This window comes from Bacillus sp. EA-CB0995, assembly GCF_055814245.1.
The window spans coordinates 1,229,233-1,286,903 of record NZ_CP169269.1; the positions used below are offsets into that span (position 1 = coordinate 1,229,233).

Annotated in this window: 44 protein-coding genes, 10 pseudogenes and 3 other annotated features (2 of these 57 only partly in view); of the genes and pseudogenes, 48 read left to right on the forward strand and 6 right to left on the reverse strand. The window is 38.4% G+C overall.

The genetic code is table 11. The features are described from left to right. A pseudogene (locus ACEWFJ_RS06420) lies at positions 1 to 832 on the reverse strand (RNA-guided endonuclease InsQ/TnpB family protein); it reaches 607 nt to the left of the window's first position. A 237-nt stretch (positions 833 to 1,069) separates the two neighbouring features. Beyond that, positions 1,070 to 1,301 (forward strand) — a binding site (T-box leader). A 38-nt stretch (positions 1,302 to 1,339) separates the two neighbouring features. Between ACEWFJ_RS06420 and ACEWFJ_RS06425 the strand changes: the two are divergent. The 24 genes and pseudogenes from ACEWFJ_RS06425 to pheA all read left to right on the forward strand — a co-directional run bounded on the left by ACEWFJ_RS06425 (position 1,340) and on the right by pheA (position 26,322). Continuing rightward, complete coding sequence (locus ACEWFJ_RS06425) at positions 1,340 to 3,985, forward strand: valine--tRNA ligase (RefSeq protein ID WP_473691131.1); 2,646 nt, start codon at positions 1,340 to 1,342, stop codon at positions 3,983 to 3,985. A 117-nt stretch (positions 3,986 to 4,102) separates the two neighbouring features. Further along, a complete protein-coding gene (locus tag ACEWFJ_RS06430) occupies positions 4,103 to 5,413 on the forward strand; it encodes a bifunctional folylpolyglutamate synthase/dihydrofolate synthase (RefSeq protein WP_473691133.1) in 1,311 nt (436 codons plus the stop codon). 156 nt (positions 5,414 to 5,569) lie between these two features. Further along, positions 5,570 to 6,537 (forward strand): annotated as a pseudogene (locus tag ACEWFJ_RS06435) (stage II sporulation protein B). Between the two features lie 452 nt (positions 6,538 to 6,989). Next, positions 6,990 to 7,550 carry a Maf family protein gene (locus tag ACEWFJ_RS06440; RefSeq protein ID WP_098305085.1) on the forward strand — a complete coding sequence of 187 codons (561 nt, stop codon included), beginning with the start codon at positions 6,990 to 6,992 and terminating at the stop codon, positions 7,548 to 7,550. A 13-nt stretch (positions 7,551 to 7,563) separates the two neighbouring features. Continuing rightward, entirely contained in the window at positions 7,564 to 8,241 is a 678-nt protein-coding gene (radC, locus tag ACEWFJ_RS06445) for a RadC family protein (protein WP_098305083.1), read from the forward strand. Positions 8,242 to 8,412: 171 nt separating this feature from the next. After that, on the forward strand, positions 8,413 to 9,429 hold the full coding sequence (locus ACEWFJ_RS06450) for a rod shape-determining protein (RefSeq protein ID WP_098305081.1): 1,017 nt from the start codon (positions 8,413 to 8,415) through the stop codon (positions 9,427 to 9,429). Positions 9,430 to 9,477: 48 nt separating this feature from the next. Further along, positions 9,478 to 10,331: pseudogene (gene mreC, locus ACEWFJ_RS06455) on the forward strand (rod shape-determining protein MreC). A gap of 74 nt (positions 10,332 to 10,405) precedes the next feature. After that, positions 10,406 to 10,884: pseudogene (gene mreD / locus ACEWFJ_RS06460) on the forward strand (rod shape-determining protein MreD). A 35-nt stretch (positions 10,885 to 10,919) separates the two neighbouring features. Continuing rightward, complete coding sequence (minC, locus tag ACEWFJ_RS06465; protein ID WP_098305075.1) at positions 10,920 to 11,606, forward strand: septum site-determining protein MinC; 687 nt, start codon at positions 10,920 to 10,922, stop codon at positions 11,604 to 11,606. Between the two features lie 2 nt (positions 11,607 to 11,608). Then, positions 11,609 to 12,406, forward strand: coding sequence for a septum site-determining protein MinD (gene minD, locus ACEWFJ_RS06470; protein ID WP_098305073.1), 798 nt, complete (start codon positions 11,609 to 11,611; stop codon positions 12,404 to 12,406). A gap of 258 nt (positions 12,407 to 12,664) precedes the next feature. Next, positions 12,665 to 13,405 (forward strand): peptidoglycan DD-metalloendopeptidase family protein, encoded by a 741-nt coding sequence (locus ACEWFJ_RS06475; RefSeq protein WP_473691136.1) that lies wholly within the window; start codon positions 12,665 to 12,667, stop codon positions 13,403 to 13,405. Further along, positions 13,398 to 14,258, forward strand: a complete 861-nt coding sequence (locus ACEWFJ_RS06480; protein ID WP_098305069.1) for a M50 family metallopeptidase — start codon at positions 13,398 to 13,400, stop codon at positions 14,256 to 14,258. Before ACEWFJ_RS06475 ends, ACEWFJ_RS06480 begins: the two co-directional genes overlap by 8 nt. Before the next feature lie 62 nt (positions 14,259 to 14,320). Then, positions 14,321 to 15,702 (forward strand): annotated as a pseudogene (locus ACEWFJ_RS06485) (Rne/Rng family ribonuclease). Positions 15,703 to 15,779: 77 nt separating this feature from the next. Continuing rightward, positions 15,780 to 15,857, forward strand: a sequence feature (ribosomal protein L21 leader region). Positions 15,858 to 15,871: 14 nt separating this feature from the next. Continuing rightward, positions 15,872 to 16,180, forward strand: coding sequence for a 50S ribosomal protein L21 (gene rplU, locus ACEWFJ_RS06490; RefSeq protein WP_020059958.1), 309 nt, complete (start codon positions 15,872 to 15,874; stop codon positions 16,178 to 16,180). A gap of 11 nt (positions 16,181 to 16,191) precedes the next feature. Continuing rightward, positions 16,192 to 16,536: a ribosomal-processing cysteine protease Prp gene (locus ACEWFJ_RS06495; RefSeq protein ID WP_429706335.1), complete on the forward strand. Its 345-nt coding sequence runs from the start codon at positions 16,192 to 16,194 to the stop codon at positions 16,534 to 16,536. 3 nt (positions 16,537 to 16,539) lie between these two features. After that, on the forward strand, positions 16,540 to 16,830 hold the full coding sequence (rpmA, locus tag ACEWFJ_RS06500; RefSeq protein ID WP_017150650.1) for a 50S ribosomal protein L27: 291 nt from the start codon (positions 16,540 to 16,542) through the stop codon (positions 16,828 to 16,830). Between the two features lie 65 nt (positions 16,831 to 16,895). Then, entirely contained in the window at positions 16,896 to 17,444 is a 549-nt protein-coding gene (locus ACEWFJ_RS06505; protein WP_473691139.1) for a Spo0B C-terminal domain-containing protein, read from the forward strand. Continuing rightward, entirely contained in the window at positions 17,444 to 18,730 is a 1,287-nt protein-coding gene (gene obgE, locus ACEWFJ_RS06510; protein ID WP_473691141.1) for a GTPase ObgE, read from the forward strand. Before ACEWFJ_RS06505 ends, obgE begins: the two co-directional genes overlap by 1 nt. A gap of 148 nt (positions 18,731 to 18,878) precedes the next feature. Continuing rightward, a complete protein-coding gene (locus tag ACEWFJ_RS06515) occupies positions 18,879 to 19,586 on the forward strand; it encodes a winged helix-turn-helix domain-containing protein (RefSeq protein WP_473691143.1) in 708 nt (235 codons plus the stop codon). Next, a pseudogene (locus ACEWFJ_RS06520) lies at positions 19,576 to 20,659 on the forward strand (sensor histidine kinase). The gene ACEWFJ_RS06515 and the pseudogene ACEWFJ_RS06520 overlap by 11 nt, the downstream one beginning before the upstream one ends. A gap of 92 nt (positions 20,660 to 20,751) precedes the next feature. Next, positions 20,752 to 21,528, forward strand: a complete 777-nt coding sequence (locus ACEWFJ_RS06525; RefSeq protein WP_473691145.1) for an ABC transporter ATP-binding protein — start codon at positions 20,752 to 20,754, stop codon at positions 21,526 to 21,528. Further along, a pseudogene (locus tag ACEWFJ_RS06530) lies at positions 21,503 to 23,411 on the forward strand (FtsX-like permease family protein). The gene ACEWFJ_RS06525 and the pseudogene ACEWFJ_RS06530 overlap by 26 nt, the downstream one beginning before the upstream one ends. 48 nt (positions 23,412 to 23,459) lie before the next feature. Next, positions 23,460 to 25,371 (forward strand): annotated as a pseudogene (locus ACEWFJ_RS06535) (ABC transporter permease). Positions 25,372 to 25,467: 96 nt separating this feature from the next. Beyond that, entirely contained in the window at positions 25,468 to 26,322 is an 855-nt protein-coding gene (gene pheA / locus ACEWFJ_RS06540) for a prephenate dehydratase (protein ID WP_473691147.1), read from the forward strand. Positions 26,323 to 26,353: 31 nt separating this feature from the next. Here the strand turns inward: pheA and ACEWFJ_RS06545 are convergent, their stop codons facing one another. The 3 genes from ACEWFJ_RS06545 to ACEWFJ_RS06555 form a co-directional block, all read right to left on the reverse strand. Further along, positions 26,354 to 27,001, reverse strand: a complete 648-nt coding sequence (locus tag ACEWFJ_RS06545; RefSeq protein ID WP_473691149.1) for an MOSC domain-containing protein — start codon at positions 26,999 to 27,001, stop codon at positions 26,354 to 26,356. A 90-nt stretch (positions 27,002 to 27,091) separates the two neighbouring features. Further along, entirely contained in the window at positions 27,092 to 27,637 is a 546-nt protein-coding gene (locus tag ACEWFJ_RS06550; protein ID WP_098305044.1) for a transcription repressor NadR, read from the reverse strand. Next, positions 27,634 to 28,776, reverse strand: coding sequence for an IscS subfamily cysteine desulfurase (locus tag ACEWFJ_RS06555; RefSeq protein ID WP_473691151.1), 1,143 nt, complete (start codon positions 28,774 to 28,776; stop codon positions 27,634 to 27,636). Before ACEWFJ_RS06555 ends, ACEWFJ_RS06550 begins: the two co-directional genes overlap by 4 nt. Positions 28,777 to 28,912: 136 nt before the next feature. Between ACEWFJ_RS06555 and nadB the strand changes: the two genes are divergently transcribed. The 13 genes and pseudogenes from nadB to yajC all read left to right on the forward strand — a co-directional run bounded on the left by nadB (position 28,913) and on the right by yajC (position 41,675). Further along, entirely contained in the window at positions 28,913 to 30,439 is a 1,527-nt protein-coding gene (gene nadB, locus ACEWFJ_RS06560; protein WP_473691153.1) for an L-aspartate oxidase, read from the forward strand. A gap of 21 nt (positions 30,440 to 30,460) precedes the next feature. Continuing rightward, on the forward strand, positions 30,461 to 31,294 hold the full coding sequence (gene nadC, locus ACEWFJ_RS06565; protein ID WP_473691155.1) for a carboxylating nicotinate-nucleotide diphosphorylase: 834 nt from the start codon (positions 30,461 to 30,463) through the stop codon (positions 31,292 to 31,294). 30 nt (positions 31,295 to 31,324) lie between these two features. Then, positions 31,325 to 32,431, forward strand: coding sequence for a quinolinate synthase NadA (gene nadA / locus ACEWFJ_RS06570; RefSeq protein WP_473691157.1), 1,107 nt, complete (start codon positions 31,325 to 31,327; stop codon positions 32,429 to 32,431). Between the two features lie 279 nt (positions 32,432 to 32,710). After that, a pseudogene (gene safA / locus ACEWFJ_RS06575) lies at positions 32,711 to 33,592 on the forward strand (SafA/ExsA family spore coat assembly protein); the annotation flags it as partial. A 1,534-nt stretch (positions 33,593 to 35,126) separates the two neighbouring features. Next, positions 35,127 to 35,834 carry a YhcN/YlaJ family sporulation lipoprotein gene (locus ACEWFJ_RS06580; protein WP_473691159.1) on the forward strand — a complete coding sequence of 236 codons (708 nt, stop codon included), beginning with the start codon at positions 35,127 to 35,129 and terminating at the stop codon, positions 35,832 to 35,834. Positions 35,835 to 35,924: 90 nt separating this feature from the next. Further along, positions 35,925 to 36,113 carry a hypothetical protein gene (locus ACEWFJ_RS06585; RefSeq protein ID WP_473691161.1) on the forward strand — a complete coding sequence of 63 codons (189 nt, stop codon included), beginning with the start codon at positions 35,925 to 35,927 and terminating at the stop codon, positions 36,111 to 36,113. Positions 36,114 to 36,629: 516 nt separating this feature from the next. Next, positions 36,630 to 37,160 (forward strand): BofC C-terminal domain-containing protein, encoded by a 531-nt coding sequence (locus tag ACEWFJ_RS06590; protein ID WP_473691163.1) that lies wholly within the window; start codon positions 36,630 to 36,632, stop codon positions 37,158 to 37,160. Positions 37,161 to 37,340: 180 nt separating this feature from the next. Beyond that, the gene (gene ruvA, locus ACEWFJ_RS06595) at positions 37,341 to 37,958 is read left to right on the forward strand and encodes a Holliday junction DNA helicase RuvA (protein ID WP_473691165.1); all 618 of its coding nucleotides are present in this window, start codon (positions 37,341 to 37,343) and stop codon (positions 37,956 to 37,958) included. A gap of 5 nt (positions 37,959 to 37,963) precedes the next feature. Then, on the forward strand, positions 37,964 to 38,965 hold the full coding sequence (gene ruvB / locus ACEWFJ_RS06600) for a Holliday junction branch migration DNA helicase RuvB (protein WP_098308023.1): 1,002 nt from the start codon (positions 37,964 to 37,966) through the stop codon (positions 38,963 to 38,965). Then, entirely contained in the window at positions 38,962 to 39,162 is a 201-nt protein-coding gene (locus ACEWFJ_RS06605; protein ID WP_098308021.1) for a DUF2905 domain-containing protein, read from the forward strand. The genes ruvB and ACEWFJ_RS06605 overlap by 4 nt, the downstream gene beginning before the upstream one ends. 18 nt (positions 39,163 to 39,180) lie before the next feature. Continuing rightward, positions 39,181 to 40,233, forward strand: a complete 1,053-nt coding sequence (queA, locus tag ACEWFJ_RS06610) for a tRNA preQ1(34) S-adenosylmethionine ribosyltransferase-isomerase QueA (protein ID WP_230574787.1) — start codon at positions 39,181 to 39,183, stop codon at positions 40,231 to 40,233. Positions 40,234 to 40,247: 14 nt separating this feature from the next. Then, positions 40,248 to 41,387, forward strand: coding sequence for a tRNA guanosine(34) transglycosylase Tgt (gene tgt, locus ACEWFJ_RS06615; protein ID WP_098308017.1), 1,140 nt, complete (start codon positions 40,248 to 40,250; stop codon positions 41,385 to 41,387). A 27-nt stretch (positions 41,388 to 41,414) separates the two neighbouring features. Further along, positions 41,415 to 41,675, forward strand: a complete 261-nt coding sequence (gene yajC / locus ACEWFJ_RS06620) for a preprotein translocase subunit YajC (RefSeq protein WP_098308015.1) — start codon at positions 41,415 to 41,417, stop codon at positions 41,673 to 41,675. Between the two features lie 44 nt (positions 41,676 to 41,719). Here the strand turns inward: yajC and ACEWFJ_RS06625 are convergent, their stop codons facing one another. Beyond that, positions 41,720 to 42,106, reverse strand: coding sequence for a TIGR04086 family membrane protein (locus ACEWFJ_RS06625; protein ID WP_473691168.1), 387 nt, complete (start codon positions 42,104 to 42,106; stop codon positions 41,720 to 41,722). A gap of 114 nt (positions 42,107 to 42,220) precedes the next feature. On the opposite strand from ACEWFJ_RS06625, the gene ACEWFJ_RS06630 reads away from it, so the two are divergent. Further along, positions 42,221 to 42,877: a DUF421 domain-containing protein gene (locus tag ACEWFJ_RS06630; protein WP_473691170.1), complete on the forward strand. Its 657-nt coding sequence runs from the start codon at positions 42,221 to 42,223 to the stop codon at positions 42,875 to 42,877. A 36-nt stretch (positions 42,878 to 42,913) separates the two neighbouring features. Here the strand turns inward: ACEWFJ_RS06630 and spoVB are convergent. After that, a pseudogene (spoVB, locus tag ACEWFJ_RS06635) lies at positions 42,914 to 44,466 on the reverse strand (stage V sporulation protein B). A 121-nt stretch (positions 44,467 to 44,587) separates the two neighbouring features. Here spoVB and ACEWFJ_RS06640 point away from each other — a divergent pair. The 10 genes from ACEWFJ_RS06640 to aspS form a co-directional block, all read left to right on the forward strand. Continuing rightward, a complete protein-coding gene (locus ACEWFJ_RS06640) occupies positions 44,588 to 44,872 on the forward strand; it encodes a post-transcriptional regulator (protein ID WP_473691172.1) in 285 nt (94 codons plus the stop codon). Positions 44,873 to 44,977: 105 nt separating this feature from the next. Beyond that, a complete protein-coding gene (secDF, locus tag ACEWFJ_RS06645; protein ID WP_473691174.1) occupies positions 44,978 to 47,242 on the forward strand; it encodes a protein translocase subunit SecDF in 2,265 nt (754 codons plus the stop codon). A gap of 106 nt (positions 47,243 to 47,348) precedes the next feature. Next, entirely contained in the window at positions 47,349 to 48,242 is an 894-nt protein-coding gene (locus tag ACEWFJ_RS06650) for a cation diffusion facilitator family transporter (RefSeq protein ID WP_473691176.1), read from the forward strand. 259 nt (positions 48,243 to 48,501) lie between these two features. Continuing rightward, positions 48,502 to 50,841 carry a single-stranded-DNA-specific exonuclease RecJ gene (gene recJ, locus ACEWFJ_RS06655; protein WP_473691178.1) on the forward strand — a complete coding sequence of 780 codons (2,340 nt, stop codon included), beginning with the start codon at positions 48,502 to 48,504 and terminating at the stop codon, positions 50,839 to 50,841. A gap of 47 nt (positions 50,842 to 50,888) precedes the next feature. Further along, on the forward strand, positions 50,889 to 51,401 hold the full coding sequence (locus ACEWFJ_RS06660; protein WP_473691180.1) for an adenine phosphoribosyltransferase: 513 nt from the start codon (positions 50,889 to 50,891) through the stop codon (positions 51,399 to 51,401). A gap of 204 nt (positions 51,402 to 51,605) precedes the next feature. After that, entirely contained in the window at positions 51,606 to 53,786 is a 2,181-nt protein-coding gene (gene relA / locus ACEWFJ_RS06665) for a GTP diphosphokinase (protein ID WP_473691182.1), read from the forward strand. Between the two features lie 16 nt (positions 53,787 to 53,802). Beyond that, on the forward strand, positions 53,803 to 54,243 hold the full coding sequence (locus ACEWFJ_RS06670; RefSeq protein WP_090998590.1) for a D-tyrosyl-tRNA(Tyr) deacylase: 441 nt from the start codon (positions 53,803 to 53,805) through the stop codon (positions 54,241 to 54,243). 182 nt (positions 54,244 to 54,425) lie between these two features. Continuing rightward, positions 54,426 to 54,602 (forward strand): hypothetical protein, encoded by a 177-nt coding sequence (locus tag ACEWFJ_RS06675; RefSeq protein ID WP_429708472.1) that lies wholly within the window; start codon positions 54,426 to 54,428, stop codon positions 54,600 to 54,602. Positions 54,603 to 54,671: 69 nt separating this feature from the next. Continuing rightward, positions 54,672 to 54,901 (forward strand) — a binding site (T-box leader). 67 nt (positions 54,902 to 54,968) lie between these two features. Then, a complete protein-coding gene (gene hisS, locus ACEWFJ_RS06680; protein ID WP_473691185.1) occupies positions 54,969 to 56,240 on the forward strand; it encodes a histidine--tRNA ligase in 1,272 nt (423 codons plus the stop codon). Positions 56,241 to 56,252: 12 nt separating this feature from the next. Next, positions 56,253 to 57,671: the 5' portion of an aspartate--tRNA ligase gene (gene aspS / locus ACEWFJ_RS06685; RefSeq protein ID WP_473691187.1), read on the forward strand. It continues 357 nt past the right edge of the window; only the first 1,419 of its 1,776 coding nucleotides appear in the window; it begins with the start codon at positions 56,253 to 56,255; its stop codon lies beyond the right edge, outside the window.

Below are 57,671 nucleotides of genomic sequence, written 5' to 3' on the forward strand. Positions count from 1 at the left end.
GTTTCATACCTGTGTTTGTGACAATAGTTGCAAGGTTATCAATGCCTAAATCAATTCCCATATAACGTCCATTCTCTTCAACGAATGGTATTTTGGAAGGAGCATCTACCACCAATTCCACTACATAGGCATGATATTTAGGAATCACACGAACTTGTTTCAGTTTGCCTTTGGCACAACCTAATTTCCCAATATTTAATTGGCATTTTGTCTTTGGAAATTTTAAAAAGGTATGATGTTTAATAACACAGTCTTGGTTTGTATACAGCACCTCTTTTTCCACAGAACGAATATATTTGGGAATTCTCGGTTTTCCTGTATATTTGTTTGGATTTTGTTGATAATCTCGTAAGCTTGCAAAAAAGGAATGCCAGTTTTGAAATACAGTTTTCATGATGGATTGACTGGATTGTGCAGGTAAAGAACGATAATCTTTTTGAAGCATAGCTTTAAACAAGGCATCTAGAAAATAATAATCTACATGAGGATTTTCTTTCGTAGGTTTGGAAAACAAATTGCATTTGATCTCTTTCTGTTTTTCTTTCGGTTTCATCTTCTCTTTTGCTAATTTCTTTCGATAGGCGAGAAGCTGCGTATCATTCATCTTTTCGATATATTGATCTATACTATCCAACACTTCTTTTTGTAGGGGCTGTAACTCTTTTTCTTGTGTCAGTCCTGTATACACCTGACGTATATAAAAGTTGGCCGTATTGTACATATTCTTGGCATTCTGACAAGATTCTTGAAAGTAAGCATACATACGATGTCCTTTTTTAATCCAAATTTGAAATGTTTGATAGTTGGATTGTTGTTCCTGATTCTTTTTCATCTTTTCACCTCCTTCTTAAGAAGATTATACCAAGAAGGAACATACGTTTCTATAATTTTCTGAAAATAAGATGCACTTTTTCGATTCACCTCGCCACCTTCACGTACGTTTAGAGGTGGGAGTCCTCTCGAAAGGTATGATAGAATTAATAATTGTAGATGTAAGTCGAAAAAAAATTTTATCTTGACGAATGTAGTTTCGTTTTTTACACTATTGTATATAATAAATAACAATTATATAAATGCATTGAAGGGGAAGAGTATAACATTAAACGTCTGCAGAGAGGAGAATTATTAGCTGGAAGATTCTCTAGATAGTCATGTTAGAAGGTAGCCCTGGAGCATCTTTTCTGAACGGAGTCATTCTCATTAGGAAAAGACGGATTTGTCCGTTATCAAATTAAGAGTATAAGCAAATTTTGAATTTGTTTGTAAATAAAGGTGGTACCGCGATGTCCCTCGTCCTTTTTGGATGAGGGGCATTTTTTATTTTGAAGGAGGGAAAATAATGTCAAACACGGAAAAGAATTTACCGACTAAATATGATCATATGTCCGTTGAAGAAGGCCGTTATCAATGGTGGCTTGAAGGCAAATATTTCGAAGCAACAGGAGATGAAAAGAAACAACCATATACAATTGTAATCCCGCCTCCAAACGTAACTGGTAAGCTGCACTTAGGTCATGCTTGGGATACGACGCTTCAAGATATTTTAACTCGTACAAAGCGTATGCAAGGTTACGATGTATTATGGCTTCCAGGAATGGATCATGCTGGTATTGCAACACAAGCGAAAGTAGAAGGAAAACTTCGTGAAGAAGGTATTTCACGTTACGATCTTGGTCGTGAGAAATTCCTTGAAAAAGCGTGGGAATGGAAAGAAGAATACGCTTCTCACATTCGTCAGCAATGGGGGAAAGTCGGTTTAGGACTAGATTATTCTCGTGAGCGTTTCACATTAGATGAAGGTTTATCTGATGCTGTTAATAAAGTATTCGTTCAATTATACGAAAAAGGTTTAATTTACCGCGGTGAGTATATCATCAACTGGGACCCAGCAACACGCACAGCTCTTTCTGATATTGAAGTAATTCATAAAGAGGTTCAAGGTGCATTCTATCATATGAACTATCCGTTAACAGACGGTTCTGGTCACATTCGTCTTGCAACAACTCGTCCAGAAACGATGCTTGGTGATACAGCGGTAGCAGTTCATCCAGAAGATGATCGTTACAAACATTTAATCGGAAAAACAGTTACACTTCCAATCGTTGGCCGTGAGATTCCGATTATTGCTGATGAGTACGTAGAAAAAGATTTCGGAACAGGCGTTGTGAAAATTACACCAGCTCATGACCCGAATGACTTTGAAGTAGGTAACCGTCATGACTTACCACGCATCTTAGTAATGAACGAAGATGGAACGATGAACGAAAAAGCTGGTAAGTATAATGGTATGGATCGTTTCGAATGCCGTAAAGAGTTAGTAAAAGATTTACAAGAAGCTGGCGTATTAGTAGAAATCGAGCCTCATATGCACTCAGTAGGTCATAGTGAGCGCAGCGGTGCAGTTGTTGAGCCTTACTTATCAACACAGTGGTTCGTAAAAATGGCACCACTTGCAGAAAAAGCGATTGAACTTCAACAAAAAGAAGAAGAAAAAGTAACGTTCGTACCAGAGCGTTTTGAAAACACATACTTACGCTGGATGGAAAACATTCACGACTGGTGTATTTCTCGTCAATTATGGTGGGGTCACCGCATTCCAGCTTGGTATCATAAAGAGACTAGTGAAGTATACGTAGGTACAGAAGCACCGGCAGATATTGAAAACTGGAACCAAGATAACGACGTACTTGATACATGGTTTAGCTCAGCATTATGGCCGTTCTCAACACTTGGTTGGCCGAATGAAGATGCAGAAGACTTCAAACGTTACTATTCAACAGATGCTTTAGTAACTGGTTATGATATTATCTTCTTCTGGGTATCTCGTATGATTTTCCAAGGTTTAGAGTTTACAGGAGAGCGTCCATTTAAAGATGTATTAATTCACGGTTTAGTTCGTGATGAGCAAGGACGTAAAATGAGTAAATCTCTTGGTAACGGTATTGATCCAATGGATGTTATTGATAAGTACGGTGCAGATGCAATGCGCTTCTTCTTATCAACAGGAAGTGCACCAGGCCAAGATTTACGCTTCAGCATGGAGAAAGTAGAATCTACTTGGAACTTCATTAATAAAATTTGGAATGCATCACGCTTCGTATTAATGAACATGGATGACATGAAATACGAAGATATCGATTTAACTGGTGAAAAATCAGTTGCAGATAAGTGGATTTTAACTCGCTTAAATGAAACAATCGAAAGTGTAACACGTAATATGGATAAATATGAGTTTGGTGAAGCTGGCCGTTCATTATACAACTTCATTTGGGATGATTTCTGTGACTGGTACATTGAGATGGCGAAACTTCCGTTATACGGTGAAGATGAAGCAGCGAAGAAAACAACTCGTTCTGTTTTAGCATATGTACTTGATCAAACAATGCGCCTATTGCATCCATTCATGCCATTCGTAACAGAAACGATTTGGCAGCACTTACCTCATGAAGGCGAATCTATTACAGTAGCGGCATGGCCGACAGTTCGTGAAGATTTACAAGACAAAGAAGCAGCAGCAGAAATGCACCTTCTAGTTGATATCATTCGCTCTGTTCGTAACATTCGTGCTGAAGTAAATACGCCAATGAGCAAAAAAGTTCAATTGCAAATTAAAGCAAAAGACGAAGCAGTACTAGCGCAGCTTACGAAAAATAGCTCTTACATCGAACGTTTCTGTAATCCAAGTGAATTAACAATTCAAACGGATTTACAAGCACCGGAAAAAGCGATGACTGCAATTGTATCAGGTGCAGAGTTATTCTTACCGTTAGCTGATTTGATTAACCTTGAAGAAGAAAAAGCACGTCTTGAAAAAGAACTTGAGAAGTTTGACAAAGAAGTAGAGCGTGTACAGAAGAAACTTTCAAATCAAGGATTCGTAGCAAAAGCTCCAGCTGCAGTTATTGATGGAGAACGCGCGAAGGAACAAGATTATCTAGAAAAACGTGAAGCAGTTCGCCAACGTCTAGCTGATCTTCAAAAATAAAGTTATTCGAAAGAGACTCACTATATTGGTGAGCCTCTTTTATTTGCGTATAATAGAGCTGAGATACTCTGTTGTCTTGGTTCGTTTTTTTGCTGATTTGAAAGGGGAATAGCATACATGATACATACATATGAGGAAGCAATCGACTGGATTCATAGTCGTTTAAAATTTGGGATTAAACCAGGGTTAGAACGCATGCGATGGATGCTAGAGGAACTTGGAAATCCAGAGCGACATATAAAATGTGTTCATCTTGCGGGAACAAATGGAAAAGGTTCTACTCTCACATATATGCGCTATATGTTACAGGAGGCAGAGTATAAAGTAGGAACCTTTACCTCACCGTATATCGAAACGTTTAATGAACGGATTAGTACAAACGGAATGCCAATTACAGATCAAGAAATTACAGATCTCGTAAATATAGTCAAACCTGTTGTGGAAAAGTTAGATAAAACGGATTTAGGCGAAACGACAGAATTTGAAATTATTACTGTTATGGCGCTTTATTATTTTGGAAAGACAAATCCGTGTGACATCGTTTTATTTGAGACAGGTCTTGGAGGGCGTTTTGATTCAACAAATGTCATTCACCCTGTACTGAGTATTATTACAAATATAGGTCATGATCATATGCATATTTTAGGAGATACGCTAGAAGATATCGCATTTGAAAAAGCGGGAATTGTGAAATCAGGTGTTCCTGTTATAACAGGTGTGCAGCAAGGTGGAGCGTTAGAAGTAATTCGTACTATCACGAATGAAAAACGTTCTAACATATATGAACTTGGGAATCAATTTAAAGTGGAACATCTTTCTGCAGATAAGCAAGGTGAACAATTTACATTCTCGTCTCCATTCCATACATATGAAGACCTTTTCATTTCCATGAAAGGCCAGCATCAAGTGCAAAATGCTGCACTTGCGCTTATGGCGATCACGTACTTAAAAGTGTATCAGGCGTTCTTAATTGATGAGGAGCATATTCGAAAAGGATTAGCTGAGGCATACTGGATTGGACGTTTTGAACAACTATCTACTCACCCACATATCATTATTGATGGCGCTCACAATCCAGAAGGAGTGCATAGCCTTGTAGAAACTGTTCGTGCCCACTATAGTGAAAAGCGAATTATTGTTTTATTTACAGCGCTTGGGGATAAACAATTGGATGAAATGGTTGGACAGCTAGAAACAATTGCAGATGAAATGATCTTTACGACGTTTACGTTTGATCGTGCAATTTCCGCTGAGGCACTTGCTGCTTATTCAAAACGAGAATCGAAACATATTTTTAAGAATTGGCAGGAAGCGATTGATACAACAATGGCTTCTCTGCAAGAAGAGGATGTTTTCATATTAACAGGTTCTCTTTATTTCATATCAGAAGCTCGTAAATACGTTATGCAAAAAACTAGACAGAAATAAACTGTCTAGTTTTTTAGTTCTACAAATAAAGACGTAAGCATACATATAAGATAACAATATAGGATAATTTGACGAATCTCTATGACAAATATCTCGTTCTTTTTTGAAACGAGTATGATACGATGCTGGCAATGATAAGAAGTAAGGAGTGGGGGTATGGACAAGCAATCGCGAACAATTTCAATTAAAGTGAATGGAACGGAAGCCAATTATGTAGAAAAGAAAGAGCATGAGCAAAAGAAAGAAGAGTTTGAGTGGGTGCTGCCAGAGAATACAGTGACAAATAATGTTGTTCCGTTTCAAAAAAATGTATTATCTTCCATGAAAAAAGGGAAAAAGGGATGGAGTAATACTTTCATTTTGACAGTATCCACAGCGATTGTAATTGGGACAGGATTTGGAATGGGAATGCTGCATCTGTTAACAGGTCAAGAAACAGTTCGTGAAACTACAGCCCCAGTAGCAAATGTTACAGAGAAAAATGAGACGAAACAATCAACAAATGAGAAAAAGAAGAAAATAAAGCAGCATCAGCAGCTTTATCACCGCTTACTATATATTTTGTGCAGGGCGGGGTATTTTCTACGAAAGAAAAGGGACAGGCATCGTTAAAGGAGTTACAAGAAAAAGGAATCCCTGGAGCAGTTATGCAGTCAGGAGATAAATATTTACTCGTTCTTGGAATGGCACATGACGAGCAATCTGTTATGCAGATGATGGAGCAATATAAACAAAAAGATATATCAGTGATGAAAAAGAAATGGGAGATTGCGGATCAAGCACTTCTAAAACAGGATCAAGACTACGGATCGTTTTTTGAAAAGCTACAATCATTGTATGGAAAATTGCTGCAACAAGCAGCTGCGATGCAGTCTGGAAATAAAATAAATAAAACAAATATAGAACAAATTGAAAATGAGTGGAAGGCAATAAAAAAAGAGGAAACGGCATTGAAGCGGGACGATATAAAAAAATTGTTTACGTATGCATCAGTGGCTGTGCAGACAATACAAGAGGGAAAACAAGATGTGACAACAATGACAAAATTGCAGCAAGTTTTAGTAGATAGCTTTCTTTCTTATGAAAAAATAGTTTCGCAAAAAACAAAAACGTATAATAATTAGATAAGGTTTAACTCATTATCCCGCTATTTGCGGGCAGTAAGACCCTCACCTCAAGATTCAGAGAGAAGCGAAGAAGATAGGTGGGGGATGAATAAAACCCCCACTGATGGAAGTTTCACTTTATCCCGCATTAACGGGCAGTAAGATCCCCACCTCAAGCTTGAGAGAGAATCAAAGAAGATAACTGCCCGTAAAAGCTCGATTGGTTCAACTAACCATCAGTGGGGATGAATAAATCCCCCACCGATGGAAGTTTCACTTTATCAGAAGATGGTTTTATTTTTTCTTATCATCTGTTTAAGCTGAAGAAAGGGAAGGAGAGTTTAAGCTTCTTTCCTTTCTTTTATATTTTTTTAAAGAAAAACGATATTTTCAAAATTTGAGGAGAATATATACATTTAGTATGGTTATGTTGTATCTTCCTGCTAATTTGGAAAACGAAAGGAGAACGTATGAAAAAACTTATTTTAGCGTCCGGTTCACCAAGGCGCAAAGAATTACTTGAGTTAGTAGATATGCCATTTGACGTTGTAGTTAGCGATGTAGAAGAAATAATTGGGGCATATTCATCACCGCATGATATCGTAATGTCGCTTGCATTGCAAAAAGCATCTGCTGTAGCAAAGAATTACGAAGACTGTGTTGTACTTGGTGCTGATACAATTGTTACGTACGAGTCGCGTATTTTGGGAAAACCAGTAGATGAGAATGAAGCGAAAGAAATGCTGCAGCTTTTATCAGGGAAAACACATGAAGTCTATACAGGAGTCGCTCTTATTTCAAAAGAAAAAACAGTGACATTTTATGAGCGCGCAGAAGTAACATTTTGGGAATTAACAGAAGAAGAAATTAAGGCATATGTACGAACGAAAGAACCGCTTGATAAAGCTGGTAGCTATGGTATACAAGGAAAAGGTGCTATTTTTGTTCATCATATACAAGGTGATTACTATGCGATTGTCGGCTTGCCAATTGCACGTGTTGTGCGTGAATTAAAACAATTTAATATGTAAAGGAGGCTGAAATATGAGCTGCATTCGTGATGTTGTGAAAGAAGATCAACCACGGGAACGTTTATTGCTAGAAGGAGCAAGCAGCTTATCAAACACAGAACTTCTCGCTATATTACTTCGAACGGGTTCAAAAGAGGAGTCGGTTTTAACATTAGCGAATCGAATTTTGCATCATTTTGATGGATTACGTATGCTAAAAGATGCAACAATCGAAGAAATGACAAGCATTCATGGGGTTGGGATGGCAAAAGCATCCCAACTTATTGCTGCTTTTGAACTTGGACGAAGAATGGTACGATTAGAGTATCAGAATAGATATAGCATTCGTAATCCAGAAGATTGCGCACGCTACATGATGGAGGAGATGCGTTTTTTACAACAAGAACATTTTGTGTGTCTATATTTAAATACGAAAAATCAAGTGATGCATCGGCAAACGGTATTTATTGGAAGCTTGAATGCGTCAATTGTGCATCCGCGCGAGGTTTTCAAGGAAGCTTTCCGCCGCGCTGCTGCCTCTATTATATGCCTTCATAATCATCCTTCAGGCGATCCCGCACCAAGCCGAGAAGATATTGAAGTAACGAAGCGACTTGTAGAATGCGGGAAGATTATCGGGATTGAAATTCTCGATCATATTATTATTGGTGACCATAAATTTGTTAGTTTAAAAGATAAAGGTCATATTTAAGACTATTTTTTTTCTTTATTTTGTTTTATAATGTGAGTTATGGGTTTTTTGTAGGCTTTCGTCTACACTATAACAAAGAACATGTAAAAACGTTATGTTTTATATAAATATAATAGTATTTAAAAGAACAAATAAAGTACTTTTGTTAAATTAGAAAGGAAGATACATGATATGTTTGGAATTGGTGGTTTTACTCGTGACCTTGGAATAGACTTAGGAACAGCGAATACGCTTGTATACGTAAAAGGGAAAGGTGTCGTTGTACGCGAGCCATCTGTTGTGGCTTTGCAAACAGATACAAAACAAATTGTTGCAGTTGGTAACGATGCAAAACAAATGATTGGTCGTACACCTGGAAATGTTGTAGCACTTCGTCCGATGAAAGACGGTGTTATCGCTGATTATGAAACAACAGCAACAATGATGAAATATTATATTCAACAAGCACAAAAATCAAACGGCTTCTTCTCTCGCAAGCCTTATGTAATGGTATGTGTGCCATCTGGTATTACAGCTGTTGAAAAACGTGCAGTAATTGATGCGACTCGTCAAGCAGGCGCACGTGATGCATATCCAATTGAAGAGCCATTTGCAGCAGCAATTGGTGCGAACTTACCTGTTTGGGAACCAACAGGAAGTATGGTTGTTGATATTGGTGGTGGTACAACAGAAGTTGCAATTATCTCGCTAGGTGGTATTGTAACAAGCCAATCTGTTCGTGTTGCTGGTGATGAAATGGATGATGCAATTATTCAATATGTTAAGAAAAGCTACAACGTAATGATTGGGGAACGAACAGCAGAAGCATTAAAATTAGAAATCGGCTCTGCTGGTGAAGTAGAAGATGTTGAACCAATGGACATTCGCGGTCGTGACTTAGTGACAGGATTACCAAAAACGATAACAATTCGCCCAGAAGAAATTGCATCAGCTTTAAAAGATACAGTAGATGCGATTCTTGAGTCTGTGAAAAATACATTAGAAAAAACTCCGCCAGAATTAGCGGCAGATATTATGGACCGCGGAATTGTTTTAACAGGTGGTGGTGCTTTGCTTCGTAACATAGATAAAGTAATTAGCGAAGAAACAAATATGCCAGTTCTTGTTGCAGAAAATCCATTAGATTGCGTAGCAATTGGAACAGGTAAAGCGTTAGACAATATCCATCTTTTCAAAACTGCTCGATAAAATCCATTATTTCAGCATAAAAATTAGTAAATTTAAGAGGGTGTGAACGTGCCACAGTTTTTCTTAAACAAAAGATTAATTGTTTTGTTAGTTAGTATTATTCTTCTGGTGGCATTGATCGGAATCTCATTGAAAGAACGGAAAAATTTAACATGGCCAGAGCAGTTTGTAAAAGATACCGTAGGAGTTGTAGAACGTGTATTTCAAAAGCCAGCGAACTATGTTGCCGGATTCTTTGAGAACGTAGAAGATGTAAAGCGCACGTATGAAGAAAATAAAGAATTAAAAGCAAACTTGGACAAGTATGCAGAATTGTCCGTAAAGGTGAAAGACTTAGAGAAAGAAAATGCAGAGCTTCGTGACATTGTTGGAAAAAAGATTCGCTTCGTGATTATAATCCAATTCAAGCAACTGTCATTTCTCGCAATCCAGATAAATGGTATGACCTAATTGCAATTGATAAAGGGGCACAACAAGGTATTCAAAAAGATGCGGCTGTTATTACATCAAAAGGTTTAGTCGGAAAAGTAAAAAGCGTTTCACAATTCACTTCAACAGTTGAGTTAGTAAGCTCATTAAATAGAACAAATCGTATTTCAGCTGTTGTACAAGGAGATAAACGTGTTTTCGGGTTAATTGAAGGATACGATAAAGAGAAGCAACAGCTTATCTTTACAAAAATCCCATCTGGCGTACCAGTAGAGAAGGATCAAATGGTTGTAACTTCTGGCTACGGCGGGGTGTTCCCGGAAGGACTGGTTATTGGACAAATCGTCGATGTGACATCAGATGAGTACGGATTAACACAAACAGCTTATGTAAAACCTGCGGCGGATTTAAATGATGTAGATAATGTTATGGTCGCACAACGAGTTATGCCGTCAGTGGATCTAGGGAAATAGGAGGGGGAAGAGATGGAGATTATAAAAAAGCAATTCTTCCTCTTCTACTTCTTTTCGTATTTGTACTTGAGAATATGTTTTCCACCATTGTGCCAACAAGTCTTTTTGGAAGAATACAATTGCAGCTCCGCATTTTTTTCTGATTGTTTTATGCTTTGTTACAATTTACTTTAATTCTGTACAAGGTATTTACTATGGACTATTATTTGGATTTTTGTTTGATATGGTGCATACAGAGCTAGTTGGTGTGTATATATTTGCTTATCCGATTTTAGCTTATCTTGTATATCATGCAATGCGAATTTTACAACTTAATCTTTTTATTGTGTTCTGTATTGTATTAGCGAGCATCGCCGCGCTGGAATATTATGTGTATGGATTTTTGACGCTAATTGGTCGTGTTCATATGCCAGCGCATATCTTTTTCACAGATCGTCTTCTTCCAACGTTGTTATTAAACGGAATTTTTTTACTACTGTTTTGTTTCCCACTGAGACGATATATTTTACGTCTTTCAGAAGCCATGGAAGAAAAAGAAAAAAGGATTTTCTGATTTTATGTCGAATTGAATCGGTGGGGTGAGCATTGGTGACAGAAAAAAAGCAACAATATGTGACTATAAAAGGAACGAAAGATGGTTTAGCATTACATCTTGATGATTCCTGTTCATTTCGCGAATTGCTGCAAGAACTTGACGAAAAGCTTTCAACCCATTATTACGAGGGGGATGGACGCTCGTTAATTGAAGTACAGGTCAAAGTTGGGAATCGTTATGTGACAGAAGGACAGCAGGAAGAATTGCGTACATTAATTCGCAATAAAAAGAATTTAGTTGTAGATTCTATTGAGAGTGATGTTGTAACGAAAGAACAAGCATTGGCATGGAAAGAAGAAACAGAAATTGTTTCTGTTTCAAAGATTGTTCGTTCAGGTCAAATATTGCATGTAAAAGGCGATTTATTATTAATTGGAGATGTAAATCCAGGCGGGACGGTTATCGCTGGAGGAAATATTTTTATTATTGGAGCATTACGAGGTATTGCACATGCTGGATATTATGGGGATGCAGAAGCTGTTATTACAGCTTCTGTTATGAATCCAATGCAGCTTCGGATTAGCGACGTAACAACGCGCGCTCCTGAAGAGAAAGAAGACGGGGCGGAAGGGGCAGAATGTGCCTACATTAATGAGAACAATTACATTGTTGTCGATCGCATTCAACTTCTCACTCATCTTAGACCTAATTTAACAAGGTTAGAAAGGGGAATTGTATAGCTGTGGGAGAGGCAATAGTTATTACATCTGGAAAAGGCGGAGTAGGAAAAACTACAACGTCTGCAAACATTGGAACAGCCTTAGCGTTATCTGGGAAAAAAATATGTTTAATTGATACAGATATCGGTCTGCGAAATTTAGACGTAGTAATGGGGCTGGAAAACCGCATTATATATGATCTTGTTGATGTTGTTGAAGGGCGTTGTCGTTTACCCCAAGCTCTTATTAGAGATAAGCGCTTTGATGAACTCTATTTATTACCTGCAGCGCAAACGAGCGACAAATCAGCGGTAACACCTGAACAAATGGAAGAATTAATACAGCAATTACGTCAAGACTATGATTACATATTAATTGACTGTCCAGCTGGCATTGAACAAGGTTTTAAAAATGCTGTGGCAGGTGCCGATAAAGCGATTGTTGTTACAACACCAGAAGTATCTTCAATGCGTGATGCCGATCGGATTATCGGACTATTGGAAAAAGAAGATATCGAGCCACCGAAGTTAATTATTAACCGTGTGCGTAGTCATATGCTACATGAACAGGATATGTTGGATGTAGATGAAATTGTGCGTACTCTTTCAATCGAGTTGCTCGGTGTTGTAGAAGATGATGATGCAGTTATTCGAGCAACGAATACAGGAGAGCCTGTAGCATTGCAACCAAATGGAAAAGCATCAATTGCTTATCGAAATATTGCAAGACGTTTGCTTGGGGAAAATGTACCATTACAGCCATTTGAAAATGAAAAAGAATCGGTCTTCACGAAAATGAAAAAATTCTTCGGAATACGTTAAGAGCACTTCGCATATATGCGGAGTGCTTTCTTTTTGTCCCGCTATTCGCGGGCAGTAAGACTCCCACCTCAAGATTCAGAGAGAAGCAAAGAAGATAGGTGGGGGATAACTGCTGGCATGCGCCCGATTGGTTCAACTAACCGTCAGTGGGAGATGAAGAAAACCCCCACTGACGGAAGTTTCACTTCATTCCCATGAATATCTTCCCCGGACAACTCATACATATGTACAAATTGATTGAAAGAGGAAGGGGACAGGATGAGAACTAAACGAGTAGAAGAAATAAAAAAACGTATTGCTAAGAGGAAAGCAAAGCAGGAAAGAAGAGAAGAAGATGAGTTATTTTCATATGAAGAGCAAGAGTATACTCCGCTTCTTATTGAAGAAGGAGAAGAAACACATCCGCTTTTTCGAAAAGAGATATTTCTCTTTAAGTTACTACTATCTGCAATTCTTGTTCTTGCCGTAGCGATCTTATTTAAAAATACAACCAGTTCCCTTGAAGGAACGCGTAAAACTGTTAAACAAGCGATGGAAAAAGAATTTCAGTTTGCATCTGTTTCTAAGTGGTATGAATCGCAATTTGGAAAGCCTCTGTCTTTTTTACCTTCTAGTGAAAAGAAAACGGTTCAGAAAGAAAAGGATTATGCTGTTCCTGCCTCAGGGAAAGTAATGCAAAGCTTTCACGCAAACGGACAAGGTGTATTTGTACAAACAGCAGCAAATGCAATTGTGGAATCAGTAAATGAGGGAATTGTTGTTTTTGTTGGTCAAAAAGAAGAATTTGGAAATATTGTTCAAGTTCAACACGCAGATGGTACGGAATCATGGTATGGAAATTTAGGAGAAACATCAGTTAAGTTATATGATTATGTAGCGAAAAAACAAAAAATCGGAACAGTTGCGAATGAAACGGCTGGGAAAAATGGAAAATTTTATTTTGCTTTTAAAAAGAATGAAAAATTTATTGATCCAATTCAGGTGATTTCATTTGAGTAAATACAGTGAGGTTTTATCAAAAATTACCATTCATCCATTGTTTTGGGGAATTATGGCGATTGCGATTTTTACAGCTCGTTTTAAAGAATTATTAATTTTATTTTTCATTGTCTTTATTCATGAGTTAGGTCATGCGATAGCGGCGGCCCATTTTAAATGGCGTATTAAACAAATTCAGTTATTGCCATTTGGCGGGGTGGCTGAGCTTGATGAGCATGGAAATAAGCCGTTAAAAGAAGAATTGATTGTCATTATAGCGGGGCCTATTCAACATGTATGGATGTTAGCCGCTGCTTATTTGTTGTATAAAGTAGGTTGGATGGGAGAAGACTTCTATCATTTTTTTATGTGGAATAACATGATTATTTTGTGCTTCAATTTATTGCCGATTTGGCCTCTTGATGGAGGGAAGATTGTGCTGAATATATTGTCATATCGCTTTCCATTTTTACAGGCACATAACATCATGATGAAAATATCAATTGCTTGTTTTAGTGCTGTGTTAGGACTGCAACTTTTCTGGAATAGCAAGAATGTAATGATGTGGACATTACTTCTTTTTTTAGTATTCTCTTTATTTCAAGAATGGAAACAACGCCGTTATGCATTTATGAGATTCTTATTAGAGCGCTACTACGGGAAAAAACGAGAAATTGCAAAAGTTACAGCTATTACAGTTGAAAAAGAAACGAGTCTATATCATATTTTCACACAGTTTCGGAGAGGATATAAACACTCAATTATCATACAAGGAGATCATAAAAATCAATATACACTAGATGAAAATGAATTGCTTTACGCATATTTTACAGAAAAAAGAACAACATCATCTGTAGAAGAGTTAATTGGTTAGTGTTGACGATAACACTAACCTTTTATTATGGTATAAAAAAAGGATAAAGAGAGGAATATACTTTGAAGAAGCTATACATAAACTACATCGGTTCGGAAAAACGAGTTGCTGTTGAAGAAGAGAAAGAGATTGTAGAACTTTTATGGCAACGAAATGAACAAGAACAAATTGTTGGAAATATATATATTGGGCGTGTTATGCGAACGATAGCTGGTATGAATGCTGCCTTTGTTAATATTGGTTTAGAGAAGCAGGCTTATTTGTCGTATGAAAATGTGCCATCATCTACGCGGTTACATGAAGGACAAGCGCTTCTCGTGCAGGTTGTGAAAGAAGCAATTGATACGAAAGGGCCAAAAATAACAGCGAATATAGAATTTACCGGGAAATATGTCGTGTATATGCCCTATGACACAGTTTTTGCCGTTTCCCGGAAAATAAAAGATGCGAAGAAACGAGAACAACTTCTTGCGCTTGAAGAAAAAGGAGGATTTATTTTCCGTTCTGCATGTGAGAAAGTGCAAATAGAAGAAGTACAAGTGGAGATGCGCCATCTTCAATCTCAATTTGAACTTGTGAAAAAGCAAGAACAAAAAGGAAAAGCACCGCTTCTTGTTCATTCTCCTTCTAGTTTTTAGATCGTATCCTTCAAGAGATACCAGTAGAGACTGTTTCAGAAGTGATTGTAGATCAGCGCAGTATGATACAAGAATTCGAAGAGAAAATAGGTGCGGAGAAAGTTACCTTTTTTAATGAGAAGACACCCTTATTTTCCCGCTATGGAATTGATCGTGAAATTGAAAAAGCACTGCAAAAGGTTGTGTGGCTTCCAAATGGAGCCTATTTACTCATTGAACAAATGGAAACGATGACTGTAATCGATGTGAATACGGGTAAATTCACCGGGAAACAGAATTTACAAGATACAGTACTGCGTACAAATGAAATGGCAGCGAAAGAAATTGCACGGCAACTGCGACTTCGCGATATTGGCGGGATGATTTTAATAGATTTTATTAATATGAAGCGCCGCGAAGAAAAAGAAAAAATAAGAGAAATCGTAAAGTCTCACTTAGAAAAAGACCATACTTATACGAGAGTATTAGGATTTACAGAGCTTGGTATTTTAGAAATGACACGAAAACGAAAAAAACAATCGCTTCGTGATGTGCTATTAGCAGATTGTACGATTTGTCAAAGTAGCGGTTATGTTTTATCACATGAAACAGTAGCATACGAGCTAGAGAGAGAACTGATCGCTTATAATGGAACAGATGACGAAGCCGTTCTTATCGCTGCTCATCCTAATGTGCAGCAAATCTTTTTTCAGAAAGAATTGCACCGTAATATATCGTTTCAAATTTATTTTATTGATGATGCAGCCGTGCGTTACACGATTCAGCGCTTTGGAACAAAGGAAGAGATATGTGCACGGAAAAAATAGTTAGTAGAACATTCATTGACAATAGGCTGTGTTTCGTGATAACATCTCTATGTTATAGTTTATAGCACCTAAACGGCTATATGCTACAACCGCACAGGACAGGTTACAAAATGACATTGTATGTCTACCTCGTTTTGGCGAGTCTTAGTAATTATGAGGAGGTGCAATTATGTACGCAATTATCGAAACAGGTGGAAAACAAATTAAAGTTGAAGCTGGTCAAGCAATCTACGTAGAGAAATTAGACGTAGAAGCTGGTGAAACTGTTACTTTTGACAAAGTTCTTTTCGTTGGTGGCGAAACTGTTAAAGTTGGTAGCCCAGTTGTAGAAGGTGCAACGGTTACTGCGAAAGTTGAAAAACAAGGTCGCGCTAAGAAAATCATCGTTTTCAAATACAAAGCGAAAAAGAACAATCGTAAAAAACAAGGTCATCGTCAACCATACACGAAATTAGTGATTGAAGCAATCAACGCTTAATTCGGGTTGTCATGATTAAAATTACGATTAATCGCACGGAATTAGGAAGTATCCAATCATTTAAAATGACCGGACACGCTAATTTTGCGCCGCATGGACAAGATCTTGTCTGCGCTGGAACAACGGCGGTTGTGTTTGGTGTAATAAATGCTGTGGAATCACTTTGTAATGTGCAAGCAACCATTGAACTTGGAAAAGATGGCGGATTCTTGACGTATGAATTGCCTAGTAATCTAGATGATTCTACAAGAGAAAAAGCATGTTTTCTGTTAGAGGGCATGGTTGTTTCGCTAAAAACGATCGAACTTGATTACGGAAAATATATCCGATTAATAGAAAAAGTGCAGGAGGTGTAACGTATGTTAAGATTAGATCTTCAGTTTTTCGCATCTAAGAAAGGTGTGGGTAGTACAAAGAACGGTCGTGACTCTCAGTCAAAACGTCTTGGTGCTAAACGCGCAGATGGTCAAATGGTTTCAGGTGGTTCAATTCTTTACCGTCAACGCGGTACAAAAATTTATCCAGGTGTTAACGTTGGTCGTGGTGGCGATGACACATTATACGCGAAAGTTGACGGCGTAGTACGCTTCGAGCGTCTTGGCCGTGACCGCAAACAAGTGAGCGTATATCCTGTTGCTCAAGAAGCATAAGAAACTCACGGAAAGCTCTAACCTGGGTGCAGGTTAGAGTTTTTCTATATTAAAGGGGTATATGGATGAAGGAAAAATGGACAATTATAGATGCGCTGCGTCACTCGAGACATGATTGGCTCAATCGTATGCAGATGATTAAAGGAAATCTTTCGCTTGGAAGAGTGGAAGAAATTCATGAGCTCATCAATCGTTTTGTCCAAGAAGCGAGACAAGAATCGAATCTGATGGGGCTTTCTATGCCCAAGTTTTCAGAATGGATTTTAACATATAATTGGAAACAGCACCCGTGCTTGTTGGAGTACGAAGTATTAGGGAAGATACATAACTTATCATATTTAGATGAGATAATTTCTGTATGGACGGCTCAATTTTTCCAAATGCTTGAGCATAGTTTAGACGTTTATGTTGAAAATTATGTTTGTATCACAGTCGAATGCAGCGATGAGGATGCTCGTTTCTTTTTTGATTTTCGTGGCAAGCTAACAGATGTACAAGAGATACAAGAATGGCTTGCGAATCAGCATAATAAATGGTTTTCCATTTCTTATACAGTGCGAGAGGAAGAAATCTCGGTTATATTACAACTACTAGAAAAAAGTGTGGTGAGATAATGTTTGTAGATCAGGTCAAGATATATGTAAAAGGCGGCGACGGTGGAAACGGAATGGTTGCATATCGTCGTGAGAAATATGTTCCAAAAGGTGGCCCAGCAGGCGGTGATGGTGGTAAAGGTGCCGATGTTGTTTTCGTTGTAGACGAAGGATTACGTACATTAATGGATTTCCGCTATCAGCGTCATTTTAAAGCAGATCGCGGTCAACATGGAATGAGTAAAAACCAACATGGCCGTAAAGCGGATGATTTAATTGTAAAGGTTCCGCCGGGAACAGTTGTAAAAGATGAAGCTACTGGTCAAATTCTTGCGGATTTAGTAACGCATGAGCAATCAGCAGTTATCGCACGCGGTGGACGCGGTGGACGTGGTAACTCACGTTTTGCGACGCCAACGAACCCAGCTCCAGAAATCGCTGAGAACGGGGAGCCAGGTCAAGAGCGCGAGGTAGTACTAGAATTGAAAGTGTTAGCTGATGTTGGACTTGTTGGTTTCCCAAGTGTTGGTAAATCAACATTATTATCCGTTGTATCATCAGCACGCCCGAAAATTGCCGAATATCACTTTACAACAATTGTTCCAAACCTTGGAGTAGTTGAAACAGGTGATGGACGCAGCTTCGTTATGGCAGACCTTCCAGGATTGATTGAAGGTGCACACGAAGGTGTTGGACTTGGACACCAATTTTTACGTCATATTGAGCGTACACGCGTTATTGTTCATGTGATTGATATGTCTGGTTTAGAAGGACGCGATCCATATGAGGATTACGTAACGATTAATAACGAGCTAAAAGAATACAATCTGCGTCTAACAGAGCGTCCACAAGTTGTTGTTACGAACAAAATGGATATGCCAGATGCAGAAGAAAATTTACAAGCGTTCAAAGAAAAAGTGGGCGATGAGGTTAAAATTTTCCCAATTTCTGCGGTAACGCGTCAAGGTGTTCGTGATTTACTATTTGAAGTAGCAAATCTAATAGAAACAACACCAGAATTCCCAGTGCATGAAGTTGTAAATGAATCAGATGCAAGTGTAATGTACAAATTTGAGGCTGAAGGTTCTAAATTTGAAATTACACGTGAAAGCGATGGTACATTTGTCATTTCTGGTTATGACATTGAGAAAACATTCAAGATGACAGACTTTAGTCGTGATGAATCAGTGCGCAGATTCGCTCGTCAAATGCGCGGTATGGGTATTGATGAAGCACTTCGCGCGCGTGGTGCAAAAGATGGCGATATTGTAAAAATTCTTGAATATGAATTTGAATTTATCGACTAAAGACTGCCGAAATACGGCAGTCTTTTTTATTTACCGAAGTAAAAATATCTCCTCTAATGGAAATTTACCCTTATAATGGAAAATGGGTAGATGTAAGGCACTTAGTAATTGTGCCTTCATGTACTTTTAAAAGGGAGTGGGGAATTGTATGTATAAAATATTAATTGTAGAAGATGATCTGAAAATTTCTGATATTTTAGAAGGACATCTAGAGAAATACGGTTATCAGTCAGTTCGCGTGCAAGATTTTCGTCATATAAAAGATGAATTTGCAAAAGTGAACCCTCATTTAGTTTTACTTGATATTAATTTACCATACTTTGACGGCTTTTATTGGTGCCGTCAAATTCGTACTATTTCCAATGCGCCGATTATTTTTGTTTCTGCACGTACGGGAGAAATGGATCAAGTGATGGCAATTGAAAATGGCGGAGATGATTACATTACGAAACCATTTCATTTAGATATTGTCATGGCAAAGGTAAAAAGTGCACTGCGCCGTGTGTACGGTGAATATGCTTCATCGACAGAAAGTGATTATTTTGGAGTCAGTGGGTTACTTTTATTTCCAGCACAGCATATGGCAGAGTGGCAAGGAAAGCAAGTGGAGCTTACAAAAAATGAATATTATTTATTAGAATGCTTAATGAAGCAAGCGGATCAATATGTAACGAGAGAAGAATTATTAGAGGCGTTATGGGATGAAATTGCTTTTGTTGATGATAATACTTTAACTGTAAATGTAAAGCGTGTTCGTAAAAAGTTAGAGGAGATTGGCATTGTAGATGCAATTGTTACGAAACGGGGCTATGGATATGCGCTCCTAACGAACTGGGTGAATGAACATGAATCTTAAAAAGTATGTGATGGACCGTGCAGCATTGCTTGTTTCTTACATCATGAGTGTGGTTCTATTTGGTCTTGTCTTGCAGCTGCAAGCTTCTTTGCAAAAACAATCTATAAATTGGACTACTTGGCTATATGGATTTTTATTATCAATCGTCGTTTTTGCTTTCTTTCTTATGTATGATTACCGGAAAAGACAAGCTTTCTTGCAAAAGGTAGAGCATTACATTGCAGAGGGACACGAGCTGCATCATTCTTTATCGATTAGTTCGTCATATTCATACGAACAAGAAGCGATTGTGGAAGCCTTTTCTCTTTTGAGACAACAATATATGAATGAAGTGCATGAACAACAGGCAAAAGGAGAGCAGCAAACGATCTTTATGAACCAGTGGATTCATCAAATGAAAACGCCGGTATCTGTCATTGAATTATTGCTGCAAAAGCTTGGACAAACGCACCGCGAAGCTAAGAGATACGATTGAAAGTATTCGTGAAGAAAATAATCGTATTTTACAGGGGTTAGATTTAGCACTTCATATGGCACGCCTTGAGCAGTTTGGGAAAGATTATAAAATAGAAGAAGTCAATGTGGTGGACATTGTTCGTGATAGTATTAACCAGCATAAAAAAACCTTTATTCAGTATTCTGTATATCCGAAAGTCATGTTTGATAAAGAGCAGTATATGGTAGCTTCGGACCAAAAGTGGCTCAGTATTGCAATTAATCAAATTGTGATGAACGCACTGAAGTATACAAGAATTACAGAAAAAGAGAAAAAGGAGATTACATTTCAGATAGAAGAAACAGAAAGTGTCATTACATTACATATTTGTGATAGCGGAATAGGGATTCCAAAACAAGATATAAAGCGAATTTTCGAGCCGTTTTTTACAGGGGTCAATGGACGGAAAACAAGAGAAGCGACAGGTATGGGATTATATATTACAAAGCAAATTTGTGATCATCTTAGCCACGGAATTTCTGTGCAGTCGATAGAGGGTGAGGGGACAACATTTACGTTCCAGTTCTCGAAAGATAAAGGATATCATCAAATGATGAGAAAAATGACAAAATTGTAAGATAACAAACCGTTTTGTAAGGAAATCACTCGTTACTTTCCCTCGTTTTTTCTATAGTAAAAGTAAGAAGAAAGTACATAGGGGGATGTAAAATGAGTGTTCTTGAAGTAAAAGGTTTAACAAAAGTATATCAATCAAAAGGTTCGGTAACGACGACAGCACTAAATAATATTAACTTTAAAATTGAAGAAGGTGAATTTGTCGGCATTATGGGGCCATCAGGAAGCGGGAAAACAACGCTTCTAAACTTACTAGCAACCATTGATAAGCCAACATCTGGTCATGTCTATATGAACGGTGAAGAAATAAGTCAAATGCGTGCTGCTAAGCTTGCAGCGTTTCGCCGTACACACTTAGGATTCATCTTCCAAGATTTTAACTTGCTTGATACGCTATCAATTAAGGAAAATATCATTTTGCCGCTTGTGATGGCAAACCGTCCTGTGAAAGAAATTGATGCGAAAGTATTAGAGATTGCAAAATTTCTAAATATCGAAGAAATTTTACATAAAAAGGTGTATGAAGTATCAGGCGGTCAGCAACAACGTGCAGCAGCGGCCCGAGCTATTATTCATCAACCAACTTTAATTTTAGCCGATGAACCAACAGGGAATTTAGACTCCAAATCAGCAAAATCGTTAATGGGTGCTCTGCAAGAACTTCATGAAGAGAAGCAAGTGACGATTGCGATGGTAACGCATGATCCTGTCGCTGCAAGCTATTGCGAACGTATTTTGTTCATTCGTGACGGCGAAATCTTTTCAGAGATTCATAAAGGCGAAACAAAGCAAGCCTTTTTCCAAGAAATATTAGATGTACTTGCGATGTTAGGAGGAGAGCACCATGAGCTTTCGGCAGCTCGCGTTTAATAATGTCAAAAGTAATTGGCGGAATTATAAAGCGTTTTTAATTAGTAGCTGTTTATCGATTATTGTGTTCTTTATGTATGCTTCGTTTATTTATCATCCTGATGTGGTAGGCGGTAACATTAGTCAGAAAATGCGTGTAGAAAAAGGGTTAGAAGCATCGAATTATATTGTTGTTATTTTTTCAGCCCTATTCATTTTATATTCAAACTCTATCTTTTTACGGGCTCGAAAAAAGAATTAGGATTATTAACATTAATGGGTGCAACAAAAGGGCAATTAGGAAGAATGATTATACTAGAGCAAATGATACTAGGATGCATTTCCCTTGTCATTGGTATTGCTCTTGGTATGCTCGGCTTACCGCTTTTTTAAAGCCGTAAGTGTTGCGGTGGGAATTGAAACATCATTGCCATTTGTATGGAATGGAAAAGCGATTACGATTACAGCTAGTGTGTATCTCGTTCTCTTTTTCGTATTATCACTACTAGGGTTATGGACGATATGGAGATTACAAATTGTTGATTTAATCCGGGATGCGAGAAAACAAAGAGTGGAGCCGTTTTCTTTCACATGGCTATTCTTAGCTGGTTTACTATGTATTATTGTCGCTTACGTTCTTTGTTTCCGCGTAACGTTCATGAATTTTATTACATACTTCTTACCAATTGTCGGGTTAACAATTGTCGGAACATACTTTTTATTCACACAAGGAAGTGTTGTTTTGCTAAAAGCGCTGCAAAAAAGAAAGTCGCTTTTTTATCAGCAGCCAAACTTGTTTGTATTAAGTAATTTAATTTACAAAATGAAAGATAATGCTCGTTTTCTATTTGTCATCTCGATTATTACAGCAGTTGTGGCGTCAGCGTTAGGTACGCTATATGTTTTTTGAAGATATGACCAATAAAGTGGTTTCACAACATCCGCATGCGGTTGCGTATACCGAAAAAGGCATTGGATCGAACGAAATCATTGATGAGAAAAATGTACAAGCATTGTTGCAGAAGCATGGATTTGAAGATGCGCGAAAAGCTACGCTTGAGATCGTACCAGGGAAAATGAAAATAAATATGATGGACCAAGAGCGAGAATTTGACTTATCGATCATATCTGAAAAAGAGTTTAATAAAGAAGCAAAGGCGCAAAAGAAGGAAGAAATCCATAATGCGACTGGAACTGGCACCCTTGTTATAGAAGGGATGATAAATGACTTTATACAAGTAGGTCCGAATAAACCGTTTGAATTCACGGTTCAAAATCAACCGCAAAGCATCAAATTAAATCAACTTTATACAGAAAATGTATTTAATGAGATTGGCTTTTTAGTATTGAATGAGAAAGATTATGCAAAGTACGCGAGTTTCGTTCCAAATGAAGAGAAAGAGAAATATTACGGATATGGAATCGATAATTGGAAGGCAACAGAGGGGCTTGCGACAGATATGAAAAATCAAATTGCTCCGGAAAAACAAAGAGCGTTTTCGAATGCTAGTTTAATATATAAAGAAGTAAAAGAAAATGCTTCAATCACCATGTTTATTGGCTTTTTTGTAACAATACTGTTTTTCTTTTTCGCTTGCAGTATGACGTACTTTAAATGGTTTAATGATAAAGAACAGGACCGTATCCAGTTTAATTCATTAAAAAGAATCGGGATGACAGATAAAGAAATTCGTACAATTGCAGTGCGACAAATGGGGGCAATCTTCTTTATTCCGATTTTGATAGGTGTTCTGCACAGTGGGTTTGCATTATATACGTTAGGGAACATGTTGTATTTAGACTTATGGAAGTCAGGAGCAGTTATTATTACAGCATACGTACTAGCATCAGCATTATATTTTGCAATTGCACAAAGAGGGTATTTGAAGCATGTAAAAAGCTAGGAGTTCCTAGCTTTTTACGTATGTAAGGGGTTTTAGAGGGGTGGAAAGGTGAGGTTTTACCAACTTACTTTTCAAAATGTTAGAGGAATTGGCACAACTATAAAATATTTTTCTTAAGCAGTTGTTTTTCTGTTTTTGCCTTTTTTATGTATACATCTATTATTTTGCATCCTGACATGAGAACGGATAATCTGTACGAGGGGATACAGTCAGGCCTCATTGTTTGCGATGTGATTGTAATTGCTTTTTCCATCATATTCATTCTTTATTCTAGTTCGATCTTTATACAATCTCGAAAAAAAGAATTTGGGCTATTTATATTAATGGGAGCTACGAAAGCAAATGTCATATGTATAATGATGATGGAGCAAATGGCAGTTGGGCTCATTGCAAGCTTTGCCGGAATTGGGATTGGTTTGTTATTTTTAAAGCTATTTTTTATGATTTTTAGTTTATTGCTTAATATGTCGAATCAATTATCGTTTATTTTTAGTCTAAAAGCTGTTGTTATAACGATTATCGCATACAGTACTATGTTTCTTTTTTTATCAATTTTTAGTGCACTGCGTATATGGAAAATCGAAATTATTCATTTATTAAAGGAAATTCAGGAAGGAAAGAAGGAAGCGAAAAGTAAGAATTGGCTTTGGTGGTTCGGTTTCGTCTGTATAGGAATTGGCTATGGGTTAACAATAAAAGTGACGATGATGAATATTGCTTTGTATTTTATACCTGTTTCCATTTTAACGACAATCGGTACGTATTTTGTATGTACACATGGTACGATTCAAGTATTACAAGGGATTAAAAGTAGAAAGAGTGTGATGTATCAATATCCATATTTATTCGTTGTCAATCAGTTGTTACATACAGTAAAAGATAATCGACGTTTTTTCTTTATTTTATCTATGTTAACAACGATAGTAGTAACAGCTACAGGCTCTGTCTATTTATTTTTTTCAAGTATGAAAGAACAATTTCGTTACAATCAGCCTCATGCATTCTCATATGTTGAAAAAGGAATTGGTTCTAAGGAAGTAATGGAGAAAGAAACGGTTGAAAATCTGTTCCATAAGCACGGTGTCAATGATTTTCGCTATGTAACGTTTATTGGAATCCCGGTAACATTTCAGTTAGATTCTGATAAAGAGTCTTATGCAACTGTGATCAGCGAAGACGAGTATAATAGAGAAGCAAAAGGCAGTCGAAGCCGCAGGTGCATCCGAAAGAAGGAACCGTAACATTTATTTATTATGGTAATTATGATGTTCCGCCTCGGCATCATAAGAAATATATAAATTTTAAAGTGTTAGAAGAAACATATCAATTTGCATATAACGGAGCATATGAAGGAAATGTATTTAATGCGGATAGTAGTCAGCGCAGTGGTCGATTTCTCGTTATGCATAATCAAGATTTTCAAAAGCTTTCTCGTCAAGTTCCTGACCATGAAAAATATGTATATAGCGGATATGAATTAAGAGATTGGGAGAATACAGAAAGATTAGGCGAAGAATTACAAGCTCACATTTCAAAAAGCATGGAAGGGATAACGCGCAATAATATGCTCATATATAAGACGACGAAAGACGGAGGGAATCTCGTATTATTTATCGGTTCATTCATTAGTGTACTCTTTTTTCTCGCGTCCTGTAGCACCGTTTATTTTAAATGGTTTCATAATATTGAATATGACCGCATGCAATATCAAGCTCTTTTAAAAATAGGGATGACAAAGCAAGAAATATATAAGATTTCACGTTGGCAACTAGGGATTCTATTCTTTTTCCCTGTTTTATTAGGAAGCATACATAGTGCAGTTGCCTTGCATACGTACTACGTTGCCTTTTTTATATCTAAATCATTAGGGCTCGTTTTAGAGGTCATTGCAGTTTATCTCATCGCGTGTATACTCTATTTCTTCTTTGCGCAAAGAGAATATATGAAACATATAGGCTAGCTCTTGTTAGTCTTTTTGTTTTAATATTCAAAAAATGAGTAGAAGAATAGGAGGGTTTATGGTATAACAGTAAGAAAACGAAAAAGAGGGGACGAGATGACGATTCGAGTTGGCTATTTAGGACCAGAAGCAACATTTACAAATATGGCGGTGAGTCGCTTCTTTCCTGAGGCTGAACATGTACCATATCGAACAATTCCAGATTGTATAGATGCAGCGGCCAATGATGTTGTAGACTTTGCCGTTGTACCGCTTGAAAATGCGATTGAAGGCTCAGTGAATATTACGATTGATTATCTTGTGCATGAGCAAACATTGCCGATTGTTGGAGAAATTACAGTGCCTGTCCAGCAACATTTGCTCGTTCATCCGCAGTACGCACAAGTATGGCAAGACGTATATGCGGTACATTCTCATCCGCATGCGATTGCGCAGTGTCATAAGTTTTTGAATCAAGAGTTAAAAGGTGTGACGGTGCGTGATATGACATCAACGAGTGCTGCCGCGCAGTTTGTGATGGAGCATCCGGAAGAAAAAATTGCTGCAATTGCAAATGAGGCAGCGGCTGAAAAATATGGATTATCCATTGTACAGCGTGATATTCATACGCATAAAAATAATCATACGCGTTTTCTTGTATTGCATAAGAATGAACAAGTGGAATTGCCGAGAAATGGAGAGCGACGCGGAAAGAAAACAACGCTTATGGTAACGTTACCTTCAGATTATGCAGGTGCATTATATCAAGTGTTATCCGCATTTGCGTGGAGAAAATTAAACCTTTCCAAAATTGAGTCTCGTCCGATGAAAACAGGGCTTGGCAATTATTTTTTCTTAATTGATGTGGAGAAAGAGTATGATGATGTCCTGCTTCCGGGAGTAAGAATGGAGTTAGAAGCACTTGGCTTTTCGGTTACGTTACTTGGGAGTTATTCTTCTTATTGGGTATAAAAAAATCCCGTTGCATATGCAATGGGATTTTTTATGTTAATTTTGCGAGTCGTGCTGTTAATGATTTTCGCCAATCTTCTGCGAGTTCGGGAACCGCGATAATCTTTTCCATGCTCTCTACATCTTTTTGTCCTCGGAAATAGACTTCGTTTGCAAATAGAATAGAAACTTGGTATGGATGACGTTCTAGTAATGTAATTTGTGAATCTTTTCGAACCGTTCCTTCTTGCAAAACGCGGCATAAATATCCTGTATAGCCAGTTTCGACAATGCGAGGTAAAATACCAGGAATGCCGAGTCTTTTCGGAATTGTACTACATGGGATTCTTCCTTGCGTTACTTGAATAATTGCATCTCCAAGCTGATAGATGTCCCCAATATAAACATCTTGTTCCAACATATTTGTAACTGTTATATTTTCTCCGAATGCAGATGTAGGAAGTGATGTATGAAACTCGTTTTCCCACAGCTCATAATGTTCATAAGGATAGACACAAGCGGCACGATCGGGCCCTCCGTGAAAACGTAAGTCCGCAACACCGTCTCCTCTAAATCCATCTTTTGATAAAAAAGCATCCTCAACAAGCCGTTTACATATGCCGGTTGTCATTTCTTTTTCTTCTGCATATTGGATTGTTTTTGGTTTTCCGATGCTAAAGTGAATGAGTTCGATTCCCATATATTCTCTCCTTTCCCATCATTTTTTTCTATTGTAGCATGGATAAAAACAAAAAAATGCACAGAGATAGTAAAATTCTCTGTGCGTCTTTTAATAAACAAGAAATCCAGCTCTGTCTAACGCTTCACAAGCTGCATTTAATTTTTCAATAGAATCTGCCTCAATTGTGTGCAAATGAATTCCATCTGTAAGTTGAGATAAATAAGTCGCTTTTGTTTCTTCGATCTTTTTTAAATATTGTTCAAGTTCAAATCGGTTACTTACCAGAATCAAGGCAGTTAAATCTCCGTACACTGGATGTTCAACTTTTACATCTTTAATTGTAACTCCATGGTCAACGAGTATCGTAAGCTCTTGGCGCACTTGTGATGGCTCATGCTGAGAAACGATAGTGCGTTCGAATGTAGTATGTTGTTTTTCTGACGGTTTTAAATATAAATATCCTTGTGCCGTTGCTATAATGGGTTCGTTTCGTGCTTTTAATAAAGAAATATCTTGTACGATAACCTGACGGCTTACGTTTGTTTTCTTTGCTAATTCACTGCCGGATAACGGTTTACTTGCAGCGAGGAGCCATTGTAAAATGAGCTGTCTTCTTTCCTCACCTAAAATCTTTTTTTGTTCATTTTGATTCATTTCCTATTAACCCCTCTATTAAATTGATTTCCAATTGCTATAAGTGCATGAATTGTTGCATCAATATGTTCTGTTGTTGTTTGATGTCCGAATGAAAAGCGGACATATTGCTTCGCTTCGTCATGTTTTTTTCCAATCGCAAGCATCGTTTTAGAAGGCTCCTGTTTCCCGATTTGACAAGCGCTTCCTGTTGAAATCGCAATACCGCGGCGATTGCACTCTAGCATTGTATACTGTCCTTCTATTCCTTTTATTGTAACCCCAATGATATGTGGTAAACAAGAAGTAGAATGGCCTTCAACTTGTATTTCGTGTGAAATGGCTTGTAATTGCTGAATAAAGTATGCTCGTAATTCTTGTAAACGAGTTACTTCCAGTTGTTGATTCTTTAACATGTGCTGCGCTGCGGTAATAAACGAAGCGATGCCAGGAACATTCACGGTGCCGGGGCGAAATCCTTTTTCATGAGAGGTGCCAGGAAACACTTGCCCCCAACGAACTTGTGGATTTATATAGCATGCTCCCACCCCTTTCGGGCCGTAAATTTTATGAGCAGAAACAGAGAGACTATCAATGTTCATCTTAGTTACATCGATTGGTATTTTCCCAAATGTTTGCACGCAATCTGTATGAAATAAGACGTTATGTTTTTTGAGAATGGCTCCAATTTCAGCAATTGGTTGCAGCGTTCCAATTTCAGAGTTTCCATGTTGTATGCTGGCAAGCACAGTGTGTTCGGTAATAGAACGCTCGAGTGCATCAAGTTGAATCATGCCACAGCTATCCACAGGGATTTCGGTAATTTCATAGCCTTGCTCTTGAAGAAGGTGAAAGTAATTTCGGATAGATGCATGTTCCATAGGTGTTGTAATGATATGCTTGCCGTTTCGAGCATTTAGTAATGATTGAAGCGCAAGATAGTTGGACTCTGATCCACCGCTCGTAAAAAAGATGCCTTGTTCTTTCCCGCTAATCATAGCAGCAAATGCTTGGCGGCAAGACTGTAATAAAGAGGAGGCGGTACCGCCAATATCATGTAAGCTTTGTTCATTTCCAAAATAATGTTCAGCGGCTTTTGTGTACGTCTCTAGCGCTTCTTTACTCATAGGTGTTGTTGCAGCATAATCCATATATATCATAGAGCATAGCCCTTTCTTTATAAGATTTTCTTTTCGTTTTTATCGTCATTTTATAAAAAGCTCTTGTCATTATTTTAAATATATGTAAATATAGGTGTCAAGACAGTTGAAAAGTGTAAAGTAGGGGGCAATGAAAATGCCAAATGCAGATGTCTTAATTATCGGAAGCGGGGTTGCGGCGCTGCGCGTTGCGCAAACAATTTGTCACGAAAAGAATGTGATGATTATCACAAAGAAAACGAGACGGAATAACAATACAAATTTAGCGCAAGGCGGGATTGCGGCAGCAGTTGCTTCATACGATCATCCAGATGATCATTATAAAGATACGCTTACAGCAGGATGTCATTATAACAATCCGGAAGCTGTTCGTTATTTAGTAGAGCAAGGGCCGAGAGAAATGAAAACTTTATTAGATAACGGTATGCGCTTTGACGGTGATGAACGAGGATTACACCTTGGAAAAGAAGGTGCGCATCGAAAACGACGTATTTTACATGCTGGCGGAGATGCGACCGGGAAAAATTTGCTAGAGCATCTTGCAGAGCAAGTACTTCCATATGTGACGGTTGTTGAACAAGAAATGGTTTTGGATTTCATGATAGAAAATCAAACTTGTCACGGTGTTGTTACACGTGATAGTGAAGGGAATATACAAAAGTATTACGCACAGTGTGTTGTGCTGGCAACAGGCGGTATTGGCGGAGTATATGCGTTTACTTCTAATGATCGTACTGTTACGGGTGATGGGTTAGCGATGGTATATAGAGCTGGGGGAGAGCTTGTTGATTTAGAATTTGTACAGTTTCATCCAACGATGTTATATGTAAATGAGGATTGTTGCGGTCTTGTGTCAGAAGCAGTGCGTGGAGAAGGAGCTATTCTTCGAAACGCAAAAGGAGAGCGGTTTATGACGCGTATTCATGAACAACAAGACCTTGCACCGCGTGATGTGGTCGCGCGTGCCATTCATGAACAAATGTTAGCTGGTGAAACGGTGTATGTAGATATCTCATCTATTTCAAATTTTGAAGAACGTTTTCCAACCGTTTCTTTTTTATGTAAAAAGAATGGCGTTAACATCAAAAATAAGTATATTCCAGTTGTACCAGGCGCTCATTTTCATATGGGTGGTGTAAAAACAAATTGTAATGGGGAAACATCAATTCATCGTTTATATGCAGTGGGAGAAGTCGCGTGTAATGGTGTACATGGTGCGAACCGCCTTGCGAGTAATTCGTTATTAGAAGGCCTTGTATTTGGAAAACGTGTAGGGGAACACATTTTAGCAAATATCGGGTCACAAATAGTGACTAGCCACGTAATGATACAAGGCGATTTACAACATATGCAGTTACCGCAAAAAGAAGAAATACAAGAGATGATGATGAAATATGTTGGCATTGTCCGTACAGAAGAAGGCTTATTGTATGCGAAGCAATGGCTGGAGCAGTATGAAATATATAACAAGCCGCTCTCATATGAAACCCTTACAAATGAGGATATAACGATTATCAATATGTTAACTGTTTGTCAGTTACTAACAAAAGCTGCAATGCAAAGAAAAGAGAGTATTGGCGGTCATTATCGCAGTGATTTTCCAAAGCGTAGTAATGAGGTGCACGAAATTGTAATGAGAAAGAAAAAGTTACAATTAGCATAGCGAAGGGAAAAGAGGGGTTCTATGAATACATTAAAAGTAAAAGAGGCATTGAAACAATTTTTTCTAGAAGATATCGGGGAGCGAGATGTAACATCGCAGCTTATCTTTCCAAATGACTTGCAAGCGCGGGGAACGTTCCTAGTAAAGGATACGGGTGTTTTTGCAGGGACCGATGTAATTAAGGAAGGTTTTACATTATTAGATAATCGAATTGAGGTTACACTCCATGCAAAAGACGGAGATATGGTAGAAAACGGAGATATCCTTGCCACTGTACAAGGACCGATTGCTTCTTTATTAACAGCTGAGCGTGTTGTGTTAAATGTTATTCAGCGCATGAGCGGTGTAGCGACGATGACAAGAAAAGCAGTTACTGCACTAGGAAGCGATCATACACGCATTTGTGATACGAGAAAAACAATGCCAGGACTTCGTATGTTTGATAAATATGCTGTTGTATGCGGCGGCGGTTATAATCATCGCTTTGGATTATATGATGGTGTCATGATTAAAGATAATCATATTGCGTTCGCTGGTTCGATTACAAAAGCGGTAACAGCAGTGAAAGAGCAACTTGGACATATGGTGAAAGTAGAAGTAGAGACAGAAACGAAAGAACAAGTGTTAGAAGCAGTTGCTGCCGGGGCGGACATTATTATGTTTGATAATCGTATGCCAGAAGAAGTACGTGAATACTGTAAGCTTGTCCCAAGTGCGATTGTTACGGAAGCTTCTGGTGGAATTACGATTGAAAATTTAGCAGAGTATGGTCAAACAGGTGTAGATTACATTTCGTTAGGATTATTAACTCATTCTGTTAAAGCATTAGATATTAGTTTCAATATTGAAGTGTGATTGTGAGAAGGGAAGAGGGGGACTTCACAGATGAGTATTTTAGAAACAGTGCAACCGATTGAAACAATGTTACCAGAGCGTTATCAAACAATGTCAATTAAAGAAATGGAAGCGCGTGTACGTGAGATTAAAGAAAAGTTAGGGAAAAAGCTTTTCATTCCGGGGCATCATTATCAAAAAGATGAGGTCGTTCAATTTTCAGATTCAACGGGAGATTCCCTGCAGCTTGCGCAAGTAGCAGCGCGCAATAAAGAAGCAAAATATATTGTGTTTTGCGGTGTTCATTTTATGGCGGAAACAGCTGATATGTTAACAACAGATGAACAAATTGTCATTCTTCCTGATATGCGAGCTGGTTGTTCCATGGCCGATATGGCTGATATCGAACAAACAGAGCGAGCTTGGAAAGAATTGCAGCAATTATTCGGAGATACAATGCTTCCGTTAACATATGTAAACTCAACTGCTGCAATCAAAGCGTTTTGCGGCCGAAATGGCGGCGCGACAGTTACATCTTCTAATGCGAAAGAGATGGTGAAATGGGCGTTTACACAAAAAGAACGTATTTTATTCTTACCAGATCAACATTTAGGACGTAATACAGCGTATGACCTCGGTGTACCATTAGAAAAAATGGCTGTTTGGGATCCGCACACAGATTCATTAGAATATGATGGGAATATGGAAGACGTTCAGGTTATTTTATGGAAAGGGCATTGTTCCGTCCATCAAAATTTCACTGTGAAGAATATTGAAAGTGTAAGAAAAAATCATCCAGATATGAATATTATTGTTCACCCAGAATGCTGTTATGAAGTTGTTGCAGCTTCTGATTATGCAGGTTCAACAAAATATATTATTGATATGATTGAAAAAGCTCCGTCTGGAAGTAAGTGGGCAATCGGTACAGAAATGAACTTAGTCAATCGTATTATTCAGCAGCACCCAGATAAAGAGATTATTTCGTTAAATCCATTCATGTGCCCGTGCTTAACGATGAATCGCATTGATTTACCACATTTACTATGGGCACTTGAAGCAATCGAGCGCGGCGAGCATGTAAATGTAATTCAAGTAGATAAAAAAATAACAGAAGAAGCGGTACTTGCGCTAAACAGAATGTTAGAGCGAGCATAGAAGCAACGGATTTCCGTTGCTTTTTCTTTTGTACATAATTCTTCTTTCATGAGCATACATTGTGTTGAAGCAATCATTGTGTTAATATCCGTTTTTATCCCGCATTAACGGACAGTAAGACCCCCACCTTAAGATTCAGAGAAAAGTGAAGAAGATAGGTGGGGATAACTGTCCGTAAAAGCCTGATTGGTTCAACTAACCGTCAGTGGGGGATGAAGAAAACCTCCACTGATGGAAGTTTCACTTTATTATAGATAAGTTATACAGGAGGGGGAAAATTTGAAAATTCATATCGTGCAAAAAGGGGATACCCTTTGGAAAATTGCGAAAAAGTACGGGGTGGATTTTGAAGCATTAAAAAACGCGAATACACAGCTCAGTAATCCAGACTTAATTATGCCGGGCATGAAAATTAAAGTACCATCTAACAGTGTTCCGATTAAAAAAATCCAGGTGCTGGTTCAGTCCCTCCAAAAGAATATGTAAAAGAAGTGCAGCAAAAAGAATTTCCAGTTGCGCCTAAACCTCTTGGTATAGAAGAAGAGGAGGAGGCCGTTCAACAAGCTGGACCAATTACAGAAAAACCAGCAGCGCAAAAACCGCAGAAGGAAATGCAATTGAAACCACAAAAAGAAGTTCAAAAGGAGCAGCCTATACAAAAAGAGAAACCAGTAGAAAAACTACCTGTTGTTGAGAAGCAACCCGTTGTTAGCAAAGTAGAAAAACAAAAAGAGAGCACAAAATTTTCCGTGAACATTTTACCACAGCCACCGCAACCGCCAGTAAAAGCGAAAAAGATTATAAAATTGCAGATATTATAAAAAAGGTAACGATTTAATTTCTCCGCAAGTAAATAAAATGAAGGGAAGTAATGTTGTCGCACCAGAAGTGAAGAAAGAAAATGTAAGTAATGTCGTCGCACCGGAAGTGAAAAAAGAAAATGTAAGCAATATCATCGCGCCGGAAGTGAAGAAAGAAAATGTAAGTAATGTTGTCGCACCAGAAGTGAAGAAAGAAAATGTAAGTAATGTCGTCGCACCGGAAGTGAAAAAAGAAAATGTAAGCAATGTCGTCGCACCGCAGGTTACAAAAGAAATTCCACAAGTGCTTCCACCTAATGTTACGATGCCAATAATGGAGAATAGCCCAATACCAGGTGTTATGCCAATAATGGAAAATAGCCCAATACCAGATGTTATGCCAATGATGGAAAATAGCCCAATACCAAATGTTATGCCAATGATGGAAAGTAGCCACATACCAAACATGATGCCGATGATGGAAAGTAGCCACATGCCAAACATGATGCCGATGATGGAAAGTAGCCACATGCCAAACGTGATGCCGATGATGGAAAGTAGCCACATGCCAAACGTGATGCCGATGATGGAAAGTAGCCACATGCCAAACGTGATGCCGATGATGGAAAGTAGCCACATGCCAAACGTGATGCCGATGATGGAAAGTAGCCACATGCCAAACGTGATGCCGATGATGGAAAGTAGCCACATGCCAAACGTGATGCCGATGATGGAAAGTAGCCACATGCCAAACGTGATGCCGATGATGGAAAGTAGCCACATGCCAAATATGATGCCGATGATGGAAAGTAATCAAATGCCAAACGTGATGCCGATGATGGAAAGTAATCAAATGCCAAACATGATGCCGATGATGGAAAGCAATCAAATGCCAAACGTGATGCCAATGATGGAAAGCAATCAAATGCCAAACGTGATGCCGATGATGGAAAGTAGCCACATGCCAAATATGATGCCGATGATGGAAAGTAATCAAATGCCAAACGTGATGCCAATGATGGAAAGTAGCCATATGCCAAATGTGATGCCGATGATGGAAAATAATCAAATGCCACCATTTGCACCAATGCCGTATCCATATCAACCATCATACCCACAACAGATGCCATATCAATCACCATATCCACAGCAAATGATGCCAGGACCACATTATCAAATGCCATATCAACAAAATCCATACTACGGCATGCCAGCAATGCAAGGTATGCCGCCAATGCAAGGTATGCCGCCAATGCAGGGCATGCCACCATACGATATGCAATACACTTCTATGCCAAATCCAAATGTCGCGCCTATAACAATGGATAATAATGCACCGTCAATTGCGCCAATACAAGAGGATTGTGGTTGTGATGATGAACCTACATTGTATAGCCCGCAGCCAGGTATGCCATACTTCCCGCGTGAAACTTATCAGCAAAACCCATATATTCCGTATACACCGCAGCCGGGTACAATGTATTATCCATCAAATCCTCCTTCTGTATTTGGTACACCATATCCGGAAGAAGAGGAAAATTAAAAAGAGTGTCAGGGAGCCGTTCTTTTATAAAGAACGGCTTCTTTGTGAAAATCTGTGTGGAAATTCGGAAAAGATTAGATAATATAATAAAATAAGTACAAATGAATCCTGCTGAGAAAGAAAGTAGCAGAAATGGAACAAAAAATTGAAAAACTTGTTGAGTGGTTACAAACGAAAGTAAAAGCCTTATCATTGAGCGTCTTCATGCCCGCTCGGAGCATAAACGTCGTTTAGCAGCAGCACCTCCAAACTTTTAAGTAAAATACTGACAGTGTAAAAACCCCCTTTGCGACTCATGATAAGAAGGAGCTTTTCGAAAGAAAAGTTCATCCTAACAGAGGGGGTTTTCATATTGAACAAACAAATTAAACTTATTGCCGCTTCTTTGTTAGTTACCAGTGCTTTAGCTGCATGTGGTACGACTACAAATAAAAGTGCGATGGACCGTAATGCAACTTATAATTATCAGCGTACATCGTACGATAATACCTATCCGTCTAACAATAATGTAACGCGTACAGATCGTACCACAGATTATGTCACATACCGTAACAATGCAAAAACAGACCAGTATGGAAATGTAAAGTATTCCAATATTAACCAAAACGTTCATGATCGTCGTGATAACGTCGGGTACAATTATTACCGTGATGTAAATTATCACGGTCAAATAGCGAATCCATATCCAACTCGTAATGTGACGATGAACAACGCGCCTGCTAACGCTGATTCCAAAACAGCTGAAGCTGTTACCAATCGTGTAAAGGGTATGCCTAACGTGGAACGTGTTTCTACTGTTGTGCGTGGCAATGATGTTGTCATTGCAGTAAAATCTCGCAGTGGGACAGATGAAAAAGCATTAACAGATGACATTCGTAAAGCTGTTGCACCGCTTGTTAACAATCGAAATGTCTATGTAACGGCAAAAGAAGATATGTTTACTCGTGTTGACACGTTGAGCACAAGCCTTCGAAATGGGACAGTTACAAACAATTTAAATCGTGACGTAACGCAGCTGTTCCAAGACCTTCGTGCAAATGTAAATAATGTGGTGCGATAATGAAAAAGGGGAAGGGCTAGTCCTTTCCCCTTTTTTTATATGAAATATGAATATATCGCATTGGGAGCTTAAATATAAGAGCGCGTGATTTTGACCTTTTTTCTGTATGTTATAGTAAAAGCGGAAAAGGATATTCCTATTGGTCGACATAAAGTAAACGGAAATAGCAATTTCGTTGTGCGTAGCGCTGGTGGTGGAAATATTGGTGTAGATAGCTATGTATTCCAAGCCAACGATGACGATGTCATTCATTTCCTTCTTGCTTTCTTACATGATTAATGTTATATTAACAAAGCGATGAGCTAATTTACGTAAGACGAGAGATATGCTTAAGTGCTAAACACGCGGATGTGGCCGCCTGGTCTCTCGCCGTAAACGCATCAAGACGCCTGCATGACAGGCGTCTTTCTTATTATATAGAAACCTAGCGGAGTAGGATGAAGATCCTATTCCGCTTTTTTGTTGTTTATCCCGCATGAACGGGCAGTAAGCCCCCCACCTCAAGATTCAAAAAGAAACGAGGAAGATAGGTGGGGGATAACTGCTGGCATGCGCCCGAGTGGTTCAACTAACCATCAGTGGGGGATGAAGAACCCCCCACTGATGGGAGTTTCACTTCATTCTAGTCAGTTCCGTTTTTCGTATTGTCTAGCTTCGCCTCCTAGCTCCTTCCGTCTAAGAACCTTAGCTTAAGTGGGTTAACAGTCGGCGCCGTTTTTCTAGGGGATAAAACTTCTATTTTCGGTCAAACTGTAAATAGAAGTTTTTTATTTTCCCTAAAAGAGGTGACAGCATATGAAATTCATGATCATTGCAATGCAAATCGTGCTAGCTGTGTTTTGTTTTTATCATGAATCGAGTGTAGCATTGGCAGAAAGTTCGGGTAATGCAGTGCAACAAGAACCTCAAATTATAATCATGTTGCAGCGTACATATTTAGACGGGGAAGTGAGTCAGGAAATCTTCACGGAAAAGGTCGTGAATTTAGAAAAGCTTTTGGAGCAATATAAAGAGTGGCAACTTGTTGATCGAGACGATGGGCAAATTGTATTACAAAAGCGCATTGATGATATTTCACCGTTATTAAAAACAAGCGGTTATTTTGGGGTTTCGAAAGAGGGGATTCTCCAAATTTTTAACGGTGTGCCAGAAACCGATAATGTCATTCATTCCTTCTTTCAAATTGATATGAAAAAGATGGAGAGTTATCAGCGTGAACGGTTGAAGCGCGGGATTCGGGTGAAATCAAAAGAGCGATTTGTGGAAGTAATGAAGGATATGGAGCAGTATTCTAGGAGTAATGGAAACAGTCGTAGCTTAAAATAGCTACGGCTGTTTCTTATTTTTGTTTTTCTAAAATCATTTTGCAATATTAATTTTTTGAAGGTGCTCTGTCAATATGAAAATGACAAAATAGAATAGAGAACATTTGTTGGGGGAATCTCGCATTTATATCATTATTTATGTTAAAATGGAATACATGATTTGAGAGGGAGAGATACAGTTTTGTTTGAATATATTACAGGTTATGTGGAATATGTAGGACCGGAATATATCGTTCTTGACCATAAAGGAATTGGTTATCAAATTTTTACTCCAAATCCGTATGTATTCCAAAGAAGTGAACAAGAACTTCGCGTATATACATATCATTATGTAAGAGAAGATATCATGGCCCTTTACGGATTTAAAACGCGTGAAGAGCGTTTGTTATTTACAAAGCTTTTAGGTGTATCGGGGATTGGACCAAAAGGTGCCCTTGCGATTCTAGCTTCTGGTCAAACAGGGCAGGTTGTGCAAGCGATTGAACATGAGGATGAAAAATTCTTAGTGAAGTTCCCGGGTGTTGGAAAGAAAACAGCGCGTCAAATGATTTTAGACTTAAAAGGGAAATTGGCAGATGTTGTGCCGGATGCCTTTGTTGACTTATTTTCAGATGCAGAGCGTTTCGGTGAGAAGAAAGGAACATCTGCGGAGCTTGATGAAGCACTGGAAGCACTTAGAGCACTTGGATACGCAGAGCGAGAAGTGTCTCGCGTCGTGCCAGAACTATTAAAAGAGTCACTTACGACGGATCAATATATTAAAAAGGCACTTAGTCTTTTACTAAATGGTAAGAGGTGAGTAGAATGGACGAACGTCTTGTCTCGGGAGAATCCGCATATGAAGATGTGGACTTAGAATATTCGTTAAGACCACAAACGCTCCGTCAATATATTGGGCAAGATAAAGCAAAACATAATTTAGAAGTATTTATTGAAGCGGCAAAAATGCGTGAAGAAACGTTAGATCACGTCTTATTGTATGGACCGCCAGGACTTGGGAAAACGACATTAGCAAATATTATTGCGAATGAAATGGGCGTTAATATTCGTACAACGTCAGGACCGGCAATTGAACGACCAGGTGATTTAGCAGCGGTATTAACGGCGCTTCAGCCAGGTGATGTTTTATTCATTGATGAAATTCATCGTTTACATCGCTCAATTGAAGAAGTATTATATCCAGCGATGGAAGATTTCTGTCTTGATATTGTAATTGGAAAAGGTCCGACAGCGCGCTCTGTTCGGCTCGATTTACCTCCGTTTACACTAGTTGGTGCAACGACGCGTGCAGGTGCGTTATCTGCACCGCTTCGAGATCGTTTCGGTGTATTGTCTCGTTTAGAATATTACACAGTTAATCAGTTATCAGCCATTGTAGAACGTACAGCAGAAGTGTTTGAAGTTGAAATTGATTCGTTGGCTGCCTTAGAAATTGCAAGGCGTGCACGAGGTACACCGCGAATTGCGAACCGTTTACTGCGCCGTGTACGTGATTTTGCGCAGGTGCGCGGTGATGGAACTGTTACGATGGATATTACACAAATGGCACTTGAACTACTGCAAGTAGATAAACTTGGACTAGATCATATTGATCATAAATTATTGCTTGGTATTATTGAAAAATTTCGCGGCGGTCCAGTTGGGTTAGAAACAGTCTCAGCAACGATTGGGGAAGAATCTCATACAATTGAAGATGTGTATGAGCCGTACTTACTGCAAATTGGCTTCTTGCAAAGAACACCAAGGGGCCGCATTGTTACACCGCTTGCATATGAACATTTCGGAATGGAGATGCCGCAAGTATGATGGATATGTCAAAGCTGCTTATTACGGCTGGTATCCTTTTGGTTGTTGTTGGATTAGCTTGGAAGTTTATAGGAAGACTTCCAGGCGATATTTTTGTGAAAAAGGGGAACGTTACCTTTTATTTTCCTATCATTACGTGTATTGTGATAAGTATTGTATTATCTTTTATTATGTATGTTATAAATCGATTTAAATAGAAATAGGTGAACATAGTTATGGATATTAATCTGTTTGATTTTCATTTACCAGAAGAACTCATTGCACAAACACCGCTTGAAGAACGTGAAACATCAAGATTAATGGTGTTAGATCGTGAAACGGGTGAGATTCAGCATAAACATTTTACTGATATTCTTTCTTATTTACATGAGGGTGATTGCTTAGTTTTAAATGAAACGAAAGTGATGCCTGCTCGTTTGCATGGTGTAAAAGAAGATACAGGTGCACATATTGAAGTGCTTTTATTAAAGCAAGAAGATGGAGATACTTGGGAGACGCTTGTTAAACCTGCGAAACGTGTGAAAGAAGGAACGGTAATTTCTTTTGGTGAGGGAAAACTAAAAGCAACATGTGTCGGAACTGGTGAACAAGGTGGTCGTCATCTGGAATTTTCGTATGACGGTATTTTCTATGAGATTTTAGATGAACTTGGTGAAATGCCGCTTCCTCCGTATATTAAAGAAACGCTTGAAGATCGTGACCGTTATCAGACGGTATTTGCACGCGAAGTTGGTTCAGCAGCAGCGCCAACAGCGGGGCTTCATTTTACAGAAGAGCTATTAGAACAACTGAAGCAAAAAGGCGTTCATTTAGCGTTTATTACACTGCATGTTGGACTTGGGACATTTAGACCAGTTTCTGCAGATACAATCGAAGAACATCATATGCACGCAGAGTATTACCATATGTCGGCGGAAACAGCAGATTTGCTAAATCGTGTAAAACAAGAAGGCGGCCGTATTATCACTGTTGGGACAACATCAACGCGTACGCTTGAAACAATTGCAACAGACAATAATGGTAAGATTTGCGCAGCTTCTGGCTGGACCGATATTTTCATGTATCCAGGATATGAATTTAAAGCAATCGATGGTTTAATTACAAACTTCCACTTGCCAAAATCAACATTAATCATGCTTGTGAGTGCATTTGCAGGAAGAGAAAATGTTCTTCATGCGTACAATGAAGCGGTAAAAGAAAAGTATCGTTTCTTTAGTTTCGGTGATGCGATGTTTGTTGCATCTCACTCTAAAGTAGAGAAGAAATAAAAAGGAGTAACTATATGACAGCAATACGTTATGAATTAATTAAAACATGTAAACAAACAGGAGCACGTTTAGGCCGCGTTCACACACCGCACGGTTCATTTGAAACGCCAATTTTTATGCCAGTAGGAACACTTGCGACAGTAAAAACAATGTCGCCAGAAGAATTAAAAGCAATGGATGCGGGGATTATTTTAAGTAATACGTATCATTTATGGCTTCGTCCTGGTCATGAAATTGTACGCGAAGCAGGCGGTTTACATAAATTTATGAACTGGGATCGTTCGATTTTAACAGATTCTGGTGGCTTCCAAGTATTTAGTTTAAGTGACTTCCGCCGCATTGAAGAAGAAGGTGTTCATTTCCGCAATCACTTAAATGGAGATAAATTATTCTTATCGCCAGAAAAGGCAATGGAAATTCAAAATGCACTTGGTTCTGATATTATGATGGCATTTGATGAGTGTCCGCCGTTTCCAGCGACATTTGAGTATATGAAAAAATCAGTAGAGCGTACGAGCCGCTGGGCAGAGCGTTGTTTAAAAGCGCATCAGCGTCCGCAGGATCAAGGTCTATTTGGTATTGTACAGGGCGGAGAGTTTGAAGAACTTCGTCGCCAAAGTGCACGCGACCTTGTTTCAATGGATTTCCCGGGTTATGCAGTTGGTGGTTTATCTGTTGGAGAACCGAAAGATATTATGAATCGTGTGCTTGAATTTACAACACCACTTCTGCCAGATAATAAGCCTCGTTATTTAATGGGTGTTGGATCTCCAGACTCGTTAATTGACGGTGCAATTCGTGGTATCGATATGTTCGACTGTGTACTTCCAACTCGTATTGCGCGAAATGGTACATGTATGACAAGTGAAGGTCGTTTAGTTGTAAAAAATGCAAAATTTGCAAAAGACTTTGGCCCGCTTGATCCAAATTGTGATTGTTACACATGTAAAAACTATTCACGTGCATACATTCGTCACTTAATGAAATGTGATGAAACATTCGGAATTCGTTTAACGTCTTATCACAACCTGCATTTTCTGTTAAAATTAATGGAGCAGGTGAGACAAGCTATTCGTGAAGACCGTCTTGGAGACTTCCGTGATGAGTTCTTTGAACAGTATGGCTTTAATAAACCCAATGCTAAAAATTTCTAATACATAATAATTAAGGAGGAATAAAAGATGAATCCAGGTATGATGAATATTATCATGATCGTTGCGATGTTTGCGATTTTCTACTTCTTATTAATTCGCCCGCAACAAAAGCGTCAAAAAGCAGTAGCACAAATGCAAAGCGAACTGTCAAAAGGTGATGCAATCGTAACAATTGGCGGCATGCACGGTACAATTGAATCTGTAACTGATACAACAATTGTGATTAAATCTGGTGGTTCACACCTTACATTTGATCGCAGTGCGATTCGTGAAATTGTAAAAAGCTAATGAAAAAAGCTGTCCCAAAAGTATTACTTTTAGGACAGCTTTTTTTAATATGTTGTACGCTTACCAATGTTGACTCCGAGTATGCCCCCAATTGTACTTGCTGCAATAATCACAAGTTGATATAGAAGCTGTACCTTTGATAACGCCGATGAAAAGCCTAAATAATTTACAAGAAATACGAGAATGGCAAATACGACTCCAGTGGATGCACCGACAAACCATCCTTTTCCTTGTGCTTTTACCCCAGCAACAAATCCAGCGATTATTGTCGACACAATTGCGAGGACAATAAGTGCGATGGATAAAGTTCCTTCATTTATGTTTGTAAACTTCAATAATAAAGCAATGATGATACTTGCTAGGCAAGCGAAGATAAGTAAGGTAACGATGCCGAATCCAACTGCAATTGATAATTTTTTCGTTCCATCCATAGAGCATCTCTCCTTTCTAATACAAGCATATTTCCTGTTTTGCTAAGTTAGACTAGTTTCTTTTTGTACGGGGAAACTAATATATAGAAATTGAAAGGAGAAAGGAAATGAAAGATGGAACTACTTCAAATTGTCTTTCGAACAATTATCTTATACAGTGTGATGTTAATTATTTTTCGTCTAATGGGAAAACGTGAAATTGGGGAATTGAGTGTTTTGGATTTAGTCGTTTTTATTATGCTGGGTGAAATGGCGGTTATTGCGATTGAAAATATGGATAAATCCATTTGGCATCAACTCGTTCCAATGGTGCTTATTATGGTCATCCAAATTGCTTTATCCCTTGTTTCGTTAAAAAGTCAGCGTATTCGTCATATATTAGAAGGAGAGCCGGCTATTATCGTGCGTGAGGGAAAAATCGATGAGAAGCAAATGCGTAAACAGCGTTACAATATGGATGATTTGCTCATGCAATTACGTGAGCAAAGTATCGGTGATATACGTGATGTGGAATATGCCATTTTAGAGCCGTCTGGAAGATTATCAGTATTTGAAAAACAAAAAAGTAAAAAGAGTAAAAATGACACACCATTATTTTCAGTTCCGCTTATTATTGATGGTGAAATTCAACAAAAACATTTATATATGATGGAACATACCGATATATGGTTGGAAGACAAACTAAAGAAATTAGGGTATAAGGATATTGAAAACATTTCATATTGTAGTTTTCAAAACGGCCAGTTTTTTGTTGATCTAAAAGATAAATAAAAAGTTGCTTCTTGAAATAGGCAGCAACTTTTTATTTTAAAAAGAGAATTTACGAATGATAGGTAATCGAAGTAATTCTTCTTTTCTAATAAGGCGAAAGAGGATTAAAAGGAAGATATAAAGTACCGTAGTTAATAGTACTTCCCATAATGTTTGCATACCCAGTGAAGGCGAAAAGAAAATGTATTTATGCATATAGAAACCTGCTCCTCCGGCAATGATCATGGCAAGCAATCCGTATACATAATCTTTTATATAAATAGTAAACGTAATCCTTTTTAATACCGTTGCATAGTGAAGCAAGGTAACGGTAACGATATTTGCTGCGATTGCAAGGGCGACACCCATCATTTGAAATTCTGGCTGCGAGGCAAGGACGAAAATAACAAGTAATTTCACAATGGCTCCAATAAACGTGTTCATCATGGCGGCACGTGCCAAATTTAAGGCTTGTAATACCGATGTGAGCGGTCCTTGAAAATAGTGAAATAAAAAGCAAGGTGCGAGTACTTGAATAAAAAGGGTCGCATTATCGGAACCGTACATAAGAGTTAAAATCGGTGCGGCGAATATGTATAGAATAACAACAGACCATCCTCCTGTAATAAGAGAGATGCGCATTGCTTGCTGCAATCTACGCTCTACTAAACGGTGCTGCTTTTTGGCATTTGCTTCGCTAATAGAAGGAACGAGCGCTGTTGAAAGAGCATAGGTAATAAAAGCTGGCAGAGACAAAAGTGGAAATGCATATCCATTTAATATACCGTATTGCTGCGTTGCGATAGAGGCTGTAACTCCGGCCATTGCTAAACTTTGCATGACAACAATTGGTTCAAAAAAATAAGAAATGGATCCGATTAAGCGGCTTCCAGTTGTAGGAAGTGCAATATCCATTAAAGAATAAAAGGTGTCTTTGCTTTCTTTCACAGTACCTATAAAATGAGATCGAATAGAAAGATGTTTTTCTTTTTGAAACAATGTTAATAGAAATAAAAGAGAAGCAACTTCTCCGAGCACGGCAGATAGCATTGCCCCCGCTGCAGCGTATTCAATTCCATATGGTAAGAAAAAGCGTATGCATACTGCGATAATTGTAATGCGAACGACTTGTTCTAGTACTTGTGCGTAGGCGCTCGGTTTCATGTTTTGTCTTCCTTGGAAATAACCACGAAGCACAGAGGAAACTGCAATAACAGGTACAACGGGTAAAATAGCGATTAATGGATAATAGGTTCGTTTATCGGTTAGTAATGTTTCTGCTAACAAAGGTGCCAGAAGCATAATTCCGGCTGTTAATAGAATACTAATGACTGAGGTAATAGCTAATGAAACGGTTAATATTTTTTTACTTGTTGCTTATCATGTGTAGCCTCTGCTTCAGCGATCAGTTTTGCGATGGCAACTGGGAGACCGATTTGCGTAATGGTAATAGCTAATATAAATGTTGGAACAGCCATCATATATAATCCAACACCTTCTTCTCCTAAAGTACGTGCCATTACAATGCGATTAATAAAGCCTAATATTTTCGTGATAAATCCAGCTAACATTAAAATAAAAGCACCTCGTAAAAAGGTTTGTTTCGTCATAGTTTTCTCCTACCTTCTCAAAATCAGTGGAATGATTTACAATAATTTATATGCATCTATAAGGCAAGCATGACAAGCATTTGAAATAAGGAACGTGAGATAAGAAGGAGATGAGCTGGAAGTGGTTGGAAAAGAAGAGGTAATAGAAGCATACCGGGAACAGTTAAGAATCGTCTTAGAAAGTAAAGTAGAAGAGTTTCAAATGCTCGGCTATGAGCGCGTTACAACGGAAGACGTTTGGAAATGTTTAAAGACCCGAAAGTGGAAAAAAGTAGCTAGTGATGTCAGATTGTATGAGCTTGTAAATGATGTGTTAACGTTAACAGCTAACGAGTACATGACATTTTTAACGATGAAGGCGTATCAAGCACCGCTTTGGTCGTTCGAAGAATATGAAAATAAATAATAGGTTGTAATTGGTTTGTTCTTCCTCTTGGAGTATAATAATGAATACTGATAAAGAGGTAATTTTGGAACAAGGGCCTTTGTTCAAAGGAGGAACAAGAAACATATGGCAAAGCGAAGTAGCAGAATTGTTGCCTTTTTCCTCGTTGTGTTATTAATTGGAGGAATCATTGGAGCAACGACAAAAAACATTACAAAAGGGATTAACCTCGGGCTTGATCTTCGAGGCGGTTTTGAAATTTTATATGAAGTACAACCTGCGAAAAAAGGGGATAAAATTACCCACGACACTCTTGTGAGTACGGTTGGTGCACTAGAAAAACGTGTAAACGTTCTTGGTGTAAGTGAACCGAATATCCAGATTGAAGGAAATAATCGCATTCGTGTGCAGCTTGCAGGTGTAAAAGATCAGCAGCAAGCTCGAGATGTGTTATCAACGCAAGCGAAATTAACATTTCGTGATGTAAATGATAACATTCTTATGGATGGTTCAGATTTAGCGACGAATGGAGCAAAACAAACATTTGATGAACAAGGCCGTCCAAGCGTTAGTCTAAAATTAAAGAGTGCTGATAAGTTCCGTGCAGTAACTGAAAAAATATCTAGCATGCCGCAGCCAACAAATTTAATGGTAATTTGGCTTGATTTTGAAGAAGGAAAAGATTCTTATAAGGCAGAAGCAGCGAAGCCAAAGCCTAAATATTTATCGGCAGCTACTGTCAATCAAGTATTTAATCAAGCGGAAGTATCTATTGTTGGTGGAAACTTTACAGTAGAAAGTGCAAAACAACTTGCAGATTTATTAAATGCCGGAACACTTCCTGTTGATTTAAAAGAAATATACTCTACTTCTGTTGGAGCAAAATTTGGAGAGCAGGCATTGCAAAAAACAATTTTTGCGAGTGCAATTGGTATAGCTCTTATTTTCTTATTTATGCTTGTATTCTATCGTCTACCGGGTCTTGTAGCGGTAATTATGCTTGGTTTATATATTTACATAACGTTACTCGTATTCAATTGGATGCATGTGGTTCTAACGTTACCCGGTATAGCGGCACTAGTGCTCGGGGTCGGAATTGCGGTTGATGCAAACGTTATTACATATGAAAGGCTAAAGGAAGAACTGCGCATCGGAAAATCGATGTTGTCAGCATATCGCGCAGGTAATCAGCGTTCGTTATCAACGATTTTAGATGCGAATATTACAACACTTGCGGCAGCTGCTGTCTTATTTGTATACGGTACAAGCTCTGTTAAAGGATTTGCGACAAGTTTAATTGTAAGTATTTTCGTCGGCTTCCTTACAAATGTTTACGGTACACGCTTCTTACTTGGCTTACTTGTTAAGAGTCGTTACTTTGATAAAAAATATTCTTACTTTGGTGTAAAACCGAAGGAAGTCATGCCGTTATCAAAAGGTGTAGTACATGCACCAACGAAATTTGACCGTGTTAACTTTGTTAATATTGGACATAAGTTTTTCTGGTTCTCTGTTGTTGTGATGATTCTAGGTGCGATTATTTTACCAATCTTTAAGTTGAATCTTGGAATTGACTTTTCAAGCGGTACGCGCATGGACATTAAAACAAATCAATCCATAACGGTTTCACAAGTACAACAAGAGTTACATGATTTAAACATAGATGTGAAGAAAGAAGATATCGTGCCGACAGGTAATGATAATAAAGGATTTGCTGTTCGTACAATTGGTGTACTATCAAAAGATGATATTGCGAAAGTAAAAACATTCTACCATGATAAATATGGTACAGAACCAAACGTAAGTACAGTTTCTCCGACAATTGGAAAAGAAATTGCGCGAAATGCACTTATTGCAGTGTTAATTGCATCAGTTATTATCATTTTATATGTGAGTATTCGTTTCCGCTTCACATATGCGCTATCGGCAGTATTAGCACTGTTACATGACGCATTCTTCATTATCATTGTGTTCAGCTTGCTTCACCTAGAAGTCGATCTGACGTTTATTGCAGCGGTGTTAACGATTATCGGTTACTCTATTAATGACTCAATTGTTACGTTTGACCGAAACCGTGAGTTATACAAACAGAAACAAAAAATTCGTACTGTAAGTGATTTAGAAGAGATTGTGAACTCGAGTATTCGTCAAACGATTGGTCGTTCTATTAATACGGTCATGACAGTGTTACTACCTGTTATTACATTATTAATTTTCGGCAGTGAGTCATTGCGTAACTTCTCAATTGCATTGTTTGTCGGTTTAATTGTTGGTACGTATTCTTCTGTCTTCGTTGCATCCCAAATTTGGTTGATGCTTGAAAGCCGTCGCTTGAAAAAAGGAAAAGGTCAGAAGCAAGTTAAAGTGAATACGTCTGAACCGCAAGTATAATTAAAGTCACTTAAGTTTGAATAAAAAGAGATGCCTCATTGTAGGCATTTCTTTTTTGTTCGGGGATAAAATAAAGTGTAGGTTGGCGAAAGAAAGGATTTCGGTTATGGAAAAAGATGAACGTTTTAAACAAGCGGAATTTGGAGCGATTGTTGGAATTGTCGGTAATATTATGCTCGCAATTATAAAAGCGGTTATTGGATATGTTGGGAATAGTAAGGCACTTATGGCAGATGCTGTTCATTCTGCTTCGGACGTCATTGGCTCGTTAGCAGTCCTTTTTGGACTGCGGGCAGCAAAGCAACCGCCTGATGACGATCATCCATATGGACATGGAAAAGCGGAATCTATCTCAGCGATTATTGTAGCTGTTCTTTTATTTGTTGTCGGAATTGAAATTGTTATCTCTTCTATTAAAGCTTTTACACAAGTGCTAGAGCCGCCGCGCTGGATTACTGTTATTGCTGTGCTTCTTTCTATTGTTGTGAAAGAAGGGATGTTTCGCTACAAATATGAGTTAGGTAAAAGGATAAATAGTGATGCCATTATTGCAAACGCGTATGAGCATCGTTCGGATGTATTTTCATCATTTGCGGCTTTAATTGGGATTGGTGCGGCGATTATAGGAAGTAAAATGGGGGTGGATTGGCTTGTATATGCCGATCCAGTTGCCGGTTTATTTGTATCTTTACTCGTTATAAAAATGGCTTGGGATATTGGAAAAGAAGCGATTCATACAACGTTGGATCATGTACTTCATGAGGAAGATATCGTTCCGATGAGGGAAGCCGTTATGCAAGTGGAAGGAGTAAAGAAAATAGGCTCGCTATATGCTAGAGAGCATGGGCACTATGTTATTGTTGATATTAAAGTGTCTGTCGATCCGCTCATTACGGTAGAAGATGGACATCGCATTGGTAAACATGTGAAAGAGGTGCTCATGCAGCAAGACAATGTGCAAAATGTTTTCGTGCACATTAATCCGTATTCTCCTGATTAATGTAGGTTAAGGAGAAGGACTGCCCGTAAGAGCCCGATTGGCGGGGCTAACCTTTAGCAAAAAGCGCTAAAGGAAGTTTCGCTTTACCCCGCTCTTAGGGACAGTAGAGCTGTAGTGAATGCAGAGAAGGAACTGTCCCTAAGAGCCCGATTGGTTCGACTAACCATTTTTGGAAAAGGGCGCTCCAAAAATAGAAGTCTCACTTTATTGTCACCCCTTAGTCTGTCTAGTATAATGGATGGGTTAAGGGGTGATTTCGTTGTTACAAGCGAAGACGCGTTGGAAAGAAAAGTATTATAATGAGGAGCTTGTAGGACAATTGGCAAATAAACTTCAATTGTCTCCTCTTGTTATCTCGCTATTATTGAATAGAGGTTTAGATACGGAAGGAAAGATTGTGGACTTTTTAAATACAGAGCAGCAAGAATTTCACGATCCGTTTTTATTAGAAGGTATGGACCGTACTGTAGAGCGTATTCGCCAAGCGATTCAAAACGGAGAGCAAATTTTAATTTTTGGTGATTATGATGCAGACGGTGTTAGTAGTACAACTGTTTTATTTTTAGCATTGCAAGAACTTGGAGCGGATGTGGAATTTTATATTCCGAACCGATTTACAGAAGGATATGGACCGAATGAAGAAGCGTTTCGCTGGGCGCACCGTGCTGGTTTCTCGCTTATTATTACGGTTGATACGGGAATTGCAGCTGTTCACGAGGCGCAGGTTGCAAAGGAGCTTGGCGTTGATTTAATTATTACCGATCATCATGAGCCGCCGCCAGAATTGCCGGAAGCTTTAGCGATCATTCATCCGAAGTTAGATGGTGGTGTGTATCCATTTCATTACTTGGCAGGTGTTGGGGTTGCGTTTAAAGTTGCTCATGCTTTGCTTGGGAGTGTGCCAGAACATTTATTAGAAATTGCAGTTATTGGTACAGTAGCTGATTTAGTGCCTCTTTATGGTGAAAACCGCCTACTCGTGCAGCGTGGACTGAAAAAATTGCGAACAACGCAGCGAGTAGGATTACAAGCACTGTTCAAAGTTGCTAATATTTCGCAAGGTGAGATTACAGAAGAGAGTGTTGGGTTTGCAATTGGACCGCGCATTAATGCAGTTGGGCGATTAGAAGATGCAACGCCAGCTGTGCATTTACTATTGTCAGAAGATGTAGAAGAAGCAAAAGAACTTGCACAAGAAATTGATGAACTGAACAAATTGCGAAAAGATATTGTAAAGCAAATTACGGAAGAAGCGATTGCGGAAGTGGAAGCACATTATCCACCAGAAGAGAATAAAGTATTAGTTCTTGCAAAAGAAGGTTGGAATCCTGGTGTAATTGGGATTGTTGCTTCAAAGCTCGTAGATCGTTTTTATCGTCCGACAATTGTGCTAAGTATTGATCCCGAAAAAGGGACTGCAAAAGGATCAGCTCGTAGTATTGAAGGTTTTGACTTGTATGCCAATTTATCAGATTGCCGGGACATTTTACCGCACTTTGGCGGGCATCCAATGGCTGCTGGTATGACTCTTAGTATGAATGACGTTAGTGAACTGCGTCGACGCTTAAACGAGCAAGCTGCGGTTCAGCTATCAGATGAAGATTTTATTCCAGTCACTGTAGTAGATGCAGTGTGTGACGTGGAAGATGTAACGCTTGCTGCAATTGAAGAAATGCAAAAGCTTGCCCCGTTTGGTGTTGGAAACCCAAAGCCGCGTATCGCTGTGAAAGGTGCAGGTCTTGAAAGTATTCGTGCAATTGGTTCTGATGGTTCGCATTTGAAAATGACACTTCGTGATGGCCAAGCAACATTAGATAGCGTTGGTTTTGGTTTTGGTGCATTTGCAAAAGAAATTTCTCCTGTAGCGCACGTGTCGATCGTTGGAGAAGCTTCTATTAATGAATGGAATAATTTCCGTAAACCACAAATTATGATTCAAGATATTGCTGTAGAAGCTTGGCAATTATTTGATTGGCGCAGCATGCGCAATGTAGAAGCAAATCTAGCTGATCTTTCACGTGATAAACTGACAATCGTGTATTTTAAGGAAGAAGCATTGCAAAAGTTTTCTTTAGAAGCGTATACAGATTATCTCGTACACGCCAAAGATGTGACCACATTAGAAGGGCGTTATGTTGTTGTTCTTGATTTACCAAATGCGACAGAGGATTTAAAGCGCATATGTGAAAAAGGATTTCCAGACCGTATCTATACAGTTTTTTATCAAGAAAATAATCATTTATTCAGTACGGTTCCAACGAGGGAACATTTTAAATGGTACTATTCATTTTTACATCAAAAAGCACCATTTTCTCTTCGACAATACGGAGAGAAACTTTGTCGTCATAAAGGTTGGTCAAAAGACACAGTAAATTTCATGACACAGGTGTTTTTTGAGTTAGAATTTGTTACAATAAAAGACGGCGTCATTTTTATGGCGGAAGAAATGAAAAAGCGCGATTTAACCGAATCAAACACGTATCGTGAGAAAATAAACCACTTACAATTAGAAAAGGAACTGGTTTATAGCACATATCAGCAATTATATGCATGGTTTGAAACGATTCGTAATCATAAAGAAGTAGAACAGTTAGGGTAAAGGATTTGTATTTACAATTCTTTTATATTTGAGGAGGATTCATAAATATGGATTTCAAGCAACATATTGCAATTGTACCGGATTATCCGAAAGAAGGTATTGTCTTTAAAGATATCACACCTTTAATGAATGATGGAAAAGCATATAAAGCAGCAACGGATGCAATTGTTGAGTATGCAAAAGAAAGAAATATCGACCTTGTAGTAGGACCAGAAGCTCGTGGTTTTATTATTGGATGTCCAGTTTCTTACGCATTAGAAGTGGGTTTTGCACCAGTTCGTAAATTAGGTAAATTACCACGTGAAGTAATTAAAGTAGATTATGGTAAAGAGTATGGTAAAGATGTGTTAACAATTCATAAAGATGCCATCAAACCTGGTCAACGAGTATTAATTACAGATGACCTATTAGCTACAGGTGGAACAATCGAAGCGACAATTAAGTTAGTAGAAGAACTTGGCGGTGTTGTTGCAGGGATTGCATTCTTAGTAGAGTTGACTTACTTAGATGGCCGTAAAGTGTTAGACGGTTATGACGTATTAGTATTAGAAAAATATTAATTGTAAACAGGGCGGCATGTGGAGTACCCGTGAATCTCTTTGAGAGGATCGGGTACTTTTATATATTTATCGAAAAAGTAAAGTGAAATGTCTGTAAAATCTTTTCCTTTTCACAATTCACAATCATTACGTTATAATGGTAAAATAAAAATTATTCTAATTGGCAAGGAAAGAGATTATTAATCTTTAATAAAAGGTGATTAGATGGCGAATGAACAAGTACTAACAGCTGAACAGGTACTGGAGAGAGCAGGGCAATATTTACAAGATGATGATATTGATCTTGTTGCGCGCGCTTATGAATTTGCGCGTGCCGCACATAGTGAGCAATACCGAAAATCAGGAGAACCATATATCATTCATCCGATTCAAGTAGCAGGTATTTTAGTTGATTTACAAATGGATCCGTCTACTGTATCTGCAGGCTTTTTGCATGATGTAGTAGAAGATACAGAGGTAACGTTAGAAGATATTGAACGTGAATTTACAAAAGAGATTGCGATGCTTGTTGATGGTGTCACAAAGCTTGGGAAAATTAAATATAAATCACATGAGCAGCAACAAGCAGAAAATCATCGAAAAATGTTTATTGCAATGGCGCAAGATATTCGAGTGATTTTAATTAAACTAGCTGACCGTCTTCATAACATGCGTACGCTGAAACATTTACCACAAGAAAAGCAGCGTCGCATTGCAAATGAAACATTGGAAATTTTCGCACCATTAGCACATAGACTCGGAATTAATACGATTAAGTGGGAACTAGAAGATACAGCGCTTCGTTATTTAAATCCGCAGCAATATTATCGTATTGTCAATTTAATGAAACGCAAGCGTGCCGAACGTGAAGAATATTTAGATGAAGTTATGACAGAAATTCGTGACAAGTTAAAAGAAGTGGCGATTCAACCGGATATTTCTGGTCGTCCAAAGCATATTTACAGTATTTACCGTAAAATGGCAATCCAAAATAAACAATTCAATGAAATTTATGATTTGTTAGCTGTTCGTGTTGTCGTAAATAGTATTAAAGATTGCTACGCAGTTCTAGGTATTATTCACACGTGCTGGAAACCGATGCCAGGCCGTTTTAAAGATTATATTGCAATGCCAAAAGCAAACTTGTATCAGTCGCTGCATACAACAGTAATTGGACCGAAAGGCGATCCGCTTGAAGTGCAAATTCGCACGAAAGAAATGCACGAAATTGCAGAATATGGAATCGCAGCACACTGGGCATATAAAGAAGGACAAGCGGTTGACACAACAGGAACGCTTGAGAAAAAATTAACATGGTTCCGTCAAATTTTAGAATGGCAAAATGAAGCCTCGAATGCTGAAGAATTTATGGAGTCCTTAAAAATTGATTTATTCTCTGATATGGTGTTTGTCTTTACACCAAAAGGAGATGTAATGGAATTGCCGCTTGGCTCTGTTCCAATTGATTTTGCTTACCGTGTTCACTCTGAAATAGGGAATAAAACGATTGGTGCAAAAGTAAACGGTAAGATGGTGACTCTTGATTATAAGTTAAAAACAGGTGACATCATTGAAATTTTAACATCTAAGCATTCATACGGTCCAAGTCAGGACTGGGTGAAATTAGCTCAAACATCGCATGCAAAAAATAAAATTCGTCAATTTTTCAAAAAGCAGCGCCGTGATGAGAATATTGAAAAAGGTCGCGAGCTTGTTGAAAAAGAGGTGCGAGGCCTTGAGTATGAAATGAAAGAAGTATTAGCATCTGATAACTTAAAACGTGTTGCTGAGAAATTTAATTTTGCGAACGAAGAGGACATGTTTGCCGCTGTTGGTTATAACGGCATTACCGCATCGCAAATTGTAACGCGTTTAACAGATAAATTCCGTAAGCAACGTGAAGAAGAAATAACGGAAGTAAAAGAAGTTCGGAAACCGATGAAAATTCGGAAATGGGATTCTGGTGTGAAAGTAAGTGGTGCTGATAATTTGCTTATCCGCTTATCAAAGTGTTGTAATCCAGTTCCAGGCGATGACATCATTGGCTATATTACGAAAGGCCGCGGTGTATCGATTCACCGTACAGACTGTGTAAATGTTCATACAGAAGAAGCGCAAGAAAGATTGCTGGATGTAGAGTGGGAAGGCAGCCCAGAAAAAGAAATTGAATACAACGTTGATATTGAAATTTCAGGATATGACCGCCGCGGTTTACTAAATGAAGTATTGCAAGCTGTAACAGAAACGAAAACATACATTTCGGCTGTTTCAGGAAGAAGCGACCGCAACAAAATGGCGACGATTCATATGTCTATTTCTATTCGTAATTTACAGCATTTGAAAAAAGTTGTGGAGCGCATTAAACAAGTTCCAGAAATTTATGCGGTGCGCCGCATGATGCATTAATTAGGAGTGAATATATATGAGAGTTGTCTTACAACGATCAAAAGAAGCATCTGTAACAGTAAAAGGTGAAGTTGTAGGACAAATTCCTTTCGGCTTAACACTTTTAGTTGGAATCACCCATGAAGATACAGAAAAAGATGCAACGTATATCGCTGAAAAAATTGCAAACTTACGCATTTTTGAAGACGAAAACGAGAAAATGAACCATTCTGTATTAGACGTTGGTGGACAAGTTCTTTCCATTTCACAGTTCACGTTATACGGAGATTGCCGAAAAGGAAGACGCCCAAACTTTATGGATGCAGCAAAACCTGACTATGCAGAACGTTTATACGATTTCTTTAACGAAGAACTTCGCAAACAAGGGTTGCATGTGGAAACAGGAAAATTTGGCGCGATGATGGACGTTCAGTTAATTAATGATGGTCCGGTGACGTTGATTGTAGAGAGTAAATAAGAAGGAATGAAGAGAGGATATAGAAATATATTCTCTCTTTTTTATTTTGAAATTGAGGAAATACTGCTGCTAGACGAAAAATAAGCATGAAAAGGTAGTCGTTTCATTCGTAAGTATAACTCGTCGATCAATATGGAACACTAGTCATTAGAATTCCACTATTGAATGTGAGGGATATACATATGCGTATGAATGAGAAAGGAAACGCTGCTACTAACGGAGCGAATCAATTGTTTAATGTGAATTTCCATGAGTTTATTTCAAAAGAACAGGAAAATACATCGCTTGAACTTGCTTCTGAATTTGGGCTTTCTTTAAAAGATGTGAAAACATTAAAGAAACATCTTGGCCGTTCTTAAGAACCTTGACAACATTTGTGAATAACCGTATAGTAGTAAACAAATTCGTTTTATTACAGTTACATATGGTATAAACCGATGATAGAGAAGAGTAGATGAGAGACACATGAAAAGAGAGGAAATGTCCGGGGCTGAAAACATTTCTACATGATGACTGATCGAATGACACTCTGTAGGTTTCGTCTTGAACAGTTTAGTGCTTAGTAGAGATTGAACGCAATTTAAGCGTTATTAAAAAAGTGGAAGCATACGTGCTTCAATTAGGGTGGCACCACGGGTATTATACTCTCGTCCCTACTGTAGAATCAGTAGAGGCGGGAGTTTTTTTATTTTTATTATTATTGAAAAAATGAGGAGGAACTGAATATGTCTATTCAAATCCCACGCGGAACGCAAGATATCCTTCCTGGTACTGTGGAACTATGGCAGTATATTGAAGGACAAGCACGTGAAATTTGTCGTCGTTACAACTATAAAGAGATTCGTACACCAATTTTTGAACACACAGAATTATTTTTACGTGGTGTTGGTGATACAACGGATATCGTGCAAAAAGAAATGTATACATTCGAAGATCGCGGAGAGCGCAGCTTAACGCTTCGTCCAGAAGGTACAGCACCGGTTGTACGCTCTTATGTAGAAAATAAAATGTTCGGTGACGCTACGCAGCCAACAAAATTATATTATATCGGACAGATGTTCCGTTATGAAAGACCACAAGCAGGTCGTTACCGTCAATTTGTTCAGTTTGGTATTGAAGCGATTGGCAGTAATGATCCAGCAATCGATGCGGAAGTAATTGCACTTGCTGTTGAGTTTTACCGCGGCATGGGCTTAAAGAATATAAAAGTTGTTTTAAATAGCTTAGGTGATGCAGCGAGCCGTAAAGCACATCGCGATGCGTTAATTGCACACTTTGAGCCTCGCATTGGGGAATTCTGTTCGGATTGCCAATCTCGTTTAGAGAAAAACCCACTTCGTATTTTAGATTGTAAAAAAGATCGCAATCATGAATTGATGAGCACAGCACCGTCTATAACAGAGTACTTAAACGAAGAATCAAGTGTGTACTATGAAAAAGTACAAGGATTATTAACAATGATGGGCATTCCATTTGAGAAAGATCCAAACCTTGTGCGCGGTTTAGATTATTATCAGCACACTGTATTTGAAATTATGAGTGAGGCAGAAGGTTTCGGAGCGATTACGACGTTAAGCGGCGGTGGTCGTTACAACGGACTTGTACAAGAAATCGGCGGTCCAGAAATGCCTGGTATTGGTTTTGCGATGAGTATTGAACGTTTAATTATGGCGTTAAAGGCTGAGAATATTGAATTACCACTTGCTCATCACATTGATTGTTATGTTGTAGCGCTTGGTGACAAAGCGAAAGATCATGCTGCGAAAATTGTCTTTGACCTTCGTAAGGCTGGCTTAGCGGTTGAGAAAGATTACTTAGATCGTAAAATGAAGGCGCAGTTTAAATCAGCGGATCGTCTAAGTGCAAAGTATGTAGCTGTATTAGGTGATGATGAATTAGAAAAAGGCATTATCAATTTAAAAGATATGGCAACGGGCGAACAAGAAGAAGTTGCGTTAGATGTATTTGCTTCGTACGTAGCAGAAAAGTCTCTATAGGGGGAAAAGGAAATGGCTGAAAGAACGCATGCATGCGGAAAAGTAACAGTAGAAGCAGTTGGACAAGCGGTTCAATTAAAAGGTTGGGTACAAAAGCGCCGTGATTTAGGTGGATTAATTTTCATTGACTTACGTGACCGTACAGGTATCGTGCAAGTCGTATTTAGTCCCGAGACTTCGAAGGAAGCGCTAGAAGTAGCAGAAACGATTCGCGGTGAATATGTGCTGCACGTAGAAGGTACAGTTGTTGAACGCGCGGCTGGTGCAATCAATGAAAATATGGCAACAGGGCGTATTGAAGTACAAGCTACGAAAGTAAACGTACTAAATGCAGCAAAAACACCGCCAATTATGATTACAGATGATACAGATGCATCAGAAGACGTTCGCTTAAAATATCGTTACTTAGATTTACGTCGTCCTGCTATGTACAACACATTTAAAATGCGTCACGATGTAACAAAAACAATTCGTAACTTCTTAGATAGTGAAGATTTCTTAGAAGTAGAAACACCGATTTTAACGAAAAGCACACCAGAAGGAGCTCGTGATTACTTAGTACCGAGCCGTGTACATGAAGGAGAATTTTATGCACTTCCGCAATCTCCACAGTTATTTAAGCAGCTTCTTATGGTCGGCGGTTTTGAACGTTACTACCAAGTGGCACGCTGCTTCCGTGATGAAGATTTACGTGCAGATCGTCAGCCAGAATTCACACAAGTCGACATTGAGACATCATTCTTAACACAAGAAGAAATTCTAGAAATGATGGAACGCATGATGACAAAAGTAATGAAAGAAGCAAAAGGTGTAGAGATTCATGCACCGTTCCCGCGCATGACATATGCAGATGCAATGGCTCGCTACGGTTCTGATAAGCCAGATACACGCTTTGCGATGGAGCTTATTGATCTATCAGAATTTGCAGCAGGCTGTGGTTTTAAAGTGTTCACAAGTGCTGTAGAGAGCGGCGGGCAAGTAAAAGCAATTAATGCAAAAGGTGCAGCGAGCAAATATTCTCGTAAAGACATCGACGCATTAACAGAATTCGTAAAAGTGTACGGAGCAAAAGGGTTAGCTTGGTTAAAAGTTGAAGAAGACGGCTTAAAAGGTCCAATCGCAAAATTCTTTAACGAAGAAGATGCAAATGTACTTATGAGCACGTTAGAAGCAACTGCTGGTGACTTATTATTATTCGTTGCTGATAAGAAGAGCGTTGTTGCAGATAGCTTAGGAGCACTTCGTTTACGCTTAGGTAAAGAACTTGAGTTAATTGATGAAAGCAAATTTAATTTCCTATGGGTAACAGATTGGCCGCTTCTTGAGTATGATGAAGATGCTGATCGTTACTTCGCAGCTCATCATCCATTCACAATGCCGTTCCGTGAAGATGTAGAGTTATTAGAAACAGCACCAGAAAAAGCGCGTGCA

Bases quoted from the DNA above. Each gene is read 5' to 3' on its own strand.
- ACEWFJ_RS06425 (WP_473691131.1), top strand. From the start codon at position 1,340: ATGTCAAACACGGAAAAGAATTTACCGACTAAATATGATCATATGTCC.
- ACEWFJ_RS06430 (WP_473691133.1), top strand. From the start codon at position 4,103: ATGATACATACATATGAGGAAGCAATCGACTGGATTCATAGTCGTTTA.
- ACEWFJ_RS06440 (WP_098305085.1), top strand. From the start codon at position 6,990: ATGAAAAAACTTATTTTAGCGTCCGGTTCACCAAGGCGCAAAGAATTA.
- radC (WP_098305083.1), top strand. From the start codon at position 7,564: ATGAGCTGCATTCGTGATGTTGTGAAAGAAGATCAACCACGGGAACGT.
- ACEWFJ_RS06450 (WP_098305081.1), top strand. From the start codon at position 8,413: ATGTTTGGAATTGGTGGTTTTACTCGTGACCTTGGAATAGACTTAGGA.
- ACEWFJ_RS06475 (WP_473691136.1), top strand. From the start codon at position 12,665: ATGAGAACTAAACGAGTAGAAGAAATAAAAAAACGTATTGCTAAGAGG.
- rplU (WP_020059958.1), top strand. From the start codon at position 15,872: ATGTACGCAATTATCGAAACAGGTGGAAAACAAATTAAAGTTGAAGCT.
- ACEWFJ_RS06495 (WP_429706335.1), top strand. From the start codon at position 16,192: ATGATTAAAATTACGATTAATCGCACGGAATTAGGAAGTATCCAATCA.
- rpmA (WP_017150650.1), top strand. From the start codon at position 16,540: ATGTTAAGATTAGATCTTCAGTTTTTCGCATCTAAGAAAGGTGTGGGT.
- ACEWFJ_RS06505 (WP_473691139.1), top strand. From the start codon at position 16,896: ATGAAGGAAAAATGGACAATTATAGATGCGCTGCGTCACTCGAGACAT.
- obgE (WP_473691141.1), top strand. From the start codon at position 17,444: ATGTTTGTAGATCAGGTCAAGATATATGTAAAAGGCGGCGACGGTGGA.
- ACEWFJ_RS06515 (WP_473691143.1), top strand. From the start codon at position 18,879: ATGTATAAAATATTAATTGTAGAAGATGATCTGAAAATTTCTGATATT.
- ACEWFJ_RS06525 (WP_473691145.1), top strand. From the start codon at position 20,752: ATGAGTGTTCTTGAAGTAAAAGGTTTAACAAAAGTATATCAATCAAAA.
- pheA (WP_473691147.1), top strand. From the start codon at position 25,468: ATGACGATTCGAGTTGGCTATTTAGGACCAGAAGCAACATTTACAAAT.
- ACEWFJ_RS06545 (WP_473691149.1), bottom strand. From the start codon at position 27,001: ATGGGAATCGAACTCATTCACTTTAGCATCGGAAAACCAAAAACAATC.
- ACEWFJ_RS06550 (WP_098305044.1), bottom strand. From the start codon at position 27,637: ATGAATCAAAATGAACAAAAAAAGATTTTAGGTGAGGAAAGAAGACAG.
- ACEWFJ_RS06555 (WP_473691151.1), bottom strand. From the start codon at position 28,776: ATGATATATATGGATTATGCTGCAACAACACCTATGAGTAAAGAAGCG.
- nadB (WP_473691153.1), top strand. From the start codon at position 28,913: ATGCCAAATGCAGATGTCTTAATTATCGGAAGCGGGGTTGCGGCGCTG.
- nadC (WP_473691155.1), top strand. From the start codon at position 30,461: ATGAATACATTAAAAGTAAAAGAGGCATTGAAACAATTTTTTCTAGAA.
- nadA (WP_473691157.1), top strand. From the start codon at position 31,325: ATGAGTATTTTAGAAACAGTGCAACCGATTGAAACAATGTTACCAGAG.
- ACEWFJ_RS06590 (WP_473691163.1), top strand. From the start codon at position 36,630: ATGAAATTCATGATCATTGCAATGCAAATCGTGCTAGCTGTGTTTTGT.
- ruvB (WP_098308023.1), top strand. From the start codon at position 37,964: ATGGACGAACGTCTTGTCTCGGGAGAATCCGCATATGAAGATGTGGAC.
- ACEWFJ_RS06605 (WP_098308021.1), top strand. From the start codon at position 38,962: ATGATGGATATGTCAAAGCTGCTTATTACGGCTGGTATCCTTTTGGTT.
- queA (WP_230574787.1), top strand. From the start codon at position 39,181: ATGGATATTAATCTGTTTGATTTTCATTTACCAGAAGAACTCATTGCA.
- tgt (WP_098308017.1), top strand. From the start codon at position 40,248: ATGACAGCAATACGTTATGAATTAATTAAAACATGTAAACAAACAGGA.
- yajC (WP_098308015.1), top strand. From the start codon at position 41,415: ATGAATCCAGGTATGATGAATATTATCATGATCGTTGCGATGTTTGCG.
- ACEWFJ_RS06625 (WP_473691168.1), bottom strand. From the start codon at position 42,106: ATGGATGGAACGAAAAAATTATCAATTGCAGTTGGATTCGGCATCGTT.
- ACEWFJ_RS06630 (WP_473691170.1), top strand. From the start codon at position 42,221: ATGGAACTACTTCAAATTGTCTTTCGAACAATTATCTTATACAGTGTG.
- secDF (WP_473691174.1), top strand. From the start codon at position 44,978: ATGGCAAAGCGAAGTAGCAGAATTGTTGCCTTTTTCCTCGTTGTGTTA.
- ACEWFJ_RS06650 (WP_473691176.1), top strand. From the start codon at position 47,349: ATGGAAAAAGATGAACGTTTTAAACAAGCGGAATTTGGAGCGATTGTT.
- ACEWFJ_RS06660 (WP_473691180.1), top strand. From the start codon at position 50,889: ATGGATTTCAAGCAACATATTGCAATTGTACCGGATTATCCGAAAGAA.
- relA (WP_473691182.1), top strand. From the start codon at position 51,606: ATGGCGAATGAACAAGTACTAACAGCTGAACAGGTACTGGAGAGAGCA.
- ACEWFJ_RS06670 (WP_090998590.1), top strand. From the start codon at position 53,803: ATGAGAGTTGTCTTACAACGATCAAAAGAAGCATCTGTAACAGTAAAA.
- ACEWFJ_RS06675 (WP_429708472.1), top strand. From the start codon at position 54,426: ATGCGTATGAATGAGAAAGGAAACGCTGCTACTAACGGAGCGAATCAA.
- hisS (WP_473691185.1), top strand. From the start codon at position 54,969: ATGTCTATTCAAATCCCACGCGGAACGCAAGATATCCTTCCTGGTACT.